Here is a 55,023-nt window from a genome sequence, read left to right on the forward strand (position 1 = left end):
CCAGCGGGTGGGCAGCCGCAAAGAGAGCGTCACGCCGGGCACCTCGACACAGCCTGGCCGGGCCGTTGCCGTGCCACCAGTGAACAAGTAGCCGCAGAGGGCGCGATCATGAGCGGCTATTGACACTCGACCATGCCGATCTTCGGGCGCTCGGCAGGGGGGGTGGACAACAGGTGGTCGCGGGCTTCGAGGCGGCTGCTGGAGCTGAGGGCTGGTTGTATCCAGGTGTCGTCGGCCCGTGCCGAGGTCCGTGTGGCTGCGACCGGTGGGGTTGATCGTTTCGCAGGGGGTGGGGAGCCGTGGACGAGGTACACGCGGCGGTGGACGACGGGGAGATCGAGGAGTTGCGGCGGCTGCTGGCGGCCGGCGCGGACCCCAACCTCCACGATGGACCGGGCGGGGTGACGCTGCTGCAGAGCGCGGTGGACGTCGAGTCGGACGGGTCGGCGCAGTCCGGTGAACCCCTGACGGACACGATGACAGCGCTGCTGCTGGAACACGGCGCTGACCCGTTCCTGCCAGGCCAGGGCGGGGAGACCGCCTGGGACTGGGCCTTCAAGAGCACGCACCCCCTGGCCATCGCCCGGTTCGTGCAGTGGGCCGCCGACAAGCAGGTGCGGACGCCCCTGCCGCCGCTGCGCCTCCGGCCGGTCTCGGCGCTGAGGGTGGATGCGGCGCTGCCCCCGGCCGGGGACGGGGACCGGGCGCACCTCGCCGTGGAGGACGGAGACGTTCAAGCGCTGCGGGGACTGCTTGACGCCGGCGTCGACGCGAACGCCCGGCACAGCTGGTCAAGGGCGACGCTGCTGCAGCGCTCCGTGTTCTGCGAGAACTTCCTTCGGGACCGCAGGTCCGACCCGCTGGACGTCACGATCACGGCGCTGCTGCTGGAGCGTGGCGCCGATCCGATCCTGTCCGGGTGCCGTGGGGAGAGCGCGTGGGACTGGGCGCACAGCAGCATGCCCACGGGCGACCACCACCTGGCGATCGCCCTGTTCCGGCCGCGAGTGGTCCGAGGCGGCGGACGGGTGCCGCGGCCCAAGGCGTGGTGGGAGCCTGAGGGCTACCGGTGGGCTCCCCCGCTCATCGACATCGCAGGGCAGCGCAACCCGGAGACCCCGGTGACCGACACCTCCCTGACCGGCTGGGTCCAGCCCGGGGAGGTCCTCCGCCTGCTGCAGTGGCTGAGCCACTACACCGGCGACACCCGCGACTGGAGCCACGAGAAGGCCCTCACCCGCGCGGTGAAGATGAGGAACCCGTACGCCAGGTCCTCAGACTTCACCTACTCACTCCAGGGGTGGCCACCGCTGACCGTCCAGCTCGGCGTGCTGCCACACCACTCCAGCGTCGTGGTCACGGTCGACGGCGCCACGGAAGCGACCCTCAGATACCGGATAGCCGCGATCCTCGACGTCCTCGGCGGCACCCCACCCCGAGCACGGCGCACCTGACCCGACGCCCTGCAGGCAACATCCGGTCATGCCGCTGACGGTGAGCGATCATGGCCGCCGCCCGACGCGCGCGCCTGCCGATGGGTGAGCGCGGCTAGGTGTACTGACCACGCCTCTGGCTGCGCTCCTCGTCGTCATCGCCGTAGATGTCGAGCCACAGCTCTCCCGGTAGGCCGAGGAGACGAGTGAGGAATGCGCGGTCGAGCTCCACGGCGTGTTCGGTGGCGTGGGAGCCGACGTGGCAGAACCAGTTGGCCCAGTAGCCCTGCTCCACGAGCTCCCACAGCAGCGGGGCGACCGGCTCCAGCTGGTTCAGCACTCGGTGCAAGGCCTCAGCCAGTTCCACGCCGTCTTCTGGTGAGGTGGCGCTGCTCAGCCACCACCCTGACTGCTCGTAGAGGCGGTCCGGACGGCGGGTGCCGATCGGATGACCGACCTCCACCGCACCAGTGGGCGTGATGCCCAGTCGGTCGGTGACCGCGCGCGCTGAGCCGCCGGACTCCCCGACGAGGCGAAACGTGACCATGGTCCTCACGTCCTGCAGTCTGATGAGAAGCCGTCATGAAGGCAGCCATTCGCTGCATCAACGTCTGCAATTGCCGCTGATGGCGCGCGATCATCACCCGCCGGGCCGCCCTGCGGATGCAGGCCGGGACGGCGGTCTACCGACCGGCGGTGAGGCGCGACAGGATCGGGTCGCAGCTCGGCATCCAGGCGGGGGAGGCGACGTGCAACGCGTGACCGGTGTCGGTGGCGTCTTCTTCAAGGCTCGCGATCCCGAGGCGCTGGCGCAGTGGTACCGCGCCCACCTCGGCGTCGATCCTGCGCCCGAGTCCTACGAGGTGTCCTCGTGGTGGCAGGAGGCAGGTCCGACGGTCCTGGCTCCCATGGGTCGGGACTCCCAGCACTTCGGCGCGGGAGCACACTCCTGGTCGTTGAACTTCCGGGTCGCCGACCTCGATGCCATGGTCGAGCAGCTGCGGCGCGGCGGCGTCGTCGTCGAGGTCGACCCGGAGGTCTACCCCAACGGCCGCTTCGCCTCCTTGGAGGATCCCGAAGGCAACCGGTTGCAGCTGTGGCAGCCCGACGGAGCCGACCGGCGGGGATCTTCCTGAGCAACCGCAACCCGGATCGACGCACGCCTTCACCGCCGTGCGGGCGCGATCATGGCGGCCGCTGGACGTCCTCATCCGCCGAACCTCCACGCTCGGTCCCGGCCTACGGAGGCGCTCCGACCGCCCGCCGTCGCCGCTGCCCTCCTCCGCCAGGCCCGCCCAGGCCGACGAGAGGAGCCACCCGTGGCCCAGTTCAAGGTCTACGGCCGCGACGACGTCCTGCGGCCCCTGCGCACCGCCGTCTCCGACACGCTGCACTCCGCTGCCGTCGACGTGCTGGGCCTGCCGGCCACCAAGCGCTTCCACCGCTTCTTCCCGATGAGCGCGGAGGACTTCCCCACCCCCGAGAGGCGCAGCGAGCGGTACACGATCATCGAAGTGCTCATGTTCACCGGTCGCAGCACCGCCGCGAAGAAGGCGCTCTACCAGCGCCTGTTCCGCGACTTCGAGCAGGACCTGGACATCGCACCGACCGATCTGGAGATCACCGTCCTCGAGACGCCCCGCCATGACTGGGGCATCCGCGGGCAGGCCGGCGACGAGCTCACCGTGACCTACCGGGTGGACCGATGAGCACGATCGCGCCGAGAGGCGGGATCCACCGCTCGTGCCGGCCTGCGGGCGCGATCGTGACCGGCCGAGCGCACACCGCCGTAGCCGGTGAACGGCTGCTCCGAGCCGGTGACGACCTGGGCTCGTTCGCCGGCTCGCTCGACAGCCAGGGCGTCCGAGCGCCCGGCTCTGCCCCGCCGCGGAGGCAGGTGGCGGCGGGCTAGTGCCCCGGCCCGCCCGCGGTGGTGTGCAGGCCGAAGCGGCCGGCGAGGCGGAAGTGCTCCAGCAGGGCCCGGTGTCGCTCGGGGAGGTCGTGGACGTCGAGGCGGCCGGCGGCCGCGGTGGCGGCGCTGGAGGCGGCGACCATCGCGCCGACGCCCCTGCAGTCGAGGAAGGTGACCCCGGCCATGTCGAGGACGACGTAGGGGGTGCTCGCGAGGGTCTGCTGCAGGAAGCGGGCGAAGTCGCCCGCGGAGCCGGCGTCGAGGTCGCCGCGGACGGTGACGACCGTGGCGGGGCCCGCGGGCCGGGCGTGCAGGCGCAGCGTCGTGCGGGACGCCTTGTCGGAGGTCGGGCGGGACGTCGGGCGGAGAGCGGTGTGCGGGGAGGACATGCGGCACCTGTTCACGGCGGGAGCGGCCTGTCTCTGGACCGCGGCCGACGCTATGCCAGCCGGCACGCCCGACGCCAGCCCCGTCCTCGGCGCGGGGCGGCGCGGGCGGAGCGCGGCGCGCCGGGACGGTGTACGGCCGAACCTCGCGCGACTACGCTGAGTGAGCTTGGTGCTAGGGACCTCGTTCGGTGCTCAGGACCTCCAGGGGCTGGCATGGCGCACGGCGAAGCGGTGGAACGCTCCCTGCCGATGCCCGGCGCCCTCGCGGTGCCGTGGGTGCGGCGCCTCGCGTTCGTCCTCGCCTACGGCCTCGTCTGCTGGCTGGGGCGCGCCACCCGCATCGACGGCCAGTTCCTGTCCCTGGTCTGGCCCGCGGCCGGGGTGGGCTTCCTCTGGCTCGCGGCGTCGTGGGGCAGCCGCCGGGACCTCGTCGTCGACGGCGCGCTCCTGTGCGTGGTGAGCGCCGTGGTGAACGCCGTCACCGGTGTGGGCCCGTCCCTGTCCGCGGCCCTGGGCCTGGCGAACCTCACCGGCACCCTGATCGCGTGCTGGGCCTTCAGCGTCACGGCGGGTGAGCCGGGCTGGCCCATGTCACGCCCCCGGCACCTGTGGGCGCTGCTCTGCTCGGCGGTGGCGGGGGGCCTGGCCAGTGCCGTGGTGGGTGCTGTCGGCTCGGCGCTGCTCAGCGGCTCGACGGTGCGGTGGGCGGCGGTGGCGGTGTCCGTGTGGGCGTTCCGGCTGACGGTGAGCGTGCTCGTCGTCGCCGGTGCGGGCCTGTGCCTGCTCACCTCACCGCTGCGGCCGGGGAGGCTGCGCGGTGCGCGCCTGGGCGAGGCCCTCACCGTCGGGGTCATCCTCCTCCTGGGCTACGCGGAGGTCTTCGGGTCGACGATGCCCGTGCCGCTGTCCTACGGGCTGCTGCCGCTGAGCGTGTGGGTGGGGGCGCGGTTCGGGCCCGGGGCGACGGCGCTGCACGCGCTCACCGCGGGCGTCGCCGTCGTGGTGCTCACCCGCACCGGTCACGGCCCGTTCGCGGTGCTCTCGCCGCAGGCGCAGACGCTGGCCGCCCTGGGGTTCCTCGCCGTGGTCACCCTGGTCAGCCTGCCCCTGGCGCTGGGACGGCAGGAGCGGCAGCAGCTCACCGCCCGCCTCGAGGACGCCCGCCGGCGCGCGGTGGAGCAGGCGGAGCTGCTGGACGCGGTGATCAGGAGCACCGCGGACGGCCTGCTGGTGGTCGCTCCGGACGGGCGGGTGCTGCTGCGCAACCCGCGCGCGGAGGAGCTGACCGGCACCGCGTCCCCGGTGCTCGACCTGCGGCTGCCGCCCGCCCACTACGGGTGCTACCTGCCCGACGGCTCGCCGGTCCCCGAGGCCGAGCGGCCCCTCGGGCGGGCCCTGCACGGGGAGGAGGTCACCGACGTGGAGCTGCTGGTGCGCCGCCCGGGGGCGCCGGAGCGGATCCTCAGCGTCGACGCCCGGCCCCTGCCGGGCCCGCCGGGGGAGCGCGGCGCCGTGGCCGTCCTGCGGGACGTCACCTCCACCCGCCGGGCGGCGGAGGAGGTCGCCCGGGCCCGCGACCTGCTCGCCGGGGTGCTCGCCGCCGCCACGGACCAGGCCATCGTCGCCACCGACCCGCAGGGACGGGTCACCCTGTTCAACGAGGGCGCGCAGCGGATGCTCGGCTACGACGAGTCGCAGGTGCTGGGCGCCCAGCCGGCGCTGTGGCACGACGCGGCGGAGGTCGCGCACCGCGCCGGGGAGCTGGGCATCGAGCCCGGGCACGCCGTCTTCGTGCAGGAGGCGGTGCAGGGTCGGGCGGAGACGCGGGTGTGGACGTTCGTCGCGCGCGACGGCCGGCGCTTCCCGGCGCGCGAGACGGTCACGGCGATGCGCCACGACGACGGCGCGGTCCGCGGCTTCATCGCCGTCGCGATCGACGTCACGGAGCAGGTGCGCGCGCAGGAGGTCCTGGAGGCGAGCGAGCGCTGGTTCCGGCTCGCCTTCGAGACCGCTCCGGTGGGGATGGCCATGGCCTCCCTGTCGCCGGGGGTCACCGGGCGGATGTTCAGCGTCAACGAGGCCCTCTGCACCTTCATGGGCCGCGGCCACCACGATCTGCAGGGGCAGCACGTGGCCGACTTCGTGGACGCCGAGGACGAGGGGGCGCTCGTCGCGCTCCTGGGCCGGCTGGCAGCCGGGGAGGAGGTGGTGGCGCGGATCGAGTGCCGGTTCCGCCGGCCCGACGGCAGCGCCGTCTGGGGGGCGTGTGCCGCGTCGCTGGCTCCCGGTGCGGGGCGCGAGCCGCACCTGCTCCTGCTGGTCGAGGACGTCACCGCCCGCCGCGACGCCGAGGAGCGCCTGGCCCAGCTGGCGCTGCACGACGCCCTCACCGGACTGCCGAACCGGACGCTGCTGGCCGACCGTCTCGAGCACGCCCTCTCCGAGACGGGCCGCACGGGGTTGCGGGCGGGACTGATCTACCTCGACCTGGACGGGTTCAAGGAGGTCAACGACAGCGCCGGGCACGCCGCCGGCGACGAGCTGCTCGTGCAGGTCGCCGAGCGCCTGCGGCAGTGCGTGCGCCCGGGGGACACGGTGACCCGGCTCGGCGGTGACGAGTTCGCGGTGGTCTGCCCGTCCATCGGCGGCTCCCACGACCTGCACGCCGTCGCGGCCCGGGCCCTGGAGGTGGTGCGCCTGCCCTACGAGCTAGGGGCGGGGCGCTTCGGCATCAGCGCCAGCGTCGGCGCCACGGTCGCCGTCGCCCACGACACCGCCGAGCGGGTCCTGCAGGTGGCCGACGAGGCGATGTACGCCGCGAAGCGGGCGGGCAAGGACCGCATCGTCCTGCGCGACGCCGGGCTGCCGGGCCCGCGGGCGGGCGACTCGCGCCTGCTGGGGGAGCTGCGCGTGGGGCTGGCGGAGGGGCAGCTCGTCCTGCACGGGCAGCCGATCGTGGACCTGGAGGCGGGGCGCGTCGTGGGCGTGGAGACCCTGCTGCGCTGGCGGCACCCCGTCCGCGGGCTGCTGCCGCCCGTGGAGTTCCTGGACGCCGCCGGCTCCAGCTCCCTCATGGGGGAGTTGTGCCGTCGCGTCCTCGCCGAGGCGTGCCGGATGGGCGCCGCGTGGGGGGAGGTGCTGGGGGAGGCGGCGCCCCTGGTCCACGTCAACGTCTCCGGCCGGGAGCTGGAGTCGCGGACGTTCGCTGGGGACGTGCTCGACGCGCTGCGCCGCTACCGGATGCCGCCGGACCGCCTCGTGCTGGAGGTCACCGAGGGCCTGGTGCCGATCGTGCACGACGCGCTGGCGCAGGACCTGGGCGAGCTGCGCGCCGAGGGGGTCCGCCTCGCGGTGGACGACCTGGGCACCGGCTCGTCGAGCCTGTCCCGCCTGAGCGAGCTGCCGTTCGACGTGCTGAAGATCGACGCGCGGGTCGTGGCGTGCCTGGGGGAGTCGGCAAGCTGCGACGCGCTGGTGCGGGCGGTGGTGGGGCTGGGCCGGGCGCTGGGCCCGATGGTGGTGGCGGAGGGGGTGCAGACGCCGGTGCAGCTGGAGCGGCTGCGCGGTTACGGCTGCGACGGGGCGCAGGGGCACCTGCTCAGCCCGCCGCGGCCGGAGGCGGAACTGCTGGTCCTGCTGCGCGAGTGGCCGTCGACGCGGGCGCACGGGTGGCTGCGGGGTCCGATCGTCCTGCCGGCCGGGGAGCCGCTGGACGTGCGCGAGGACCGGTAGGGCCCGGGGCGCGGGCCCGGGGACGGGCGGGGGGTCCGGGCGGGGACGCTCGGCCGGGAACTCGCCGTGCGTCCCCGGCCGGACCTCCCCGCCCTCCTGCCCGTCAGGCCAGCGGCAGGTACACCGTGCCGCCCCGGCGGCTGAACTCGGCGGACTTCTCCGCCATGCCCTCCTCGATCGCCGCGGTGCTCGTCAGGCCGTTCTCCTGCGCGTACGCGCGCACGTCGGCGGAGATCCGCATCGAGCAGAACTTCGGTCCGCACATGGAGCAGAAGTGCGCCGTCTTGGCGGCCTCCGCCGGCAGCGTCTCGTCGTGGAACTCCCGCGCCGTGTCCGGGTCGAGGGACAGGGCGAACTGGTCGTTCCAGCGGAACTCGAAGCGGGCCCGGCTCAGCGCGTCGTCGCGCTCCTGCGCCCGCGGGTGGCCCTTGGCGAGGTCCGCGGAGTGGGCGGCGATCCGGTAGGTGATGACACCCGTCTTGACGTCGTCGCGGTTCGGCAGGCCGAGGTGCTCCTTGGGCGTGACGTAGCAGAGCATCGCCGTGCCGGCCTGGGCGATCATGGCCGCGCCGATGGCCGAGGTGATGTGGTCGTAGGCGGGGGCGATGTCCGTCGCGAGCGGGCCGAGGGTGTAGAACGGCGCCTCCTCGCAGAGCTCCTCCTCCAGCCGCACGTTCTCCGCGATCTTGTGCATGGGGACGTGGCCCGGGCCCTCGATCATCACCTGCACGCCGTGGGACTTGGCGACCTTCGTCAGCTCGCCGAGGGTGCGCAGCTCCGCGAACTGCGCCTCGTCGTTGGCGTCGGCGATGGACCCCGGGCGCAGGCCGTCCCCGAGCGAGAACGTGACGTCGTAGCGGCGCAGGATCTCGCAGAGCTCCTCGAAGTGCGTGTAGAGGAAGCTCTCCCGGTGGTGCGCCAGGCACCACGCCGCCATGATCGAGCCGCCGCGGGAGACGATCCCGGTGACGCGGTTCGCCGTCAGCGGGACGTACCGCAGCAGCACGCCCGCGTGGACGGTCATGTAGTCCACGCCCTGCTCGCACTGCTCGATCACCGTGTCCCGGTAGACCTCCCAGGTCAGCTTCGCCGGGTCGCCCTTGACCTTCTCCAGCGCCTCGTAGATCGGCACCGTGCCCACCGGGATGGGGGAGTTGCGCAGGATCCACTCCCGGGTGGTGTGGATGTTCCTGCCGGTGGAGAGGTCCATGAGGGTGTCGGCGCCCCAGCGCGCCGCCCACACCATCTTCTCGACCTCCTCGGCGATGGAGGAGGTCACCGCGGAGTTGCCGATGTTGGCGTTGACCTTCACCGCGAAGGCCTTGCCGATGATCATCGGCTCGATCTCGGGGTGGCGGTGGTTGGCCGGGATCACCGCCCGCCCGCGGGCGACCTCGTCCCGCACGAACTCCGGGGAGAACCCCTCCCGGGCGGCGACGAACGCCATCTCCGGCGTGACGATCCCCGCCCGCGCCCAGGCGAGCTGCGTGGCGGCCCCGCCCACCGGGGCGGGGCGCTGCCAGGTGTCGCGGGTGCGGGGCAGGCCCCCCTCCAGGTCGATGCGGGCGTCCGCGTCCGTGTACGGGCCCGAGGTGTCGTACAGGTCGAGGTGCTCACCGTTGCTCAGGTGGACCCGGCGCAGCGGCACCCGCATGCCGTCGTGGCCGGAGACCGGTTCGTAGCGCTTGCTGCTGCCGGCGATCGGGCCCGTGGTGACGGAGCCCGGTGCGGCCGAGGCGTTCCCCGCCGCCGTGCTGTCGGTGGTCGTGCTGTCGGTGGACGTGGTGGTGCTGTGTGCCGAAGGCGTCATCGCGCTCTTCTCCCTACGCCGGCATTACCCGGACAGGTTCGACGGTCGACGGCCCCAGCCGTCCTCTCAGCTCGCTCGGTGCGAGCTCCCGTGTGTGCAGTTCGCGCAGCACCGTAGCGCAGACCTTCGCGCCGACGGTCGCGGCCGGCCCGCTCAGAGGGCCTTGAGGATGTCCTCGACGCGCTCGCGGGCGTCGCCGAAGAGCATCCGGGTGTTCTCCCGGAAGAACAGCGGGTTCTGCACGCCCGCGTAGCCGGTGCTCATCGACCTCTTGAACACGACGACGGTCCTCGCCTCCCAGACCCGCAGCACCGGCATCCCGGCGATGGGGCTGCCGGGGTCCTCCGTGGCGGCGGGGTTCACCGTGTCGTTGGCGCCGATCACGAGCACCACGTCGGTGGCGGCCAGGTCGTCGTTGACCTCGTCCATCTCCAGCACGATGTCGTAGGGGACCTTCGCCTCGGCGAGCAGGACGTTCATGTGCCCCGGCAGGCGGCCGGCGACGGGGTGGATGCCGAAGCGCACCCGCACCCCGGCGTCGGCGAGCTTGCGCGTGAGTTCCGCGACCGGGCCCTGCGCGTGCGCCACCGCCATGCCGTAGCCGGGGGTGATGACGACCGACTCCGCCTCGCGCAGCATCGCCGCGACGTCCTCGGCGCCGGTCTCGGTGTGCTGGCCCTCCACCGCCGCGGCGGCGGTGGAGCCCTCGTTGCCGAAGCCGCCGGCGATGACCGACAGGAACGAGCGGTTCATCGCCCGGCACATGATGTAGGAGAGGTAGGCGCCCGAGGAACCGACCAGCGCGCCGGTGATGATGAGCAGGTCGTTGTCCAGCAGGAAGCCCGACGCCGCCGCGGCCCACCCCGAGTAGCTGTTGAGCATCGAGACGACCACCGGCATGTCGCCGCCGCCGATGGAGGCGACGAGGTGCCAGCCCAGGAGGAGCGCGAGCGCGGTGACGGCGCCCAGGACGGGCAGGCTCGGCGAGACGACGAAGACGGCGGTGAGCACGGCGAAGGCGACGAGCGCGGCGAGGTTGAGCAGGTTCCGCCCGGGCAGCATCAGCGGGTTGGACCGCATCCGCGCGGAGAGCTTCAGGAAGGCCACGACCGAGCCGGTGAAGGTGACCGCGCCGATGAAGACACCGATGGCCACCTCCGCGGAGTGGATGCCCACCGGCAGGTCGAGCGCCTCGGCCCGTCCCGGCGCGGCTCCCTCCACCGACAGGTAGCCGTTCCAGCCGACGAGCACGGCGGCCAGGCCGACGAAGCTGTGCAGGAGGGCGATGAGTTCGGGCATGCCGGTCATCTCGACCCGCTGCGCCCGCTGGAGCCCGACGACGGCTCCCACCGCCATGGCGGCGGCGGCGAGGAGGAGCACGGTGGGGGAAGCCTCGCGCACGGCGAGGGCACCCGTGGTGAGCAGCGCCAGCGCCATCCCGGCGATGCCGTAGCGGTTCCCGGCCCCGGCGGTCTCGTGGCGCGACAGGCCGGCGAGGCTGCGCACGAACAGCAGGCTGGCGACGAGGTAGGCGGCGGCCGCCGCGGTGGCGGCGCTCACCGGGCGTTCCGCTCGGGCCGGGCCGTGGCCGGTGGCCGGGGGGTGGCGGGTGGCCCGGTGGTGGTGAACATGGCGAGCATGCGCCGGGTGACGGCGAAACCGCCGAAGACGTTGATGCTGGCGAGCAGCACCGCGACGAGGGCCAGTGCGGTCGCCGCCGCGCTGCCGTGGCCGAGTTGCAGCAGGGCGCCGACGACGATGATCCCGGAGATGGCGTTGGTGACGCTCATCAGCGGGGTGTGCAGGGCGTGGTGCACGTGCCCGATGACGTAGAACCCGACCACCACGGCCAGGGCGAAGACGGTGAGGTTCCCGGCGAGCTGAGCGGGGGAGAGCGCGGTCAGGGTGAACAGCGCCGCCGCGCCGAGGACGGCGAACGCCTGACGCCGGGCCGGTGCCGGTTCCGGCGGCGGCGGTGGAGCCGGCGCGGGAACCGCCGCAGCGGGCGCCGGGGCGGCGGAGACCTGCACCGGAGGGGGCGGCCACAGCACCCGCCCGTCGCGGACCACCGTCATCGCCCGCTGCACGACGTCGTCGAGGTCGAGCACGAGCCGCCCGTCCTTGCCCGGGGTGAGCAGCTTGAGCAGGTTGACCAGGTTGGTGCCGTACAGCTGCGACGCCTGGGCGGGCAGCCGGCCCGGCAGGTCGGTGTAGCCGATGATCGTGACGCCGTTCGGGGTGACGACGAGCTCGTCGGGCACGGATCCCGCGACGTTGCCGCCCTGTGCGGCGGCCATGTCGACGACCACGCTGCCGGGCCGCATCCCGGCCACCATCTCCGCGGTGATGAGCCGGGGCGCCGGGCGACCGGGGATGAGGGCGGTGGTGACGATGATGTCGACGTCGCGGGCCTGCTCGGCGTACATCGCGGCGGCCCTGCGGTTGTAGTCCTCGGACATCTCCCGCGCGTAGCCGTCGGTGCTGAGCTGCTGTTCCGCGGCGGGGACGGCGACGTACTCCCCGCCCACGGAGCGCACCTGCTCGGCGACCTCGGGGCGCACGTCGGTGGCCCGCACGATCGCGCCGAGGCTGCTGGCGGTGCCGATGGCGGCCAGCCCGGCGACCCCCGCCCCGCAGACCAGCACCTTGGCCGGGGGCACCTTCCCGGCGGCGGTGACCTGCCCGGTGAAGAAGCGGCCGAACGTGTGGGCGGCCTCGATGACGGCGCGGTAGCCGGCGATGTTCGCCATCGAGCTGAGCACGTCCAGCGACTGGGCGCGGGAGATGCGCGGGACGGCGTCGACCGCCAGTGCGGTGATCGGCCGGGTGGCGAGCTCCTCGACGAGCTGCGGGTCGAAGGCGGGAGCCAGGGTGGCGATCAGCACCGCGCCCTCGCGCAGCATCCCGATCTCGGCGGGGGAGGGCTTGCCCACGTGCAGCACGACGTCGGCGCCCCAGGCGTCGGCCGCGGAGCCGATCCGGGCACCGGCGGCGGCGTAGGCGTCGTCCGGCGCGCTGGAGCGGACGCCCGCGCCCGCCTCGACGAGCACCTCGTAGCCCAGGCCGGTCAGCTGCCGCGTCGTGGCCGGCGTGGCGGCCACCCTCGTCTCCCTGGGACCCGATTCCCGAGGCACTCCGATGAGCACGTCCGCTCCCTTCCGCGGACCCCGTCGTCCGCGTCGCCACCGGGCGGGACGCGCAGGCCCGCGGCCCGCCCGCCGTTGCCGGTCGCGCCACGGTAGCCCTCCGGCCCGTCGCCGCGCCCGCGGAGCGCCGGGACCGGATCCCTCAGCGCGGGTCGGGTTTCCGCAGCGCCTCCCGCAGCGCCTCCCGCAGGGCCGCCACGAGCGCCGCGGGGTTCTCCTCGGCGACGTGGTGGCCGCTGTCGATCTCGTGGCCGTCCACGTCGTCGGCCCAGGAGCGCCACACCCGGCGGGGGTCGCCGTACAGCTCGGCCATGTCGTCGCGGCTCGACCACAGCACCAGCACGGGGCAGCGGACGCGGCGCCCGGCCGCGCGGTCGGCGTCGTCGGCGGCCCGGTCGACGCCGAGGCCCGCGCGGTAGTCCTCGCACATGGCGTGCACGGTCGCCGGGTCGGAGACGGCCTCGACGAGGTCGGCGTGGTTGCGCGCCCCCATCAGCTCCACGTCCGGCCGGTACCACCCGAGCGGGTCGGCGCTGATGAGGCGCTCGGCGGGTTTCTCCGTCTGCCCGAGGAAGAACCAGTGCCACCACAGGCGCGCGAACCTCGCGTCGGCGCGTGCCAGGGCCTCGCCGATGGGCACGGAGTCGACGACGGTGAGGTGGCGCACCGCCTCGGGGGAGTCCACCGCGAGGCGGTGCGCGACGTAGCTGCCGCGGTCGTGACCCACCACGGCGAACCGCTCGTGGCCGCGGGAGCGCATCAGCGCCAGCACGTCGGCGGCCATGGCGCGCTTGGAGTACGGCGCGTGGTCGGCGGCCGTGGTGGGTTTCGAGGACTGCCCGTACCCGCGCAGGTCGGGGCAGACGACGGTGAACTCCCGCGCCAGCTCCGGTGCCACCCGGTGCCACGTGGTGTGGGTGCGGGGGTGCCCGTGCAGGAGGACGACGGCAGGCCCGCTGCCGCCGGTGCGGACCCGCAGCCGCACCCCGCCGCCCACGTCGAGGTGCTCGAGGGAGAAACCGGGGAAGAACTCCACCATGCCGGCATGCTGCCAGGCCGGACGGTGCCGGGGCAGGGGGCCGGGGTCCGCGGCGGGGAGCTGTTCGTCATCGTCGAACAGCTCCGGTTGTCGCCACCGGATGCGCTGCCTAGCGTGCGGTTCTGCGGACCCGTTCCGCCCGCTTCCCGCCGACGACGCCCCGGAAGGTGGACCAGTGCGCACGACGACTCCCCGTCCTCCCCGACCCCTCGCCCGCGGACTCGCCGCGCTGGCACTCACCGCGGGGACCCTGATGACCGGTGCGGTCCCCGCGGGCGGGGCCGTGGTCGACGTCTCCCCGCCCGGGGCGAACGACTGGAGCTGCAGGCCGAGCGCGGAGCGCCCCCACCCGGTCGTCCTCGTGCACGGGACGTTCGAGGACATGGCGAAGAACTGGTCGACCCTGGCCCCGTACCTGAAGCGCGCCGGGTACTGCGTCTTCGCCCTGAACTACGGCGACAACGCCACCGGTCCGGTCGCGGACTCCGCACGGGAGCTGGCGCCCTTCGTCGACGCCGTCCTCGCCGCGACGGGCGCGCGGAAGGTCGACGTCGTGGGGCACAGCCAGGGCGGCATGATGCCCCGCTACTACATCGGCTTCCTCGGCGGCGCCCACGAGGTCGACGACCTGGTCGGCATCGCGCCGTCCAACCACGGCACCGAGGGCCTCCTCGTCCCCGCCCCCGAGGGCGTGTCGACGTCCCCGCCCGCGCCGGCCGGAGCGCTGTGCCAGGCGTGCGCCGACCAGCAGGCCGGCTCGCCGTTCCTCGCGGAGCTCAACGCCCGCGGGGACACCGTCGCCGGACCCGACTACACGGTCATCGCCACCCGCTACGACGAGGTCGTCACCCCCTACCGCAGCCAGTTCCTGGACGGACCGGCGAAGGACGTCACCAACATCACCATCCAGGACGTCTGCCCCGCCGACCCGATCGAGCACGACCAGACGCCGAACGACCCGGTGGTGCACCAGCTCGTCCTCGACGCCCTGGAGCGGCCCGGGCCGGGCGATCCGGCGTTCCGGCCCCAGTGCCTGCCCCTGCCGTAGCGGGCGCGCCGCGGCTCACACCACGAAGATGCAGAACGGGTGCCCCGCGGGGTCGGCGTACACCCGCAGCGGTTCCTCCTCGTCGTCACTGCGGTCGAGCAGCAGCCGCGCGCCGAGAGCGGTGGCGCGCCGGTGGAACTCCCGCGGGCGCTCGTCAGCCCGTGCCGGTCGCTGCGCCCGCGCCGGTGTCGTCGTCGCGGGGCGCGGGGCGCTGGGCCGTGCGCGGCACCGGCATGGACTGGGGCGGGCGCGGGCGCAGACCCCGCAGCCGCCGGCGCAGGGCGGCCTCCTCGCGCTCCCGCAGGAGCTGCGCGCGGCGCAGGGCACGCAGCAGGCTGGATCTGGCCGGGGCGGGGCTCTCCTCGGACATCGTCGTTCTGGGGTCCCTCTCCGTGCAGTGGTGCGATCCGGCCGCGGTCGGTCTCAGTGGCGCGTGGAGCTGTCGTCTGGAGCGTCCGCACGGAACGTGAGGGCACCGGCGCTGATGACGGCGACCCCCGCGAACAGCGCGGCGTTGCGCCAGCCGTCGAGGAGGAGACATACCACGACGGCGGCCGCGGCGAGCACGGCGAGGGTGAGCAGGGCCCGCGTCAAGGGTGAGTGCACCCTCAGCACCCTGTCCATCGGGTGCCGCCCCCGCGCGGTGGAGTGCGCCGATCGGGTGACGAGCTGGGCGGGGGGTTGCGGTCCGGGCACTGCGTGTCGCCGGAGGCCGCCGCTGCGCCGCTCACTCGCCCGGCGGCCGCCGCTGGCTGGTGATGGACGTGACCATCTGGACGGCGATGTCGCGGAGCTTGACGTTGCGGTTCTGCGAGACGGTGCGGAGGATCGCGAAGGCCTCGTCGGGGCCGCAGCGGTTCTGGCCCATGATCACTCCGATGGCCTGGTCGATGACCGCACGGGACTTCATGGCCTGGCTCAGCTGCTCGGCGAGGTCCGCGTGGCTGGCCATGCGCGCGGCCAGGGCGATCGCCGTCTTCACCTGCTCCGCGAAGGCCTCCACCTCCCGCTGCTCCTCCGGCCCGAACGCCCGTGGGGCGGAGGCGTAGACGTTGAACGCCCCGCGGGTCTGGTGCTGCTGGAACGGCACCGACAGCGACGACAGGACCCCCTCGCTGATGGCGGACTCCGCGTACTCGGGCCAGCGGCCGTCGCCGCGCAGATCCTCGACCAGCACATGCTCCTGGGTGCGCAGCGAGTGCAGGCACGGGCCGTCGCCGAGGGAGTACTGGGCCTCGTCGATGCGCAGGGTGCGCTCGTCACTGCTGGCGATGGTGATCGACCGGCCGTCGCGCTCGACCGTCACACCGCAGGACACGCCGGCCGGCATGTCCCGGACGGCCATCCGCGCCACGTTCCCGAGGAACGCGGTGAGGTCGTCGCTGTGCAGGAGCAGTTCCTGCAGAACCGCTGCGTCCAAGAGGGCCCCGTCACTCGACTCCCCGGGCGCGCTCGAGCTGTCCGACACGTGCGCCGCCCGATCCGGAGGGCCGTCGCCCTCCTGGTTGCGGGAGCTCCGCGCACGGTCCGCACAGGCTCGTCGTCAGTCTACCGGCGGCGGCCGGGTTGTCCTGCGCTCACTGCCCACGTACGGTGCGAGCGGGTCCGGAGCGAGGCCCGTCGATGACGGCTGCTCCGAGGTGCCATGGATCTCCAGTTGACGACGCGCGAGCGCGGTGACGCGGTCGTGGTCGAACTGGTCGGCGAGCTCGACCTGGAGGCGCTGCCGCCCCTGCGGAGCCACCTCCTGCCCCTGGCCGACGACGGTGCCCGGCTGGTCCTCGACCTCTCCGGTGTGCGGTTCCTCGACTGCTCCACGCTGGGGGCCCTGGTCGGCCTCTGCGAACGCGCCCGGGAGCGCGGGGGGCGGGTGCGCGTCGTCGGGCTGCGGCCGCGGCAGCGCGCCGTCGTCCGGTTCTTCGGCCTCGAGGAGGTCTTCGGGGTCGCGGGCACCGTGGCGGAGGCCCTGCAGGGGGAGTTCGACCCGGCCTGAGCCGGCTCAGGCCCGCGGGCCGAGGCGCAGGTCCGCCAGTGGCAGCCGGCCGTGCAGGAGGTCCCGCGCGACCCCGTCGACGTCCCGCTCCGTCGCGTAGGCGTGCGCGCGCAGGAGCGCGAGGGCGTCCGGGGCGCCCAGCCCGAGCCGCACGTTGAGCACGCCCATCGCCTGCCACACCTGGCCGCGCCGGCGCGCGCCGGGGCTGCCCAGCCACGACGGGCCCTCGGGGTCGTCTGCGGCCCCCGGGCTCGCGGTGAGCACCCGCACGATCGACGTCACCACCGTGCCGGCGGCCGCCAGGTCGAGCCGGCCGAGGTCGCCGGGGTCGCCGTAGTACACGTCGAGCGCCCCGAAGCCGACACGGCCGGCCCGCAGCGGCAGGGACGCGACGGCCCTGACGCCGGCGCCCTGCACCACCTGCTCGTACAGGGCGGGCCAGCGCTGGGCGATGACGTCGTCGGTGGCCAGCACCGTGCTCCCCGTCGCGTGGGCGTGCAGGCAGGGGCCCTCCCCGACGGTGAACTGGGAGCGCTCCGCCGCCGCCGCGCGCTCGTCGCTGGCGCCCACGGGGACCCGCAGGCCCGGCCCGTCCATGACGCTGAGGCCCGCGCCGTCGACGCCGAGGACCTGCACGCAGGCGCGGGCGAGCCGGACGGGGAGCAGGTCGCCCGCCGCGAGCAGCGGGTCGTCGATGCCCGTCCACGCGTCGGTGAACCGCGCGGCGATGCTCACGGGGCCCGGCCCTCGGGGGACTTCTCGGCGGGCCGGGTTCGGGCGGTGCGGGCTCGGCTCGGCATGGGCGTCGCGTCTCCCTGCAGTGCAGTGCTTTCCGTTCCGTGCCGAACGGTCTGCCACCAGGCTAGACCGGCCCTCCGCGCACCGCCGGTCGTGGACGGCTGGTGAGGGGCGGCCGGACCGGTGGGGACGCCCTCCCGGACGCCCCCACCGGGGGACGCTCAGATGCCGATGCCGCCCACCACGCTGACCTCCTCGCTGCTGAACTCCCCCGTCAGCAGCGGCATCGCCCGGCTGATGGCGTCGCGCACCGACGGCAGCTGGAGGGAGTCCTCGTGCGCCTGCTTGTTCTCCCACACCTCGCTGATCCAGATGGCGTCCTCGTCCGTCGTGGAGAGGCCGACCACGTAGGAGCGGCAGCCGACGGCGCTCAGCTCGCCGACGCCCTCCAGCAGGATCGCCACCACCTCGGCGCGGGCACCGGGCTTCGTGCGCATGGACCCCAGCAGGCCGTAGGGCATCGAGCTGTCCTCCTCCTCGGCGCCGGCCACGGGCGCGTCCTGGTCTGCGGTGGCGGGCGCGTCCTGCCCCGGTTCCTGCGCGGGCTCGCCCGCCGGCGCCGGCGCCGGGGCCGACCCCGAGCCCAGGGGGATGGTGGTCGAGGAGCCGCCCGAGCCCCCGCCGGAGAGCACCCCGTCCACCAGGGCCTGCGCCTCCTCCTGCACCTGGCGCAGGTGCTGCCCGCCCTTGAAGGACTCGGCGTAGATCTTGTACACGTCCTCCGTGCCGGACGGGCGCGCCGCGAACCAGGCGTTCTCGGTCACGACCTTCAGCCCGCCGAGCTTCGCGCCGTTGCCGGGCGCCTCGGTCAGCTTCGCGACGATGGCCTCGCCCGCCAGGGAGGTCGCCGTGACCTGGTCCGCCGACAGCTTCGACAGCGCCGCCTTCTGCTCCCGGCTCGCCGGTGCGTCGCTGCGCACGTACAGCGGGTCCCCGAAGCGGTCCGTCAGCTCCTTGTACAGCTCGCTGGGCGTGCGCTCCGTGCGCGCCAGGATCTCCGAGGCGAGCAGCGCCAGGAGGATGCCGTCCTTGTCGGTCGTCCACACCGTGCCGTCCTTGCGCAGGAACGACGCCCCCGCGCTCTCCTCCCCGCCGAAGCCGACCGAGGAGTCCAGCAACCCGGGCACGAACCACTTGAACCCGACGGGGACCTCCAGCAGCCGCCGGCCCAGGCTGGAGACGACGCGGTCGATGAGGGAGGACGACACGAGCGTCTTGCCGACCGCCGCGTCCGCCGGCCAGCCCTCGCGGGAGGAGAACAGGTACTGGATGGCGACGGCCAGGAAGTGGTTCGGGTTCAGCAGCCCCCAGTCGGGGGTCACGATGCCGTGCCGGTCGGCGTCGGCGTCGTTGCCCGTGGAGATCTGGAACTCCGTGCGGCGGTCGATGAGGGAGTGCATCGCGTTCGGCGAGGAGCAGTCCATGCGGATCTTGCCGTCGCCGTCCAGCGTCATGAACCGCCACGTCGGGTCCACCAGCGGGTTCACGACCGTGAGGTCGATGCCGTGCCGCTCGGCGATGGCGCCCCAGTAGTCCACGCTCGCGCCGCCCATGGGGTCCGCGCCGATCCGGATGCCGGAGGAGCGGATGACGTCGAGGTCGAGGGCGGAGGGCAGGTCGTCGACGTAGGTGCTGAGGAAGTCGTAGGACTGCGCCGCCCGGCGCGCGCGGGGGAACGGGATGCGCCGCACACCGTCGAGGCCCGCGGCCAGCAGCTCGTTGGCGCGGTCGGCGATCCAGCTCGTCGCGTCGGTGTCGGCGGGGCCGCCGCTGGGCGGGTTGTACTTGAAGCCACCGTCGCCGGGCGGGTTGTGGGAGGGCGTCACGACGATGCCGTCGGCGAGGCCGGAGCCGCTGGAGCGCACCCGGCCGGCGCCGTCGCGGTTGGCGCGCAGGATGGCGTGGGAGATCGCGGGAGTGGGCGTGTAGCGGTCCGTGGAGTCCACGAGGACGGTGACGTCGTTGGCGGCCAGCACCTCCAGGGCCGACGTCCACGCCGGCTCCGACAGCGCGTGGGTGTCGCGGCCGAGGAACAGCGGCCCGTCGACGCCCTGTTCCCGCCGGTACTCCACGATCGCCTGGGTGGTGGCGAGGATGTGCGCCTCGTTGAACGCCCCGTCGAGGCTGGACCCGCGATGCCCCGACGTGCCGAAGGTGACGCGCTGGGCGACGTCCTCCGGGTCGGGCGTGACGCTGTAGTAGCGGGTGACCACGTGGGCCACGTCGATCAGGTCGCTCGCCTCGGCGAACTTGCCGGCGCGGGGGTGCGTCATCGGGTCCTCTTCCGGGTGGCGGTGGCTCCTGGTGCCTCGCTGCGCGCGCGCAGCCTCGCGGATGATCCTGCCGTCCCCGTCCGGGGGATGCCAGAGCACCCCGCCCCGCCCGGCGCCGCGCGACCTGCGCGGTCGAGGCGGCTGCGCGAGGCTGCCGGGGTGAGCGACGAGCCCCGCCCGCAGCCCCCCGTGCCCGACCGCAGGTGGCCCCGCAGCGTCTACGGCGCGGGACGGGAGCCGGACGTGCGGTTCTCCCTCGCCAACGAGCGGACCTTCCTGGCCTGGATCCGCACGGGGCTGGCGCTGCTCGCGGCGGGGGTGGCGCTGGAGGCCCTCGAGGTGCCCGTGCACCCGGGGTTCCGGCTGGCGGCGGCCGTCGTGCTGCTGCTGCTGGCGGTCGCCGCGCCCGCGCAGGCGTGGTGGGGGTGGGTGCGCACGGAGCGGGCGGTGCGCTGCGAGGAGCCCCTGCCCGCGCCGGTGCTGGGCGGGCCGCTGGCCGCGGGGGTGCTGCTGGCGGTGCTGCTGCTGCTGGCGGGCACGGCGGCCCGGTGAGGACCCCGCGGTGAGGACCCCGCCGTGAGCACCCCGAGCGGGCCGGGCGCACCTCCGGGCCTGCAGCGCGAGCGCACCGGGCTGTCCTGGCAGCGCACCACCCTCGCGCTCCTCGTGTCCTCCGCCGTGGTGGTGCGGCTGCTGCTGGCGGGTCTGGGGGTGGCCGCCGTCGCGGTGGGGGCGACGGGCCTGTCGCTGGCGGCGCTGTTCCACCACGCCGGCCGCCGCCGCGACCGCGACCGCCGCTCCGGGGGCGCCGACGGGCGGGTGCTGGCCACCACGGCTGCGGTGGCGTTGCTGGCCGCGCTGGCCGGTGCCGGCGTGACCCTGGTGCTGGCGGGCCGCGCCTGAGGGGGCGGGGTCAGGACCGCCCGGCGGTTCGGCGCCGGAACCACCGCGGGCCGCCGAGGCCGGCCACCAGGCAGGCCGAGCCCGCGACGGCGGCCAGCCCCACCATGCAGACGCCGACGAGGGCCGTGACCTGCACCAGGGCGCTGGTCGACCCTCCGGGCGGGGCGATGCCGAGGTCCTCGGCGTGCAGGTAGAAACCGGTGCCGACGAAGACGTTCGCGGCCATCGTGCTGGCCGCCACGGCTCCCAGGACGGCGACCGCGGCGGTGAGCCGGACCGCTGCCGCCAGCCTCGGACGCCGCCCAGCCCAGCGCAGACCGGCCCAGGAGGCGAGGAAGCCGGCGAGGGTCAGGGAGCAGATGCCCCTGAGCCAGACGACACCAGCGACCACGTTGGCGGTCGAGTCCAACGCGCCCATCGTGGAGTACAGCCGCCACAGGTCCGGGTGCACGCTCAGAACGGGGTCCACGACGTAGACGCTGACGAAGCAGCCGAGAGCCAGCACGGCGACCGCGACCGTGAGACGCCGCTCGTAGCTCGACCACCGGGCTTGCAGGCGCGGCCCACCGGTGTCGTCCACCGCTCCACGGTCGCAGAGCGGCACGCCCTCCGAGGGGCAGCGCGGACCGTCTCCCTGGTCCGAGCACCACACCGACGCACTTCCTCAACGGTCGGGGCGCAGCGCGAGCCCCTCCCGGGCCAGAGCCTCCCTGAGGAGTGACAGCGCTCGCGGTCCCACGCCGTGCATCTGCAGCAGGTCGGCCTCCCGCAGACGGGCGAGACCGGGCAGGGAGGTCACCCCCGCAGCGGCCAGCGCCCGCAGCGCCGGACGGCCGATGCGGGCGGGCAGGGCCGAGGTGTCGGAGGTCGAGGTGTCGGGGACGGACGGATCGGGCATCAGGACTCCCGCGTGAGGTGGGTCGGTCTCCGGGCGGACTCCCCCGGCGCGCGGTCCTCATCGGCGGCGGGGCCCTCCGTCCGCTGCGCAGGCCCTCCCGCCGACCGTCTCCTCGGCCCCGCCTCCCGCCGTGGACGATGGGCCGGTGCCTCTCGAACCGCCCCAGGGCTACCGCCTGGTCCCCACCGCCCCGGGCGTGGAGGACTACCTGCGACTGCGGCGGCGGGCCGGCCTGACCCCGCGGACACCGGAGCAGGCCGCTGCGGCGCTGCCCGGCAGCTGGCTCGCCCACCACGTCGTGCACATCGCCACCGGCGAGACGGTCGCCATGGGCCGGGTGCTCGGGGACGGCGGGTGGTGCTTCCACGTCGTGGACATGGCGGTGCTGCCCGAGCACCAGCGCCGCGGCCTCGGCGACGCGGTCCTGACCACCCTGCTGGAGCACATCCGCGCCCACGCGCCGGCAGGGGCCTACGTCAACCTCCTCGCCGACCCGCCCGGACGTCGGCTCTACGCCCGCCACGGCTTCACCGACACCGCCCCCGCGTCCGTCGGCATGGCCCTGCGGCTCGGGTGACGGCAACCAGCACCGGCGGCCACCACCGGCCGCCGGCTCCGTCGCGCCCGGCCACGCGCTCCTCCTCGGCGCCGTCCTAGAGTGCGCCCGTGACGAGTGCGCTGGTGGCCGCGGTGAGCGCCCTGGCCCTCGTGATGGCCGCCTGGACGGGTCTGGCCGCCGCCCGTGCCCGCCGGGTCGGCACCGCCTCGCTGGTGGGGCTCGCCGTCGTGGAGGTCACCCTGCTCGTGCTCGTCGTCGTCCTCGCCGTCGACGCCCTGGACGGCACGCGCCCCGTCGAGACGGCCACCGCCGTCGCCTACCTGGTGCTGGCGCCGTTCCTGCTGCCCGCGGCGGCCCTGTGGAGCCTGGCCGACCGCTCCCGCTACAGCCCGCTCGTGCTCACCGTCGCCTGCCTCGGCCTGGCCGTCGTCGCCTACCGGATGCTGCTGCTGTGGCAGGTGCAGCAGTGAGCGCGCCGGTGCCGGGCGACGACCGCCTGCGGGACCTGCGCGGGCTCGGCCGGGTCCTCGTGGCGCTGTACGCCCTGTTCGCGGTGGCGGCCACGTCGCGGGCGGCCGTGCAGATCGCGACCCGCTTCGGCGAGGCGCCGGTGGCGTACCTGCTGTCGGCGTTCGCGGCGCTCGTCTACGTCCTCGCCACCCTCGGCCTGGCGCGCCGGGGCGGCCGCTGGCGCGCGGTGGCGTGGGCGGCGTGCAGCGTGGAGCTGGCGGGGGTGCTCGTCGTGGGGACGCTCAGCCTCGCGGACCGGGCGGCGTTCCCCGACTCCACCGTGTGGTCGGTGTACGGGCAGGGATACCTGTTCATCCCGCTGGTCCTGCCGGTGCTGGGCCTGGTCTGGCTGCGCCGGGAGCGCGCCGCCGTCGGGTGAGGACCCCGCCGGCGGCCCGTCAGTCGTCGAGGGCCGCCGCGCTCAGGGCGACGGGTGCTCCGGTCACCGCGGGCCCGTGGCTCGTGGGCGCCTGCACGACCCGCGAGCGCCCCGCGCACCCCGACCGCTTCGCGAGGTACATGGCGGCGTCCGCGTGGCGCATCAGGACGTCCGGGTCGCCCCCGCACCCCCGGTGGACGGCCACGCCGACGCTGGTCGGCACGTGCACCGCGGTGCCCTCGACGTGGAAGGGCCGCTCGAAGCGCGCCGCGATGCGCTGGGCGGTCCCGGCGACCTCGTCCTCGTCGTGCGCATCGGGGAGGAGGACCACGAACTCGTCGCCCCCCAGCCGGCCGACGACGTCGCCGGTCCGCACGCTCGTCAGCAGCCGGCTCGTCGCGGCGCGCAGCAGCTCGTCCCCGGCGCCGTGGCCGAAGGTGTCGTTGACCGCCTTGAAGCCGTCGAGGTCGCAGTAGACCACCGCCACGCCGTCCTGCGGGGAGCAGGCGTCGAGCAGCTCCTGCAGCCGTTCGGCGATGAGCCGGCGGTTGGCCAGGCCCGTGAGCGTGTCGTGCAGCGACTGGTGGCGCACGGCGTCGACCAGCTGCGCGTTGGCCAGTGCCGTCGACGCCTGGTCCGCGAGCGCGCGCAGCCGGGCCACGGTGTCGGCGCTGCCCCGGTCGAGCGTCCCGCCCTCGCGCCAGCCGGCGATGAGCGCGCCCGCCGGGAGGTCGCAGCCGCCCAGGGGGATCGCGAGGGCCTCGGTGGCGCCCCACGCGCCGAGCAGCCGCCGGACCGGTGGGCTGGCGGTCGTGGCGTTCAGGCGGATCGGGTCGCCCCTGCCGGCGAGCCGGCGGGCCTCGGGGCAGTCGGCGGCGTCCAGGTGGGCGCTGAGGACGGGGCCCGCCGCGGGTTCCACGGCGGTGCTGCGCAGGGACGAACGGTCGTCGTCCCACAGGAGCACGGCCCCCTGGTCGCAGCCGACCACCTCGGCCAGCGCCTGCGCGGTGACCCGGATCACCTGGCCGCGCTCCGACGTCGCCGCGAGCTGCCTCGACAGCTCCAGGAGGGCCTGCAGCCGGCGCACCAGCACCTGCTGCTCCGCCTGCTCCGCCTTCAGGTCGCGCAGCAGCCGGGCGTGGTCGATGGCCAGCGCCGCGTGGCTGCCGAACATGCCGAGCAGCTCCCGCGTCTGCGCGCCGGGGCGCCGGCCGTCGGTCGGCAGGTCCACGCTCAGGGTGCCCAGCAGCTCCCCGTCGGCGGTCAGCATCGGGACGAACAGCGCGTCCTCGGGGTGGAACGCGTCGGGGTCGTCGTCGCTGCTGCCCGCCTCGGGGATCCAGGCGGCCATCGCCTGCTCCTCGGGCCACGTCACGGTGGCGTGGTCGAGGAACACCGTGCCGTGCAGCTCGTCCCCGGCCGCGAGCAGCTCGTCCCAGGACGCGCGGGCGCTGACCTTGCCCCACAGGGCCTCGCGGGCCTCCTCGTCACCCGCGACGGCGACGACCTCCAGGTCGCCGTCGTCGCGCACGAGGTTGACGACGGCCACGCCGAAACCCAGTTCCCGCGCCGCCTCGGAGACCGCCTGCAGCGCCAGGCCCAGGTCGCGGTGCGCGCTGATGCCCACCGCGAGCTCGTGCAGGTTGCGCAGGGCGGTGGCCTGCCGTTCCGCGCAGTCGCGGACGGGTTCCTCCAGCCGCGGCCGGACGAAGGTGAGTGCCAGGCGCAGTCCCCCGCTCACGGGCGTCCCGGGGCGGGGCGGGGCGGACGTCCCCCGGGCGTGGTCTCGTCCATGCGCTGCTCCGTCCCCCCGGCACTGCGGTGCGTCTCGGTTCCCGGCCGTCCTCGGCAGTGCTCGCGGCTCCTCCGAGGATCGGCGGCCACGGCCGCAACCTGAGTTGCTTCGCTGCTGAAGGGTGCCTCGCTCACCCGGAGAGAGCAAGCCCCCCGCCGCGTCTCCGCTGGCCGGTCGCGGAGGCGCGAGGCGGGGCCGTCCGGGCCGGCGGGGGCCCGTCAGGGGCGGTGGGTGAGGTCGGCGTCGGCCCTGGCGAGCCAGAGGGAGGCGGCCAGGGCGGCGGCCACGGGGGTCCAGAGCGCGCGCTCGACGCCCGAGGGGGAGGCGAGGTTGAGGACCGTGCCGAGGACCATCGCGCCGGCGGCGACCGTCAGGATGCGGCGCCGGCGGGCGCCGGGGACGAGGCCGGAGGCGAGCGTCACCGCGAGGCCCGCGTAGACGAGCGCCGAGCCCGCGCTTGCCGCCCGCAGTCCCGGCGGGAGCGTGCCCGGGTTCGTCCCTCCCCAGGCGGCGGCACCCCAGGGTGCGCCCGACGCGAGGGCGATCTGGAACGCCGCCACGCCGACGGTGAGGGCGGTGGCCACGGCGGTCGGCGGACTGGGGCGGGGGATGTTGACGTGCCGAAGGGACATATCTGGAAGATAAAGTATCTGGCAGATATGCTCAAGGAGTGGCTAGAACCTCGCAGACGCAACTGGCCGTGCTCGGTGCCCTCTCCGTCGAACCCATGACGGGCTACCGCCTGCGCACCGAGATCGTCGAGACCCTCGGGCACTTCTGGCACGAGAGCTTCGGGCAGATCTACCCCGCCCTCGCCGGCCTGGAGCGCGAGGGCCTGGTCGCGCGGGACGCCGCTTCCGCCGGGCCCGGCAACCTCTTCCGCATCACCGCGGCCGGCCGGCGGCGCCTTCGCGAACTGCTGGCCGAGCCGTTCCAGCAGCCCGCACCCCGCGACCCCCTCCTGCTGCGCGTCTTCTTCGGCCACCACGTCGAACCGGACCGCCTCCGCGACTGGCTCGCCGAAGCGCTGGCGCAGGCCGAAACCGCCTGCGCGCGCTACGAGGTGCTGCGCGCCGAGATCGAGCGGGCGCCCGACGTCGCGACCCAGGGCAGGTTCCGGCTCCTCACCCTCCTGGCCGGCCTGCACGGCGCGCGGGCCCGCGCGGACTGGGCGCGCGAGGCGATGGACCTCCTCGACGGGGAGGGCGCTCCGGGGTGAGCCCGCGGCGCGGGGCCGGCGGCGTCAGTGCCCGGGCGCCCGCGGTGGTGCCGTGGAGCCCCGCACCACCAGGCTCGGTGGCACGAGCTCGGTGCGGGCCGGCCCTGCCTCCCCGCCGATGCGCTGCAGCAGGTGGGTGGCCGCCCGCCGCCCCACCTCCTCCACGGCGGCGTCGACGCTCGTGAGGGACAGCGGGCGCAGTCGGGCCAGGCTGGAGTTGTCGTACCCGACGACCGAGACGTCCTCGGGGACCCGAAGGCGCAGTTCCGCTGCGGCGGAGAGGATCCCGATGGCCGAGGTGTCGTTGACGGCCAGCACCGCCGTCGGCGGGTCCGGGGCGCCCAGCAGGCGCAGTCCCGCCCGGTGGCCGCCCTCCTCGGTCATGTCCGCCTGCTCCACCGCGCAGGTCCCGCCGCCGGCGGCGATCCCCGCGACGCAGGTCCGTCGGCGAAGTTCCCCGACGAGGCCGCTGCCCGCGACGTGGGCGACGTGGCGGTGGCCCAGGTCGAGCAGGTGGCGCACCGCCAGTCCCATGCCGGCCTCGTCGTCGTTGGCCACGACGTCGACGCCGGGCAGGAGCGGTTCCCGTGCCCCCGCGACCACGGTGGGGACGTACCTGGTCAGGGTTTCGGCGGCCGTCCCGGCGGCGAGTTCGGGCAGCGTCCCCACGATGAGGATGCCGTCCACGCGCAGGTCCGCGAGCGTCTGCAGCAGTTCGGGTTCGGTGCGGGCGTCGCCCAGCAGCGGGCGCAGCCCGTTCTCCCGCAGCAGTGGGCGCACGCCGTCGAGGAGTTCGACGAACCACGGGTTGCGCAGGTCCTCCAGGACGACGCCGACGGTGCGGGAACGGCGCTCCGCGAGGCTGCGGGCCGCCGGGTCCGGGCGGTAGCCGAGTTCCTCCACCGCGCGCAGCACCGCCTGCCGCCGCTCCTCGCTGACGCGCGGGGAGCCCTGCAGCACCAGCGACACCAGCGACTTCGACACCCCGGCGCGGGCGGCGACGCTGCGGATGGTCGGCGGGCGCGTCGGAGGGGTGGTCTGCTCGGGCACCGCGGTCCTTCCTGGTGGCCCGCCGGACGGCGGCCTCCTGCCGGAGGGTCCGGCGATCACGATCGCACTCTGCTGCGCGAGGCCCCCCGCGTCAACGGGGCCGGCCGGGCGCGGGCCCGCCACCTGCGCCGTCGGCCGACCGGTGGCGAGCACCCGGCCCCGGGAGGATGATCGTGGGAAGTGCACCGCAACGGCGCTGTGAAGCGCACTGGGAGGTCGCCATGAACGTCCGTGCAGCGGTTCGACGTCTCGTCGGGCCGTCCGTCCGTCCTCGGCGGTGGGTGCCCGCCGCTGTGCTGGCGGTGGTGGCGGCGGGCCTTCCGGCGGCGCCCGCGGCGGCTGCGCCGGACTGCGGTCAGGTGTGGGGGTCGCAGCAGGAGGAGCAGTTCTCCCCGTCGGTCCCGCGGGGCCACGTCGCAGGCGTCCGCAGCGGGCGGCACGCGTGCTTCGACCGGCTGGTGATCGACGTCGAGGGCAAGACCCCCGGATACTTCGCGCGCTACGTCCCGGAGTTCCGGAAGATGGGCTCGGGTGAGATCGTCCCGCTGCGCGGCGGCGCCCAGCTGCAGGTGATCGTGACCGTCCCGGCCTACGACGACGCCGGGTGGCCGACGTACGACCCGGCGCGGACCGACGAGGTGGTTCCCGTGGCCGGCTACCGCACCCTCCGCCAGGTCGCGTGGGGTTCCAGCTTCGAGGGGTACACCACTCTGGGTCTGGGTGTGCGCGCACGGCTGCCGTACCGGGTGTGGATCCTGGACGGGCCGGGCGACGGATCCCGCCTCGTCGTGGACGTCGCGCACCGCTGGTGACGTCCCGCGCTTGACCGGACGGCGGGGCCGCGGCACCGTAGTCCATGGACCGGTCCAACGGAGCGCGGGACGGGGGCCGGAGTGGCGGACGTGCGGATCGGGATCGCGGGGGTCGGGCGCATCGGCGTGATGCACGCCCGGCACGCGGCGCGGCTCGACGGGGTCGAGGTGGTCCTGGCCGACGCCGACCCCGCCCGGGCCCGCGCCGCCGCCGCGGAGGTCGGGGCGCGGGTCCTCGCCGACGTCGACGCCATGCTGCGCTCCGGTCTCGACGGCCTGCTCGTCGCCGCCGGGACCCCCGCCCACCCCGAGCTCGTCCGCGCGGGGGTGGACGCCGGCGTCCCCGTCCTGTGCGAGAAGCCGCTCGCGCCCGACGCGGCCCGTTCCCGGCCGCTCCTGGAGCACATCGCCGCCCGGGGCGGCACCGTGCGGGTCGGCCACCAGCGCCGTTTCGACCGCGGCTACCAGGAGGTCCGCCGCGCCCTGCGCGCCGGGGAACTGGGCTGGATCCACAACCTCCGCGCCCTCACCTGCGACCAGGCCCCGCCGCCCGTGGAGTTCCTCGCCACCTCCGGCGGCATCTTCCGCGACTGCAGCGTCCACGACTTCGACGCGATCCGCTGGCTGACGGGCCGCGAGGTCGTCGAGGTCTGCGCCCGCGGCAGCAACAACGGCGACCCGGCGATCGGGGAGGTGGGCGACGTCGACACCGCCCTCGCCCTGCTCATCCTCGACGACGGAACCCTCGCCTCCGTCGCGGCCTCCCGCTACAACGGCGCGGGGCACGACGTGCGCCTGGAGGTCCAGGGTTCCCGGGGGACCCTCGTGGCGGGGCTGGACGAGCACAGCGCCCTCCGCTCCGCCGAGGCGGGCGTGGCGTTCCCCGCCGGCGCGCCGCACGCGACCTTCGCGGAGCGCTTCGCCGACGCCTACCGGGCCGAGGTCGCCGCGTTCGTCGCCCTGGTCCGCGGAACCGGGGGAGAGGACCTGTGCACCCCCGAGGACGCCGTCGCCGCCTCCGTGGTGGCCGACGCCGCGCAGGAGTCGCTGGAGAAGGGGGCCCCCGTCCGGCTGCGGGCCGGGTGAACCGGCCCCCGCCCGCGCTCCGCCGGCCCGGCGTGGACCGCGGGCGGGATCACGCCGCGCCGTCCGGCTCCGGCGCCTCGACGCGGAACATCGTCGCCGTCATCGTGGCGCAGTGCACCTCGCCCTCGTCGGTGAGCGCGTACGCGTCGCCCTGGCACACCGTGATGGTCCGCCCGGCGCGCAGGACGCGGCCGCGTGCGACGAGTTCGTGACCCCGCGCCGGTGCGAGCAGGTTGATCTTGAACTCGACGGAGACCACCTCCGAACCCGCGGGCATCAGCGACAGCGCCGCGCAGCCGCAGGCGCTGTCGACGACCGAGGTGGTCACCCCGGCGTGCAGGAACCCGTGCTGCTGGGTCAGTTCCGGGCGGGACCGCACCCGCACCTCGACCGAGCCCGGCTCGACCTGCGTCAGCTCCGCGCCGAGGTGCGCCATCAGCCCCTGCCGGGCGAACGACGACCGGACCACGTCCCCGTAGCGGGGGTTGCGCGCGACCATCTCCGTCACGGCCGCATCGTCGCAGACACCCCGGGCGGTGGACCCCGCCCGGGGTGGCGCGGTCAGTACCGGAACGTGCCCACGACGCCGCTGAGGTCGGAGGCCAGCCGGGCGAGGTCGCCCGCCGCGTCGTTGGTGGCCCTGGCCGCCTCTGCGGTGGACTCCGCGACCTGGGCGACGCCCGAGACGGTGCGCGCGATGTCCGCGCTGCCGCCGGCCGCGTCGTCGATGTGGCGGCTCATCTCCGTGGTGGTGGCGCTCTGCTCCTCCACCGCGCTGGCGATGGTGAGGGAGTAGCTGTCCACCTGGGTGATGACGTCGTGGATGTCCCGGATGGCGTCGGCCACCTGCGTGCTCGAAGCCTGCAGGGCGGCGATCCGGGCGGTGATGTCCTCGGTCGCCCGGCCGGTCTGCTGCGCGAGCTCCTTCACCTCCGACGCGACCACGGCGAAGCCCTTGCCCGCGTCCCCGGCGCGGGCGGCCTCGATGGTGGCGTTGAGGGCGAGGAGGTTGGTCTGCTCGGCGATGGAGGTGATGAGCGCGACGACCGTGCTGATCTCGGAGGTGGCCCGCCCCAGCGCCTCCACCTGCCCGGTGGTCCCCTCGGCGACGGACTTGGCGTGCTGGGCGACCCCGGCGGCGCGCCCGGCGCTGGAGGCGATCTCCTGGATGGAGATGCCCATCTCCTCCGAGCTGGCGGACAGGGTCTGCACGCCGGCGTTGACCTGCTCGGCGGCGGCGGAGGCGCTGGTCGCGCGCTCGGAGGACTCCTGGGCGCCGGCGCCGAGCTGGGTGCTGACGGCGGACAGCTCCTGGGAGGCGCCGGCCAGGGACAGGGCGTTCTCCGCCAGCCCGTTCATGGTGGTGCGCAGGCCCGTGACCGCGGCGTCGAGGGCCTGGGCCATCTGCCCGATCTCGTCCTTGCTGGTGATGCCGACGGTCACGGTGAGGTCCCGCTGCTCCAGCGCCCGCAGGCCGCGCACCGCCTGGGCGAGGGGGACGGTGATGAGGCGGGCCATGAACAGGCCGAGGGCCACGGCGGCGAGGATGCCGGCGGCCAGGACCACCAGGGTGGTGGTGCGGGCGGACTCGTACGTCTCCTGGGCCTCGGCGGCGAGCTGCGCGCCGGCGCTGCGCTCGATCACCATCAGGTCCTCGGTGGCCTTCGAGGCGGCCTGCATGGCGGGCAGGAACTCCGCGTCGCGCACCGCCCGCACGGCGTCGAGGTCGTTGGCGCGGCTGGCGGGCAGGAACTCCTCGTCGCGGACCCGGCGGATCTCCGCGACGGCCTCCTCCAGGCGGGCGACGGCCTCCTCGCGCCCCGTCATGTCGGTGGCCGTGTAGGCGGCGAACGCCTCGTCGAAGGCGGCGTCGCTGGCGGCGAGCTGCTGCTCGGTCGCCTTCATGGCCGGCTCGTCGAGGGAGATGGCGTGGTCGAGGAGCAGCCCGCGCCCGTCGTACAGGGCGGTCTCCGCAGCACCGAGCACGTCGACGGCGACGAGGCCGTCGGCGTAGATGCGCTGTGCCCGGTCCTTCAGCCCTGCCAGCGAGGTGAGCCCGACCAGCCCCACCGTCAGGGCGGCTGCGCAGGCCACCGCGATCGCGGCCACGATCTTCGTGCCGACGCGGCGGTCGGCGATCCAGCCGACGAGGGCGTTGCGTTGCATGGAGGGGGCTCCCGGGACGAGGGGGGGTTGACACCCTTCCATCGGTGCCCGGGGCGCCCACTTGACCGCTCAAGGCTCATTGGAACGGTTCCGATGCGGCGGGCTCGCGGTTGGCAGGCCCGGCGGAGCGGTCGGCGTCCGTGCCCTCAGCCTCCGCGCAGCGCCCGCCGGTAGCGGCGCCGGTACCAGCGCTGCGCGACCAGCACCAGCGGGAACGCCGCCCGCCAGGCACCGCGGCCCGGGCGGGTGAGGGAGCGCAGGGTGAGCCACACCCCTCCGTCGGGCGCGCGGTGCACGATGAACGCCTCCTCCCCGGAGACCGGGTGGCCCTCGAGCGTGCCGTAGGAGAAGCCGCACCGGTCGGGCTCGTCCACCACGGCCACGACGAGCACCGGCTCCCGCAGGGAGATCGGGCCGAGCGAGGCCACGAGCCAGTGCCTCGCCCCCGCCTCGACCCGCCCGCCGGGACCCGGGACGACGGTGAAGCCGCTGCGGGTCTTCACCTCCCAGGCGAGCACCGCCGAGGCGGCCGCGGCCCACCGCTCCCGCCCGCTGCCGAGGAGGACGCTCCGCTCGTACCTGCGGAACCCCGGCGGCGCCTGCGTCCAGTGCCCGTCCGCCGGTCGCGTCGCCCCCACCGGGGAGTAGTTCGGCGTCAGGTCGGCCAGCCGCCGCCGGCTCACCCCCGCGCACCCGAGGTCGTCACGCCCACCATCGTGCCGTGCCCCGCGGGCGCCGTCCGGGTGGAGCGCCCGGCACGCGCGGCACGGAGCACCGCCGGGAGTGGGCGACCATGGGGAGACCATGCTGATGAAGTCCCCGCACTCCCGCTCCCTGGCCCTCCTGCTGGCAGGGCTCGTCCTCGTCGCCGTCGTCATGCGCGCGCCGATCACCGGCGTCGGCCCCGTCCTGCCGCGGATCACCGACGAGCTCGGCCTGACCTCCACCGCCGCGGGGCTGCTCACCGCGCTGCCGCTGCTGGCGTTCGCCGGTGCCTCGGCCGTCGTGCCGTCGGTCTCCCACCGCTGGGGGGCGCGACCCACCCTGCTCGGCGCCCTGGTCCTGATGGTGGTGGGCGCGGGGCTGCGCTGGCTGCCGGGCAGCGGGGGTGCCGCCGTGGCCGCGCTCTTCGCCGGCACCGCCCTCGTCGGTGTCTCGATCGCCGTGGCGAACGTGCTGCTGCCCGCGGTGCTGCGGCTGGAGTTCCCCGCGCGGGTGACCGCCATGACCGGTGGCTACGTGGTGCTGATGGGCCTGACCGGGGCCATCTCCTCGGGAACGGCGGTGCCGCTGGCCGACGCCGCACCCGGTGGGTGGCGGACCGCGCTCGCGGTGTGGGCGCTGCCCGCCCTGGTGGCCCTGGCGGTGTGGGCGGTGCTGCTGCGCAGGGGCCAGCCGCAGGAGCAGGCGGTCGAGGCGCCGCGGGCGCGGATGCCGTGGCGTTCGGGGCTCGCCTGGCACGTCAGCGCCTTCATGGGCCTGCAGTCGGTGGGCTTCTACGTCGCCCTCGCCTGGCTGCCGACGGCCCTGCGCGACATCGCCGGCCTCGACGCCGCGGCCGCGGGCTGGCAGCTGTTCCTCATGCAGGCCGCGGGCATCGCCGCCAGCGCCGCCCTGCCGCTGCTGCTGCGCAGCCACCACCACGACGCGGCCGCGGCGGCCGTCGCCTCCGTGCTCACGGCGGTGGGCTTCGCGGGGCTGGTGCTCGTGCCGGCTGCGGCGACGCTGTGGAGCGTCGTGCTGGGTCTCGGCATGGGCGCCACGGTCGTCCTGGCGCTGTCGTTCCTCAGCGCCCGCGCGGTGAACGCCTCCCAGTCGGCTGCCCTCTCCGGGATGGCCCAGGCCGTCGGCTACCTCTTCGCCGCCGCCGGGCCGGTGCTGGTGGGCGCCCTGCACGGCGCGACGGGGGGCTGGGCGGTTCCGCTGGGTGTCCTCGCCGTCGTCACGTTCGCGCAGGCCGGGGTGGGTTGGGCGGCGGGCCGCCCCCGCACCCTGCAGGAGGCCTGATGCGCGTCCCGCCGGTGGCCCGCCCGGAGAGCCTCAGGCCGGTTCGGGGCGCAGCTCGAACCAGACGGTCTTGCCGAGGGGGCCGACCCCCAGCTCCGTCCCCCAGCGGGAGCTGAGCAGTTCCACCATGGCCATGCCGCGGCCGTGCTCCGCGTCGCTGCGCTGCGCTGCGACGAGCGGCATCCCGCCGCCCTCGTCGGCGACCTCGACGTGCAGGAAGCCCGGCCGGATCCGTGCCGCCACCCGCACCAGGCCGGAACCGTGCACGATGCCGTTCGTCACGACCTCGGAGACGAGCAGCTCCGCGCGCTCGACCGTGTCGGAGTCCAGGTCCCCCCTCGCCACCCAGGGCGCGCACCACTCGGTGAGCAGCCATCGCGCCACGGCCACGGAGCGCGGCTGGGGAGGCAGGACCACCTGCAGCACGGGCCCTCGACCTCCGGTCCGGGCGCCGGCGGCGCCGCCTCTTCCTCACGTCTGGCTGGGGTGACCCCAGTGAACCACTCGGACCGTCGTGGTGCCGTGCGGTGGCCTGGCGTTGCGGTGGCCTGGCGTTGCGGGGACCCGGCGCAGGCGGTTCGCTGCCCACGACGCACCGGAGCCTGCGGACGGGTCGCCGCCCGTCCGCCGCCCACGCCCGGTGCCGGGACGGAGGAGCAGATGGAAGGGGCCACCCGCACCGGCCGCCTGGCGATCGCGGCCGACGCGTGGCGCACGAAGCTGTGGCCGTTGCCCACCGCATGCGTGCTCGTGTCCGTCATCGCGGGCGTGGGGCTGCCGCAGCTCGACCGGGCGATCGACGCGGGGCTGTCGGAGCTCGTCTCCGCCTGGCTGTTCAGCGGGGGGCCGGAGGCGGCGCGCTCGGTGCTGTCCGCCATCGCGGGTTCCCTCATCACGGTGACGTCCCTGACGTTCTCCCTCACCGTCGTCACCCTCCAGCTGGCCAGCAGCCAGTTCTCGCCCCGCCTGCTGCGGACCTTCGCGCGCGACCACGTCGTGCAGGGGACGCTGGGGCTGTTCCTGGCGACGTTCGCGTTCTCCCTCACGGTGCTGCGCACGGTGCGCTCCGCCACCAGCCAGGGCCCGGGGTTCGTCCCGCAGATCTCCACGACCGTCGCGGTCGTGCTGGCCCTGCTGAGCGTCCTCGCCCTCGTCTTCTTCCTCGGCCACCTGGCCCGCCAGATCCGCATCGAGACGGTGCTGGAGACGGTGCGCCGGGAGACCGAGGAGACCATCGCCGAGACGGTCCCCGACGCGGGGGACCAGCCCGCGCCGCTGCCGCCCTGGGTGGAGGAGGTGGGCCGTGGCCAGCGGATCGCCGCGGACTCGTCGGGGTTCCTGGTCGCCGTCAACGGCGGGAAGCTGCTCGAGGCCGCCGTGGACCTGGACGCGGTGGTCCTCGTCGACCGCCGCCCCGGTGACCCGGTGGTGGCGGGAGTTCCGCTGGCCTTCGCCCTGCCGCTGGAGGACGACGGGGCGCTGGACGTCGTGGGACTGGCGAAGCGGGTGCGCGCGGCGGTCACGGTGGGGGCGGAGCGCACGGCCCCGCAGGACCTCGCCTTCGGTGTGCGGCAGCTCGTGGACGTGGCCGCCAAGGCGCTCTCCCCGGGCATCAACGACCCGACCACCGCGGTGCACGCCCTCACCCACCTGTCCTCCCTGATGTGCCGGCTGGGGAACCGTCCGCTCGTGGACGACCGCCTGTGCGACGAGGAGGGCAGGGTGCGGGTGGTGCTGCGCCGCTACTCCTACGCGGACCTGCTGGAGCTGGCCGTCGCGCAGACCCGCCGCTACGGCGCCTCGGAACCGGCGGTGCTGGAGCGGCTGCTGATCCTGCTGCGCGAGGTGGCCTGGTGCACGGACGGGGAGGACCGGCGCCGCTGCGTGCGCGAGCAGCTGGAGCGCACCCGCCAGGTGGTGGTCGACGGGGAGTTCGACGACGTGGACCGCACCCGCCTGCTGGGGACGTCGCGGGACGTGGAGGTCGCGCTGGCCGGGGACTGGCCGCCCTCGGGGACCTGAGGCACGGGGCGCTCGCCGGGCCCGCTGGCTCAGCGGGGGCGCCCGCCGAGCCGGCGGGAGAGTTCCGCGGCCGCGCGACGGGTCTCCGCCGCCAGGTGCGCGGCCCGGGCCCCCGGCTCGCTCCCGGGCCCGGGCGTGGTGAACGTGACGGCGATGCTGGCGACGGGGTGGCCGTTGGGGTCGAGGACGGCGGAGGCCACCGACGACAGGCCCGGCGTCACGTCGCCGTCCTCCTCCGCCCAGCCGGTGCGACGGGCGCGGGCGAGCACCGCCCGCAGCTCCGCGGGGGAGGCGGGGCCCGTCCCGTGCCGGGTGGTGAAGGCGCCGCGGTCGGGGAACAGCGCCCGCACCTGCGCGGCCGGCATCGCGGCGAGCATCGCCCGGCCGCTCGCCGTGAGGTGGGCGGGCAGGCGCACCCCGACGTCGGTGACGAGGGAGGGGCGCCGCCGGGCGCGCTCCTCGACGACGTAGTACGTGTCGCGCCCGTGCAGGACGGCCAGGTGCGCGCTCTCCCCGGTGCGGTCCACGAGCCGGTCCAGCAGGGGCCTGCCCAGCCGCGCCAGGGGTTCCCGGTAGGAGAACGCCGAGCCGACCTCGAAGGCCGCGACCCCGAGGGCGTAGCGGCGCTCCTCGGGCAGGTGCACGACGAAACCCTCCTCCACCATGGCGGCCAGCAGGTGGTACGTGCTGGAGCGGGGCAGCCCGAGGTCGCGGGCCAGGGAGGCGGCCGTCACAGGGCCGCCGTGCTGGGACAGCAGCCGCAGCACCGCCAGGGCGGCCCGCGCCGCCGGCACCTGACCCGGCATCCCGCCTCCCCGCAGCCCCCGTCGACGTCTCGCACCTGAGACGGTAACCCCCGCTGCGGCCTGCCCCGCGGCCCGGCGCGGGTGTGTGCTGGAGCCATGGCCGAAACGACCCTCACCGCCGCCGCCGCACCCACCTCCGTCCCCGTCGTCGTGGGCACCGGCGGCGTGAGCGCGGCGGACGTCGTGCGGGTGGCGCGGCACGGCGCGCAGGTCCGGCTGTCCCCCGAGGCGGTGGAGGCGATGACCGCCACCCGTGCCCGGATCGACGCCCTCGCCGCCGCCGACCGCCCCGTCTACGGGGTGTCCACCGGGTTCGGGGCGCTGGCCACCCGCCACATCCCCGTCGAGAAGCGCGCCCAGCTCCAGCGCAGCCTCGTGCGCTCCCACGCCGCCGGCTCCGGCCCGGAGGTCGAGCGCGAGGTCGTGCGGGCGATGGTGCTGCTGCGCCTGGCGACCCTCGCCTCCGGCAGGACCGGGGTGCGGCCGCAGACCGCTGCCGCCTATGCCGCGCTGCTGTCCGCCGGCATCACCCCCGTCGTCCACGAGCACGGCAGCCTCGGCTGCTCCGGCGACCTCGCGCCGCTCGCGCACGTCGCCCTCGCGGTGATGGGGGAGGGGGCGGTGCGCGACGCGGAGGGCACCCTCCTGCCCGCCGCCGAGGCGCTGGCCGCGGCCGGGATCGAGCCGGTGCAGCTGGCGGAGAAGGAGGGCCTGGCCCTCATCAACGGCACCGACGGGATGCTCGGCCAGCTCGTCCTCGCCTGCGCGGACCTCGACGCGCTGCTGAAGCTCGCCGACGTGGCCGCCGCGATGAGCGTGGAGGGGCTGCTCGGAACCCCCGCGGTGTTCGCCGCGGACCTGCACGCGCTGCGCCCCCACCCCGGGCAGGCCGCCTCCGCGAGCAACCTCACCCGGCTGCTCGCCGGCTCGGAGATCGTGGCCAGCCACTCCGGGCCCGGCTGCCACATCGTGCAGGACGCCTACTCGCTGCGCTGCGCCCCGCAGGTCGCCGGCGCCGCCCGCGACACCGTGGAGCACGCCCGCACCGTCGCCGCCCGCGAGCTCGCCAGCACCATCGACAACCCGGTCGTCACCCTCGACGGGCGCGTCTCCTCCAACGGCAACTTCCACGGCGCACCGGTCGCCTACGTCCTGGACTTCCTCGCGATCGCCGCGGCGGACGTGGCCTCCATCTCGGAGCGACGCACCGACCGGTTCCTCGACAAGGCCCGCAACCACGGCCTGCCGCCGTTCCTCGCCGACGACCCCGGCGTGGACTCCGGGCACATGATCGCCCAGTACACGCAGGCGGCGGTCGTCTCGGAGCTCAAGCGCCTCGCGGCACCGGCGAGCGTGGACTCCATCCCGTCCTCGGCGATGCAGGAGGACCACGTCTCCATGGGCTGGTCCGCCGCCCGGAAGCTGCGCCGCAGCATCGACGGGCTGACGCGGGTGCTGGCGATCGAGGTCCTCACCGCCGCCCGCGGCCTGGACCTGCGCGCGCCGCTGCGGCCGGGCCCCGCGACGGCCGCGGTGCGCGACGCGCTGCGCGAGCACGTCGCCGGCCCCGGCCCCGACCGGCACCTGTCGCCGGAGATCGAGGCCGCCGTGGAGCTGGCCCGCTCCGGTGCGCTGCTGACCGCCGCGGAGTCCGCCGCCGGCCCCCTCGACTGACCTGCACGAACCCCCCATCGACCCGCTGGACCGGAGGAACCCCATGGACGGCGCCCGCCCCGTGCGCGCCCCGCGCGGCACCACCCTCACCGCCCGCAGCTGGCAGACCGAGGCGCCGCTGCGGATGCTGATGAACAACCTCGACCCCGAGGTAGCGGAGCGCCCCGACGACCTCGTCGTCTACGGCGGCACCGGCCGCGCGGCCCGCGACTGGCGCAGCTACGACGCCATCGTGCGCAGCCTCACCGCGCTGGAGGGCGACGAAACGCTGCTCGTGCAGTCCGGCCGCCCGGTCGGGGTGTTCCGCACCCACGAGTGGGCTCCGCGGGTGCTCATCGCGAACTCCAACCTCGTCGGCGACTGGGCGACGTGGCCGGAGTTCCGCCGCCTGGAGCAGCAGGGCCTCACGATGTACGGGCAGATGACCGCCGGGTCGTGGATCTACATCGGCACCCAGGGGATCCTGCAGGGCACGTACGAGACGTTCGCGGCCGTCGCGGAGAAGCGCTTCGGCGGGACGCTGGCGGGGACGCTGACGCTGACTGGGGGCTGCGGCGGCATGGGCGGGGCGCAGCCGCTGGCCGTCACGCTCAACGAGGGCGCCTGCCTGGTGGTCGACGTCGACGCCACCCGGCTGCGCCGGCGCGTGGAGCACCGCTACCTCGACGAGTGGACCGACGACCTCGACGACGCCGTGCAGCGCGTGCTGGCCGCGAAGGCGGAGCGGCGGCCGCTGTCCGTCGGTCTCGTCGGCAACGCCGCCACCGTCTTCCCGGAACTGCTGCGCCGCGGGGTCCCCGTCGACGTCGTCACCGACCAGACCAGCGCCCACGACCCCCTGTCGTACCTGCCGGAGGGCATCTCCGTGGCGGACTGGCACGAGCGGGCCGCCAAGGACCCGGAGGACTTCACCGCCCGCTCCCGCGCCGCCATGGCCAAGCACGTCGAGGCGATGGTCGGGTTCCTCGACGCGGGCGCGGAGGTGTTCGACTACGGCAACTCCATCCGCGGGGAGGCGCAGCTCGCCGGGTACTCCCGGGCGTTCGACTTCCCCGGGTTCGTGCCCGCCTACATCCGGCCGCTGTTCTGCGAGGGCAAGGGCCCGTTCCGGTGGGCGGCGCTGTCCGGGGACCCCGCGGACATCCGCGCCACCGACGAGGCGGTGCTGCGGGAGTTCCCCGACGACGAGAAGCTGCACCGCTGGATCAAGGCCGCGCAGGAGCGGGTCGCGTTCCAGGGCCTGCCCGCACGCATCTGCTGGCTCGGCTACGGCGAGCGGGCCCGCGCGGGGCAGCGGTTCAACGAGCTGGTGGCCTCCGGGGCGGTGCAGGCGCCCGTCGTCATCGGCCGCGACCACCTCGACTCTGGCAGCGTCGCCTCCCCGTACCGGGAGACCGAGGCCATGGCCGACGGTTCCGACGCCATCGCGGACTGGCCGCTGCTCAACGCGCTGCTGAACACGGCCTCCGGTGCGACGTGGGTGTCGCTGCACCACGGCGGAGGCGTCGGCATCGGCCGTTCGATCCACGCCGGGCAGGTCACGGTGGCCGACGGCACGGAACTGGCCGCGGCGAAGCTGGAGCGGGTCCTCACCAACGACCCCGGCACGGGCGTCATCCGGCACGTCGACGCCGGCTACCCCCGCGCCGAGGAGGTCGCCGCCGAGCGGGGGGTCCGGGTCCCGATGCTGGAGGGCGGTCAGCCGCAGTGAGCCCCTCGCGCGCCGGCGCGGCCACGTTCCGGCGGCAGTGGTCCGAGCTGGAGCCGGTCGGGCGGCACGCGGGGACGGGCGGCTACCGCCGGTTCGCCTGGACCGCCGCCGACGCCACCTGCCGGGAGTGGTTCGCCGCCGCCGCGGCGGAGCGCGGCCTCGACGTCGTGGCGGACCGGGCGGGCAACCTCACCGCATGGTGGGGCGACCCCGACGGCAGCGGACCGGGCGGCGGGCCCGGCGTGGTGACGGGCTCCCACCTGGACTCCGTGCCCGACGGCGGGGCGTTCGACGGCCCGCTGGGGATCGTCACCGCGTTCGCCGCGCTCGATGCGTTGCGGGAGGAGGGGTTCGTCCCCGCGCGCCCGCTGGGGATCGCCGCGTTCGCCGACGAGGAGGGCGCCCGCTTCGGGGTGGCGTGCGCGGGGTCGCGGCTGCTCACGGGGGAGCTGGCCCCGGACCGGGCCCGGGCCCTGCGCGACGACGCCGGCACCACCCTCGCGGAGGCCGCGGCCGCGTCCGGGGTGGACGTGCGCCACCTGGGCCGCGACGGGGAGGCGCTGCGCCGCATCGGCTGCTACGTGGAGCTGCACGTGGAGCAGGGCCGCGCCCTGGCCGACCTCGGGGGGCCGGTGGCGGTCGGCAGCGGCATCTGGCCGCACGGCCGCTACCGCCTGGACCTCGACGGTGCCGCCGACCACGCGGGTACGACCCTGCTGGCGGACCGGCGCGACCCGATGCTGGCCTACGCCGTCGCGGTGCTCGCCGCCCGCTCCCGCGCCGCGGCGCTGGGGGCGCGGGCGACGTTCGGGCGGGTGCGGGTGGAGCCCGGCGGCACGAACGCGGTGCCGTCGCGGGTGCAGGCGTGGCTGGACGCCCGCGCGGAGGACGAGACCACCCTCGCCGCGCTCGTGGAGGGCGTGCGGCAGGACGTGGCCGAGCGCTCCGCCCGGGAGGGGACGGACGTCGCGCTGGTGCCCGAGTCCGTCTCCGGTGCCGTCGGCTTCGACGGCGCCCTCACCGCGCGGGTGCGGGCGGCGGTGGCGGGGGCCGGGGCGGAGCTGCTCGCCGCCGACGGAACCGTGCCGGTCCTGCCCACGCAGGCGGGGCACGACGCGGGGATCCTCAGCCCCCACGTGCCGACCGCGATGCTGTTCGTGCGCAACCCCACGGGCACGTCGCACTCCCCGGCGGAGCACGCGGAGGAGGCCGACTGCCTGCACGGGGTGCGGGCGCTGACCGCGGTGCTGGCCGACCTGCTGGGGGAGGGGTGAGCGTGCGGGAGTTCTGGGCGGAGTCGGCGTGGCTGCCGTCGGGGGTGGCGCGCGACGTCCTGCTGCGCAGCACCGGCGGCGTCCTCACCGAGGTCCTGCCGGGAACTCCGCCGACCCCCGCGGCGCAGCGCCTGCCCGGCCTCGTGCTGCCCGCGGCGGCGAACGCGCACAGCCACGCCTTCCACCGCGCCCTGCGGGGTCGCACCCACGCCGGGGAGCAGGCGGGGGGCTCGTTCTGGACGTGGCGGGAGGCGATGTACGCGGCGGCCGGCGCGCTGGACCCGCAGCGCTACGAGCGGCTCGCGACGGCGGTGTTCGCCGAGATGGTCCTCGCGGGCTTCTCCAGCGTGGGCGAGTTCCACTACGTCCACCACCGCCCCGACGGTTCCCCGCACCCGCGTTCCGAGGGGGGCACGAACGCGATGGCGCACGCCCTGCGCTCGGCGGCGCGCTCCGCCGGCATCCGGCTGACCCTCCTCGACGTCTGCTACCTCACCGGCGGCCTCACCGAGGACGGGTTCTCCGCTCCGTCGCGGCGGCAGCGCAGGTTCACCGACGCCTCCGCGGCGGCGTGGGCGGAGCGGGTGGCCGGCCTGCGCGCGGAGCTGCCCGGGGACGACGGGTTCCGGACGGGGGTCGCGGTGCACTCGGTGCGCGCGGTTCCGGCGGAGGCGCTGCCGGTGGTGGTGGCGGCCGCCGCGGGGCGGCCCCTGCACGTCCACCTCTCCGAGCAGCCGGCGGAGAACTCCGCCTGCCTCGCGCACTACGGCCGCACGCCGACGCGGGTGCTGGCCGATGCGGGGGTGCTGGGGCCCACCACCACGGCCGTGCACGCCACCCACCTCACCGACGCCGACGTCGACCTGCTCGGTGCGACCCGCACGGCCATCTGCCTGTGCCCGACGACGGAACGGGACCTCGCCGACGGCCTCGGGCCGGGGCGCCGCCTCGCCGACGCCGGCAGCCCCCTGTGCGTCGGCACCGACCAGCACGCCGTCGTCGACCCCTTCGAGGAGGCCCGCGGGGTGGAGCTGCACGAACGGCTCGCCACGCACCGGCGCGGCAGCTTCACCCCGGCGGAACTGCTCACCGCCATGACGTCCGCCGGGCACGCGGCGATCGGCTGGCCGGAGGCGGGGCGCATCGCGGCCGGCGCGGCCTGCGACCTCGTCGCCGTCGCCACGGGTTCCCCGCGCACCGCGGGGGCCCTGCCGGAGCAGGTGCTCCTCGCCGCCACCGCCGCGGACGTGCACACCGTCGTCGTCGCCGGCCGGGTGCTGGTGGAGGGTGGGCGCCACGTCCTCGGCGACGTCGGCGGCCTGCTCGCCGGGGCGATCACCGACCTGCACGCGAACGCCCGGGAGGCCACGCGATGAGTTCCCTGCTGCTCACCGGGATCGGCGAGCTCACCACCCTCGACCCCGCCCACGGCGCCCGGACCCGCGGAGAGGACCTCGGCGTCCTGCACGACGCCGCGCTCCTCGTCGACGGCGGTCGCGTGGCCTGGACGGGGCCCGCCGCGGCGGCACCCGCCGCGGACTCCCGGCGCGACCTCGGCGGTGCCGCCGTGGTGCCCGGGTTCGTCGACAGCCACGCCCACCTCGTCTTCGCCGGTGACCGGTCGGCGGAGTTCGCCAGCCGGATGCGCGGGCAGCGCTACGAGGCCGGCGGGATCCGCTCCACGGTGGCCGCGACCCGTGCCGCCACCGACGACGTGCTGCGCGCTCGCCTGGACGGGTTCCTGCGGGAGGTGCACGCCCAGGGCACCACGACGGTGGAGGTGAAGTCCGGCTACGGGCTCACCGTCGCCGACGAGGCCCGCGCCCTGCGCATCGCCGCGGAGCGCACCCCGGAGACGACGTTCCTCGGCGCGCACGTGGTCCCGGCGGAGTTCGCCGACGACCCCGCCGGCTACGTGGACCTGGTGACGGGCGAGATGCTGCGCGCCTGCGCCCCGCACGCCCGCTGGATCGACGTGTTCTGCGAGCGCGGTGCGTTCGACGGCGATGCGAGCCGCGCGATCCTCACCGCGGGCCGCGACGCCGGCCTCGGCCTGCGCGTGCACGGCAACCAGCTCGGTCCCGGCCCGGGGGTGCGGCTGGCGTGCGAACTGGGCGCTGCGAGCGTCGACCACTGCACGCACCTCGACGACGCCGACGTCGAGGCGCTGGCGGGGAGTTCGACGGTGGCGACGCTGCTGCCGGGGGTGGAGTTCTCCACCCGCTCGCCCTATCCGCCGGCCCGGCGCCTGCTGGACGCGGGGGTGGAGGTCGCGGTGGCCAGCGACTGCAACCCCGGTTCCTGCTTCACCTCGTCGATCCCGTTCTGCCTGGCGTTGGCGGTGCGGGAGATGCGGATGTCGCCGGCGGAGGCGCTGCGGGCGGTGACGTGGGGCGGGGCGCGGGCGCTGCGCCGCGACGACGTCGGGCACCTGGCGGTGGGCGCGCGGGCCGACCTCGTCGTCCTCGCCGCGCCCAGCCACCTGCACCTCAGCTACCGTCCGGGCGTTCCGCTGGTGGCCGGCACCTACCTGGGTGGGGAGCTCCTGCGCCGGTGAGGCGACCGGGCGGTCCCGGCTGCGGGAACGGGCCGGTGACGCTTCACCGGCCCGTTCCCTCCGATGCCCGTCCGGGTGGTCCGGTGGGCGTGCCGCGGATCAGGAGGAGCAGGTGTTGAGCATCGTCTGCAGGGCGGTCTTCTCCGAGGACTGCAGTCGCAGGCTCCAGTGGTGCTTGGTGGCGATCCACATCTTGGCGTAGGTGCAGTGGTAGGAGGTGCGCGAGGGCCGCCACGTCGAGGGGTCCTGGTCGCCCTTCGCCTGGTTGACGTCGTCGGTGACCGCGATGAGCTGGGGACGCGTGAGGTCGTTGGCGAAGCTCTGTCGGCGGCTCGTCGTCCAACTGCTGGCCCCGGAGCGCCACGCCTCCGCGAGGGGGACGATGTGGTCGATGTCCACGTCGCTCGCGGCGTTCCAGGTGGCGCCGTCGTAGGGGCTGTACCAGGTTCCCGACGTCGCGGAGCAGTAGCTGTTCGTGCTGACGCGGCTGCCGTCGCGCTTGAGGACGGTTTCTCGGGTGTTGCACGTCCCGGAGATCGTCACCCAGTGCGGGAACAGGTCGCGGGAGTAGCCGCTGGAGGAACCCTCGTTCCCGACGGTCAGCGCGTTCAACTGCGACTGGGCGGTCGCCTTGGAGGGGATCCCCGTGGGCTCCGCGCCCGCCGGCTGTGCCAGCGCGACGAGTGCGGTCACGGCGGCCATGGCGCCCGCCAGCAGGTTCCGGCGATGACAGCGGGTGGGGCGAGGGGTGGTTGCGGCGCGCGACACGGGTAGGCCTCCTGGCGGCGGGGTGGGGAGGCGTTGACCGTTCCATGCATGATCGACGCCCGCATGGACAGGAAGTGACCAGTATTGGACTGTGTGTGAACAGCGTGTCGTGCGTCGCGGCGGCCCCGTCACCTCATGCGCGTTCGCCCGGCAACGGGTCCACGTGCGCGCCGGTCAGCCGTTCCGGTCTCGCGGGGGTTGGCGCGGGCGGGGTGTCACCCGTTCCGCAGCGCGCCGAGCAGCCGGTCCAGCGCGGCCGTGGTGTCCGTCAGGTCCTGCGGGTTCCCTGATCCCGCCAGCCACAGGGCGGCTTCGTTCATCGCACCCGACAGCAGGCGGGTCAGGGGGGCGATCGGCTGCGGTGCGATGACGCCCGCGTCCACCAGTGCGGTGAGGGCCCCGGCGAGGTGACGGCCGGAGGCCGCCTCGTCCGCGGCGCGCCACTCCTGCCATCCGAGCACGGCCGGGCCGTCGACCAGCATGACCTGCCGGACGTCGGCGCTGACGCTCGCCGCGAGGAAGGCGTGGCAGCCGTCGACGAGCTGCGTCCAGGCGTCCTCCGACGCGCCGGCGGCTGCGACGACGGCATCGGCGACGTCGTGCTGCACCTGCTCCAGGACGGCGCGGAAGAGGCTGACCTTGCCGTCGAAGTGGTGGTACAGGGCGCCTTTGGTGACGCCCGCGGCGGCGACGACGTCCGAGAGGCTCACGTCGGCGTAGCCGCGGGCCGCGAAGAGGTCGCGCGCCTCGCGGAGGAGGGCCTGCCGAGTCTGTGCCTTCTGCTGCGCCCTGATGGTTCCCAACCACGTCCTCCCTCGTTGACGTACCCGCGGTATGTGGATACGGTCGATCGACATACCCACGGTACGTCGAAGAGGGATCATGCCACTCACGAGCTTCTACCCCGTCCTCTGCACGGCACGGCTGCGCGAGTCCCGCGACTTCTACGTCGACCTCCTCGGCTTCGAGGTGACGTTCGAGGCGGACTGGTACGTCAGCCTGCGCCGCCGCGCCGAACCGGCGTACGAACTGGCGCTGCTCGACGCCGAGCACCCCACCCTCCCGAGTGCCCACCGCGCTCCGGTGCAGGGCCTGCTGCTCAACCTCGAGGTCGACGACGTCGACGCGCAGTGGCACCGGCTCGTCGTGGACGAGGGCCTGCCGCCGGTGCTCGACCTGCGCAGCGAACCCTTCGGGCAGAGGCACTTCATCGTCGCAGACCCCAACGGCGTGCTGATCGACGTGATCACGCCCATCCCCGCCGCCGAGGAGTTCCGCGACCTGTACGTCAGCCCGTGACCCGTCCTCGGTGGAAGGCCGAGTCCCCACCGCCGGTGGTCGACGGCCCTGGCGACCCCGGCGGTGGACCCCGCGTCAGGCGCGGACCGCGACCCGGCCCGTCGCAGCGGCCGCGACCGAGCGGGCGAAGCGGTCCAGCGCCCCGGCAGGAGCGTGGCGCAGGAAGAGCGACGGTTCGCTGACCTCGAGCTCCAGCACCAGCGGCTCGCCGTCCGCGCCCGGCACCAGGTCCACGCGCGCGTAGGTCAGCTGATGCGCCCCTCCGGGGACAGCCTCCAGCGCAGCGCGTGCCACCGCGAGCTGCGCCGTGGTCGGCGTCGTCACGGTGATGCGATCCTGCACGTCGTCGCCCATCGCGGGCGTGCCCACCCCCGGACCCGTGAGCAGCGGCGCCTTGCGCACCACGTGCGAGAACTCGCCGCCCAGGAACAGGACCGCGGTCTCCCCGGCCGCGTCGATGCCGCTCTGGTACGGCTGCACCATCACCGTCCGGCCGCGCCCGTGCAGGTGCCGGGCCAGTTCGGTGGCCCCCGCATCCCCCACCGCGAAGCGGCCGGTGTCCGTCGCCCCCGCGCTCACGGCGGGTTTCACCACCACCTCCCCGGCGCCGGCGGGAACCCGGAAGGCGAACGGGGCCTCCGCCTCCAGGAACAGCGTCGGCACCACCGGGACCCCCGCGCGCTCCAGGTCGAGGACGTAGTGCTTGTCGGTGTTCCACTCCAGGACGTCGGCGGGGTTCGAGGTCGCGGCGACGCTCCGCGCCCACGCCAGGAACTCGTCGCGGCGCCCGGTGTAGTCCCACGTGCTCCGGACGAGGACGAGGTCGTACTCCGACCAGTCGGCGTCGGGGGCGTCCCACACGCGGACGTCCGCGGCGACACCTGCACGGGCGAGGGCCGCGAGCAGCTCGGGGCCGTCGGAGTCCAGGTGCGGCACGGCAGCCGATGTGGCGACGGCGACGCGAGGCGGTGCGGGCGGGGTGGAGCTGGACGTGACGGACATCGGGCGGGCCTCCGGGACGACGACGGGACAGCGCGCAGCGGCTGCAGGCACACTGTCCGGTTCCCGAGCGCCGTCCGGTCAGGCCACTGCCCCCCGGATGCCGCAGACCACTTCGAGGAGGATCCGTGCGACCCGTCGCGGAGCTGGACCTGCCCCTGCAGCTCCACCGGGACGAGCCCACTCCGCTGCACGCCCAGCTCGCCGCCGGTCTGCGCACCGCCGCGGCGACGGGCCTGCTCCCCGCCGGCGTCCGGCTCCCGCCCTCCAGGCTGCTCGCCGCCCGGCTCGGTGTCGCCCGCAGCACGGTCGTCGCCGCGTACGAGGAGCTGGCGGGGGAGGGGCTGGTCGAGGCACGTCACGGCTCGGGCACGTTCGTCGGGTCCCTCCCGCCGGCCGGCCGGCGACCGGCGGAAGGGCGAGCCGCGGCGGGCCCATCCTCCACCGGCGAGGACCTCGTGGACCTGCGACCGGGGCGGCCCAGCACCGCACGGCTGACCGACGCCGCGTGGATGCGCGCGTGGCGGGTCGCCGCCCGCAGGGTGCGCACGGCAGAGCCCCCCGCGGCGGGGCTGGCGGAACTGCGCCAGGCCATCGCCATCCACCTGGGCGCGGCCCGCGGGCTGCAGGTCGCGGCCGACGACGTGCTGGTCACCGCGGGAACGGTCGAAGCCCTTTCGCTCGTCGCCCACGCTCTCGATCTGACCGGCCGGGTGGTGGCCATGGAGGAACCCGGGTTCAGCACGGGCCGCCGTGCGCTCACCCGCCTGGGCTGCGACGTCCTCCCCGTTCCCGTCGACGCCGACGGCTTGTGCGTCGACCTGCTGCCGCGCGAGGGCCGCACGCCCGCCGCGGTCTTCACCACTCCCAGCCACCAGTACCCCTTGGGGGCGCGGATGTCCGTCGAGCGGCGACTGGCGCTGCTGGCGTGGGCCGAGGCGGTCGGTGCGGTGGTCGTCGAGGACGATTACGACAGCGAGTTCCGCTTCGACGTCGCTCCGCTGCCGGCGCTGGCGGGCCTCGACCGGGCCGGGCGCGTCGTGCACGTCGGCACGTTCTCGAAGGTGCTGACGCCGTGGCTGCGCGCGGGCTACGTCGCAGTCCCCCCGCGCCTCGCCGGCGCGTTCTCCGCGGTCCGCCACGACCTGGGCTGCCCGGTCGGAGGCGTCGAGCAGGAGGCGCTGGCGGAGTACCTGTCCTCAGGGGCGCTGCGACGGCACATCGCCCGTTCCCGGCGCGACTACGCCCACCGGCGTGCCCACCTCGCGCGCTCGCTCGAACGCCATGCGGGCACCCTCGGGCTCGGGGGGATCGACGCCGGTCTGCACGCCGTCGTCACCCTGCCGACGGGGACGGATCCAGCGGCGGTGGTGAGGCAGCTCCGGCGCAACGGGTTCCTGGTGGAGGACGTAGCCGACGCCTGCGTCGACCCGGCGCCGGACCGCGTTCCCGCCGTGATCCTCGGCTACGCCGAGGCGACCCTCGCCGAGCTCGACAGGGCCGTCGAACTGCTGGCCGAGGCCGCGGTCGCCGGCCGCACCTGAGGGACCCCCCGGTGCGGCCGGCGACCGTCCGACGTCAGTGCTTGTGGTTCTTCATGTCCAGCGCGCCGCACGCCACGGGGAGCTCCGCCTCCAGCGGTGCGCCGAGGGCGGTGACGGGCGTGGCGTCGTACTGGCCGTCGTCGTCGAGGTCCTCACCGTGGATGACGATGTGGAGGTCGCCCAGCTCCTCGCGCACGTCCTCGGGGATCTCGAGGGTGCGGCTGTAGTTCAGGACGCCCGCCGAGTTCGCCACGGGCGCGCGGTCCAGGGCCAGCGCGTCGGCCGGGGTGGTGCCGCCGCGGGTGGTGAAGGAGACGTTGATCGGACCGTAGGAGGGCAGGCCGTCGACGGTCTCGATGAGCTTGTCGTTCACGCCGCCGACGCGGGCCTCGGGGCCGGGGCACTCGTTCTTGGCGTCCAGCTCGCCGTGGATGTGCATCACGTGGGGCAGGTTCGGGCTGAGGCCCTTCGCGTGGACCGTGGCGGTCACGGTGTTGCCGCGCGCCACGAGCTGGGCGCGGCCCTGGACGTTGGAGCCGCTGTCGGCGGACGGGTCGTGCGGGACGGGAGCGAGGTGGGCGCGGAACCGGTCGACATCGTGCCCGCTGCCCCCGGTCGCGGCGGCCGGCGAGGCCAGCAGCGCGGCGGCGAGGAAGGGGGCGGTCAGGGCCAGGGTGCGGATGGGCTTGGACATCTCGTTCTCCTCAGGGGGGTCGAGGAACGGCGCCGTTGCGTCGCCTCCTGTCCCCCTTTCGGAGCCGTCGCCCGCCCGGATGGGTGCCCGCCCCGCGGTCTCGGTTGATCACCCCCGGGGCGGGCAGTCCACGGAGTGCACCTCGTCGCTGAGCAGCCACTGCTGGCCGGTGGCGTCCCTGGCCGAGACCCGCCAGGTGACGCACCCGTCGGGAGCGTCGACGAGGACCGGCCCGGCGTTGACGCGGTACTCGTGCCAGTCGTGGTCGCACTGGCCCCGGTCGTTGCACAGGCTGATCGCCAGGTAGGACCGGACGTTGTGGAAGTCGCTGCCCTGCGCCTTCTCGAGCATCGCGCAGGACCGCCCGCGCTCGTCGACGTAGACGCGCGTGGTGGCCACGACGCGCTCACCGGCCCGATGGTCCCGGGTGCCCTCGGACAGGGGGCTGCCCTCGCAGCCCCCCGGGTCGCGGACGCTGCGGAGGATCGGCCGGCCGGCCGGGTCGATGTCGGGGGAGGCGGCCAGTGCTGCGGCGACGAGCGGGTTCGCGGGCATCTGCGACGCCGTGGTGGAGGGAGCGCTGGGCGCCGCCCCGTCCGGGCCGCGGGCGGGGGTGGCGTCGTCGCGGTCGGCCCACGTGGTGACGGCCACGGCCGCGACGGCCGCGGTCAGGGCGGCTCCGAGGACCACCGCGGTGCGGTGGCGGGCCCGTCCGGTCGGCTCCCCGCCGACGGACCCGGGAGCGACGCCCGGGTCACCGCCTCCCGGGCCGGTGCCGCTCCCGGCGGCGGGCGGGCTCGGGGCGGTCATGCCGGCGGCGGTCATGGCGGCGCGCAGCCGCCGGGCGAAGTCACCGGCGTCGCGCGGACGGTCGCCGCGGCGCTCGGAGGCGGCGCGGGCGTGCACCAGGTGGTCGATGGCGTGCGGGGCGTCGTCGCCGAGGACGCGGCTGATCGTGACGGCTGCGGCGTAGACGTCGGTGCGCGGGTCCGGCACCTGCCCGGGATCGCCGTCCGCCAGCAACTCCGGCGCCAGGTACCCGTCGGTGCCTGCGCGGTGCTCGCGGGTGACCTCGTCGACCGGCATGGCGATCCCCAGGTCGCACAGCGCGCCGCGGCCCCCCCGCACGAGGAGGTTGCTGGGTTTGACGTCGCGGTGGACGAGGCCGCGGGCGTGCATCGCGGCCAGGCCGTCGAGCAGGTCCAGCGCCAGGACGAGACCCTCGCGCAGCGGCGGGAGCCGCCCCTCGTGGCGCTCCCGGTGCTGCCGGAGGTGCTGGTCCAGCGCGACCCCGTGCGGGCGCGTGGCGATCCACGGGTGCGCCTCGTCGGGGCTGGAGGCCCACAGCCAGTCCACGACGTTCGGGTGGGAGGACAGCTCCCGGTGCCACCGGCACTCGTTGCGGAAGCGCCTGCGCTGGTACTCGCCGCTCAGCGGCCGGCGCCACACCTTCAGCGCGACGTCCTCGCCGGTCGCGCTGTGCCGGGCCAGCCACACCACGGCGCTGCCGCCGCTGCCGAGCAGTCCCTGCACCTCGAAACCGGGGGGCGCCTCGGGGGCGGCGGTGCCGGGCCCGGGGAGGAGGTCCCCGCTCACCGCCCGCCCCCCTCGACGGCACCCCAGGCGTCGGCCGCGGCGCCCAGGTCGCGGACGTCGTCGCGGCCGATGCGGCCGCGGTCGACGAGGAGGAGCGCGACGGGGACGTAGGAGGCCTGCCCCTCGCGGGCGTAGGAGGTCAGCAGGTCCGGCACCTGGGCGCGGTAGTGGTCGCAGAGCTGCTCCACCTTGCGGCGGGCGTGTCGGCGGCTGATGTCCAGGGTGGCGGCGACCTCGTCGTAGCTGGCCGGTGCGCCGCCGTCCAGGACGACCGGTGCGCACAGGGCGGCGGCCACCGCCGCCAGGTCCTGCGGGGGCGGTTCGACGCTCGTGGTCGAGCCCTCGCCCGGTGCGACCCCCTCGAAGCCCGACGACCCGGCGCCCCCACCTGCCGCGGCGGCGAGGGTCCGGACGCCGATGTGCCAGGAACCGGTGGAGGGGGCGGCGACGACGGCCTCCGGGCCCGGGACCGAGCACGCCCGGCCCCTCGTGCCCTCCTCGCGCGGTGGGAGCGTCTGCGGTGCGCCGGTGGGCGCGGTCACCGTCAGCTCGTGGCTGCCCGAGACGTTGCGCACCCACATCTCCCCCTCGGCGCACCACAGCTCCCCGGCGACCCGGGAGAGGCTGATGCCGCGCAGCTCCTCCCACACCGTGATCTGACACTGCTCGTCGTCGCGCCCGAACCTGGCCCAGCCGCCCTCGGCGAAGAAGAACACCTCGTCGCCGTACGAGACGGTGAACAGCGCTCCGGCGGGGGGGAACCGCGGATCGTCGGCCGCCGACACGGGGTCACCCGCTGCCGGTGGACGCGCGGGCGTAGCACGCCCGGGCCGTTCCGGTGGGGGGCAGGGGCTGCCCTTGTCCGGCCCCACCGTGCTGACGAACTCTTGCGACATCGCACCGACCCCGTCGTCGAAGAGGAGCACAACGACCCCGCAGCCTAGGGGGCGCGCTCCGATCCGCCGCCGAGCGGTGCGCCCCGACCGCGCCGGACGCACCCGTCCCGCCGCCCACCACCCGGCGGCGCCCCACCCCCCCCCGGAGACCGAGCATGACCCTGCCGCGCCGTTCCTTCCTCGGGCTGGTCACCACCAGTCCGGTCCTCGCGCTGCCCCCGCAGGCGGCGGGGGCCCGAGCACCGGCCGTCCCGGCCCAGCAGGCGGGGACGGCCGTCGTCGACATGGAGGCCGTCGTCAAGGCCGCCCAGTGGGACCCGGCCAAGAGCGGCACGGGAACCGTCGTCGGTGCCGGACCGAGCGTCCGGCTCGTCGAGGCCGCCCTGCGCGACCGCGGCCTGCTCGAACCCGGCTACGTCAACGGCCACTTCGGCACCCGGACCCTCGCCGCCTACGCGACGTGGCAGGAGCGGCTCGGCTTCACCGGTCTCGCCGCGACCGGGCTGCCGGGGAGGGCGTCGCTGGCGAGGCTGGGCGAGGGCCGGTTCACGCTGAGCCGCGTCATCTCACCGGGCACCAGGACCACGCACCAGGGGTTTCCGGTCGGCACCCGGACCCTCGCCATGCTCCGGGCCGCGCAGTCCCGCTGCGGCCTGACGTTCACCGTCGAGCAGGGCTCCTACTCCCCGGCGATCGACCCGACGTCGGCGGGAACCCACGACGGCGGTGGTGCCCTCGACCTGGACGCGGAGCGGATCCCCGCGGCCCGGCGCGGCGCGGCCGTGACGGCGCTGCGGGAGGTGGGGTTCGCGGCGTGGTTGCGCACCCCGGCGCAGGGGAACTGGCCCCTGCACATCCACGCCGTCGCGATCAGCGACACGGACCTGTCGACCCCCGCCCAGAAGCAGGTCGGCGCCTACTACGAGGGACGCGACGGCCTGGCCAACGCCCAGCCGGACGACGGGCCGCGCGTACCGAGGACCACCTACGAGGAGTACCTGCGCCGCTAGGGCGCCGGCTCTCCGCCCCCACCACCGGGCCTCGTGCCCGTCCCCGTGCACGGACGACGCTGCCGTGCCACCACTCCCGCAACCCCGCGGACCATCGAAGGAGAAACCATGAAGCTCGCCCGCACCGCCCGCGCCCTCATCGCCGCGACCGGACTCACGGCCACCGCCGTGATCGGCCTGGCCGCACCGGCCCAGGCCGCCGGCCGCGACGGCCGCTGCGACACCGGTGAGTTCTGCCTGTACTACAACAGCAACCACGCCGGGTCGGTCTCCGACTTCGCCGGTTCCATCGCCGACTACGGCGCCACCCAGCCTGAGTGCTACGAGTTCAAGGGCGCGGGCAACGGGCAGGGCAAGTGCGTGAAGAACAACGCCACCTCCGCCTGGAACCGCACCTCCGGACCGGTGACCGTCTACTTCAACAGCGGCCACAGCGGCGCCGGCCAGGCGATCGGCTCCGGCGGCAAGGTCAACCTGAACGACACGCTGAAGAACGAGAACGCCTCCCACAAGTTCGGGACCAGCAGCACCGGCAACGCGAACATGTCCCACTCGCTGTACAACCTCAGCGGCGGCAGCATCACGGCCGGATTCGACGGCTACCGGAACGTGTCCGGCCGACACGAGGGCATCGACATCGCCCGGGGGGTCGGTTCCCCGGTCCGCGCCCTCATCGGCGGCCAGGTCATCAACATCGTCCGCGGCTCGACCGGCAGCGGCGGGCTCTCCACCATCGCCGTCTACAACGCCAAGTTCGACAAGACGGTCATCTACCTGCACACGGAGCCGATCGCGGGCCTGTCCGTGGGACAGAGCATCAGCCGCGACCAGAAGATCGCCGTCGAGTCCTGGCGGGGTGTCTCCTCCAGCAGCGCCGCCCACACCCACGTCGAGATGCGGCCGGGCCGCCGGACCCATGCCGCCAAGAGCGTCGACGACTACAACCTCGAGAACCCGAATCCGACCTCGTTCTGGAACGCGCGCGGCTACAACGTCCGCTGAGTCGTCCGTCGCCGCCGCGCCGCGGGAGCCCCCGGTTCCCGCGGCGCGGCGGGGTCCGCCGGGATGCGGGTGCGGTCGCCCGGGGCGACCGCACCCGCATTCCTGCGCTCCCCGCGTCCGGGGTGACCTCAGGTGCCGCAGAACGTCCGGTAGGCGCCGAAGTCCGGCGGGGCGGGGGTGGCGTAGCGCTCCAGGCCGGGGCGCTCCTCGTAGGGGGCGCTCACGGCCTCCACCAGCCGCTCCAAGGGGGCCAGGTCGCCGCCGGTCGCAGCGGTGAGGGCTTCCTCGACGAGGTGGTTGCGCGGGATGTAGACGGGGTTCACCCGGTCCATGGCGTCCCCGTCGGGGCCAAGGGCGCGCCAGCGCGCCACCCAGCCGTCGAAGCCCTCCCGGTCGAGGAAGAGGTCGCGGGCGGGGTGGACGTTGCCGCGGGCCGCGGCGGCGAGCGCCCGGTAGAAGGACGTGTGGTCGACATGGTCCGCGCGCAGCAGGGCGAGCAGGTCCTCGGCCAGCGGCGGGACGAGCGCGGGGTCGAGGTCACCGGGCAGGCCGAGCTTGTCGCGCATGCCGGTCGCCCAGGCCGTCTCGAAGAGACCGCGGAACCCGTGCAGGGCCTCGGTCGCGAGGGCCACCGCCTGCTCCTGCTCCTCGGAGAAGAGGGGCAGCATCGCCTCGGCGAGGCGGGCGAGGTTCCACTCCGCCAGCAGCGGCTGGTTGCCGTAGGCGTAGCGCCCGTCCTGGTCGATCGAGCTGAACACCGTGGCCGGGTCGAACGCCTCCAGGAACGCGCAGGGCCCGTAGTCGATGGTCTCCCCGGAGATCGTCATGTTGTCGGTGTTCATGACGCCGTGGACGAAGCCCACGAGCATCCACCGGGCCACCAGGGAGGCCTGGGCGGCCACCACCGCGTCGAACAGCGCCAGGTGCGGGTTCTCCGCCTCCGCAGCGGCCGGGTGGTGCCTGCTGATCGCGTGGTCGGCGAGGCGGCGCAGGAGGTCGGGGTCACCGGTGAGGCGGGCGTACTGGAAGGTCCCGACGCGCAGGTGGCTGCCGGCGACGCGGGCGAGCACCGCGCCGGGCAGCGGGGTCTCGCGGTGCACGGTGCGCCCCGTCGCCACCACGGCGAGGGAGCGGGTCGTGGGGATGCCGAGGGCGTGCATCGCGCGGGCGACGACGTACTCGCGCAGCATCGGCCCGACCGCGGCGAGGCCGTCACCGCCGCGCGCGAACGGCGTGCGCCCGGAACCCTTGAGGTGGAGGTCGCGCAGGCGCCCGTCGCGGCCCCGGAGCTCCCCGAGCAGCAGGGCCCGCCCGTCGCCGAGCTGCGGGACGAACCTGCCGAACTGGTGCCCGGCGTAGGCCTGCGCCACCGGGGTGGCGGTGCTGGGGACGTCGGTGCCGAGCAGCAGTCCCACGCCCTCGGGGCTGCGCAACCAGGCGGGGTCGAGGCCCAGCTCCGCGGCCAGCGCCTCGTCGAGCGCGAGCAGCCGCGGCTCGGGTGCCTCCGCGGCCTGCCAGGGGACCGCCAACTCCGGCAGCTCGCGGGCGAAGCGGTTGTCGAGGGCGATGGTGGGCTGGGGTGCGACGCTCACCCCTTCGAGGGTAGACGCGGACGCGCGGACCGGCCCCTCGTCAGCGCGGGCGCTGCGGTCGGGCGGTCGTCAGCGCTGGCGCTGCCAGAGGACGGCGGCGGACACCCAGAAGACGATCTGCGCCAGCCCGGCCCAGGTGAGCAGGGTCATTCCGATCATGAGGACGACCGGCCCGGTGGCGCTGCCGTGCTCCTCGCCCGTCATCAGCGCGCCGACGAGAGCGGTCAGAGCGCCGCCCAGGAGGCCGAGGCCAGCCCAGTGCTTCAGCGACCCCAGGTAGGGGTTCCCCAGGGGGTTGTCGTCCTCGGTGACCTCGTCGTGCTCGGCGGTGATCTCGCTCATGGGGGCCAGCATGACGCCCCCGCGCGTCCGGCGGGGCCGAACGCCCCGGTCGCCGGAGGGCGCTCAGCCGGCCGGTGCCCCGGCGTCGCGCGCCGCGGCCACGACCGCGCGGGCGAAGCGGTCCACCGCCGCGGCCGGGGCGTGGTGCAGGAACAGCGACGGCTCGCTGACCTCCAGCTCCAGCAGGACCGGCTCCCCGCCCGGGCCGGGCACCAGGTCCACGCGGGCGTACGTCAGGCGCTCCGGCCCGCCGGGCACCGCGGCCAGCGCGGCCCGCGCC

Annotated in this window: 55 protein-coding genes and 2 pseudogenes (1 of these 57 only partly in view); 25 read left to right on the forward strand and 32 right to left on the reverse strand. The window is 75.2% G+C overall.

Going from position 1 to position 55,023, the window contains the following annotated elements:
* Positions 1–299 precede the first annotated feature (299 nt).
* On the forward strand, positions 300–1,454 hold the full coding sequence (locus CLV92_RS16085; RefSeq protein ID WP_104434385.1) for an ankyrin repeat domain-containing protein: 1,155 nt from the start codon (positions 300–302) through the stop codon (positions 1,452–1,454).
* A gap of 94 nt (positions 1,455–1,548) precedes the next feature.
* On the opposite strand, the gene CLV92_RS16090 is transcribed toward CLV92_RS16085, so the two are convergent.
* The gene (locus tag CLV92_RS16090) at positions 1,549–1,980 is read right to left on the reverse strand and encodes a DUF4279 domain-containing protein (RefSeq protein WP_245886905.1); all 432 of its coding nucleotides are present in this window, start codon (positions 1,978–1,980) and stop codon (positions 1,549–1,551) included.
* 202 nt (positions 1,981–2,182) lie between these two features.
* Between CLV92_RS16090 and CLV92_RS16095 the strand changes: the two genes are divergently transcribed.
* Positions 2,183–2,569 (forward strand): VOC family protein, encoded by a 387-nt coding sequence (locus tag CLV92_RS16095; protein WP_104434387.1) that lies wholly within the window; start codon positions 2,183–2,185, stop codon positions 2,567–2,569.
* Positions 2,570–2,752: 183 nt separating this feature from the next.
* A complete protein-coding gene (locus tag CLV92_RS16100) occupies positions 2,753–3,142 on the forward strand; it encodes a tautomerase family protein (protein WP_104434388.1) in 390 nt (129 codons plus the stop codon).
* Between the two features lie 199 nt (positions 3,143–3,341).
* On the opposite strand, the gene CLV92_RS16105 is transcribed toward CLV92_RS16100, so the two are convergent.
* Positions 3,342–3,734 carry an STAS domain-containing protein gene (locus CLV92_RS16105; protein ID WP_104434389.1) on the reverse strand — a complete coding sequence of 131 codons (393 nt, stop codon included), beginning with the start codon at positions 3,732–3,734 and terminating at the stop codon, positions 3,342–3,344.
* A 213-nt stretch (positions 3,735–3,947) separates the two neighbouring features.
* Here CLV92_RS16105 and CLV92_RS16110 point away from each other — a divergent pair, with 213 nt between their 5' ends.
* Positions 3,948–7,466 (forward strand): bifunctional diguanylate cyclase/phosphodiesterase, encoded by a 3,519-nt coding sequence (locus tag CLV92_RS16110; RefSeq protein ID WP_104434390.1) that lies wholly within the window; start codon positions 3,948–3,950, stop codon positions 7,464–7,466.
* Positions 7,467–7,569: 103 nt separating this feature from the next.
* On the opposite strand, the gene thiC is transcribed toward CLV92_RS16110, so the two are convergent.
* The 4 genes from thiC to CLV92_RS16130 form a co-directional block, all read right to left on the reverse strand.
* Positions 7,570–9,276: a phosphomethylpyrimidine synthase ThiC gene (gene thiC, locus CLV92_RS16115; protein WP_104434391.1), complete on the reverse strand. Its 1,707-nt coding sequence runs from the start codon at positions 9,274–9,276 to the stop codon at positions 7,570–7,572.
* 153 nt (positions 9,277–9,429) lie between these two features.
* Positions 9,430–10,836 carry a Re/Si-specific NAD(P)(+) transhydrogenase subunit beta gene (gene pntB / locus CLV92_RS16120; RefSeq protein ID WP_104434392.1) on the reverse strand — a complete coding sequence of 469 codons (1,407 nt, stop codon included), beginning with the start codon at positions 10,834–10,836 and terminating at the stop codon, positions 9,430–9,432.
* Positions 10,833–12,422 (reverse strand): Re/Si-specific NAD(P)(+) transhydrogenase subunit alpha, encoded by a 1,590-nt coding sequence (locus tag CLV92_RS16125; protein WP_104434393.1) that lies wholly within the window; start codon positions 12,420–12,422, stop codon positions 10,833–10,835. The genes pntB and CLV92_RS16125 overlap by 4 nt, the downstream gene beginning before the upstream one ends.
* Before the next feature lie 142 nt (positions 12,423–12,564).
* Positions 12,565–13,461 (reverse strand): alpha/beta fold hydrolase, encoded by an 897-nt coding sequence (locus tag CLV92_RS16130; protein WP_104434394.1) that lies wholly within the window; start codon positions 13,459–13,461, stop codon positions 12,565–12,567.
* A gap of 253 nt (positions 13,462–13,714) precedes the next feature.
* On the opposite strand from CLV92_RS16130, the gene CLV92_RS16135 reads away from it, so the two are divergent.
* The gene (locus CLV92_RS16135; RefSeq protein WP_342762353.1) at positions 13,715–14,509 is read left to right on the forward strand and encodes a lipase family alpha/beta hydrolase; all 795 of its coding nucleotides are present in this window, start codon (positions 13,715–13,717) and stop codon (positions 14,507–14,509) included.
* A 15-nt stretch (positions 14,510–14,524) separates the two neighbouring features.
* On the opposite strand, the pseudogene CLV92_RS22525 reads toward CLV92_RS16135, so the two are convergent.
* The 4 genes and pseudogenes from CLV92_RS22525 to CLV92_RS16150 form a co-directional block, all read right to left on the reverse strand.
* Positions 14,525–14,650, reverse strand: a pseudogene (locus CLV92_RS22525) (VOC family protein); the annotation flags it as partial.
* Between the two features lie 13 nt (positions 14,651–14,663).
* On the reverse strand, positions 14,664–14,879 hold the full coding sequence (locus tag CLV92_RS22530; RefSeq protein WP_170112772.1) for a hypothetical protein: 216 nt from the start codon (positions 14,877–14,879) through the stop codon (positions 14,664–14,666).
* Between the two features lie 53 nt (positions 14,880–14,932).
* Positions 14,933–15,115, reverse strand: coding sequence for a hypothetical protein (locus tag CLV92_RS16145; protein WP_146099590.1), 183 nt, complete (start codon positions 15,113–15,115; stop codon positions 14,933–14,935).
* A gap of 121 nt (positions 15,116–15,236) precedes the next feature.
* On the reverse strand, positions 15,237–15,929 hold the full coding sequence (locus CLV92_RS16150; RefSeq protein ID WP_146099591.1) for a GAF and ANTAR domain-containing protein: 693 nt from the start codon (positions 15,927–15,929) through the stop codon (positions 15,237–15,239).
* 225 nt (positions 15,930–16,154) lie between these two features.
* Here CLV92_RS16150 and CLV92_RS16155 point away from each other — a divergent pair, with 225 nt between their 5' ends.
* Entirely contained in the window at positions 16,155–16,502 is a 348-nt protein-coding gene (locus tag CLV92_RS16155; RefSeq protein WP_104434398.1) for an STAS domain-containing protein, read from the forward strand.
* 6 nt (positions 16,503–16,508) lie between these two features.
* Here the strand turns inward: CLV92_RS16155 and CLV92_RS16160 are convergent, their stop codons facing one another.
* The 3 genes and pseudogenes from CLV92_RS16160 to pgm all read right to left on the reverse strand — a co-directional run.
* Positions 16,509–17,237: an ANTAR domain-containing protein gene (locus tag CLV92_RS16160; RefSeq protein ID WP_104434399.1), complete on the reverse strand. Its 729-nt coding sequence runs from the start codon at positions 17,235–17,237 to the stop codon at positions 16,509–16,511.
* A gap of 224 nt (positions 17,238–17,461) precedes the next feature.
* Positions 17,462–17,761, reverse strand: coding sequence for an antibiotic biosynthesis monooxygenase (locus tag CLV92_RS23100; RefSeq protein ID WP_170112775.1), 300 nt, complete (start codon positions 17,759–17,761; stop codon positions 17,462–17,464).
* Between the two features lie 162 nt (positions 17,762–17,923).
* Positions 17,924–19,573 (reverse strand): annotated as a pseudogene (pgm, locus tag CLV92_RS16165) (phosphoglucomutase (alpha-D-glucose-1,6-bisphosphate-dependent)); the annotation flags it as partial.
* A gap of 159 nt (positions 19,574–19,732) precedes the next feature.
* On the opposite strand from pgm, the gene CLV92_RS16170 reads away from it, so the two are divergent.
* Together CLV92_RS16170 and CLV92_RS16175 are read left to right on the forward strand one after the other, a co-directional pair.
* Positions 19,733–20,125, forward strand: coding sequence for a YidH family protein (locus tag CLV92_RS16170; protein WP_245886892.1), 393 nt, complete (start codon positions 19,733–19,735; stop codon positions 20,123–20,125).
* 24 nt (positions 20,126–20,149) lie between these two features.
* Positions 20,150–20,476: a DUF202 domain-containing protein gene (locus CLV92_RS16175; protein WP_104434402.1), complete on the forward strand. Its 327-nt coding sequence runs from the start codon at positions 20,150–20,152 to the stop codon at positions 20,474–20,476.
* Positions 20,477–20,486: 10 nt separating this feature from the next.
* Here the strand turns inward: CLV92_RS16175 and CLV92_RS16180 are convergent, their stop codons facing one another.
* Both CLV92_RS16180 and CLV92_RS16185 read right to left on the reverse strand, forming a co-directional pair.
* On the reverse strand, positions 20,487–21,056 hold the full coding sequence (locus tag CLV92_RS16180) for a Clp protease/crotonase-like domain-containing protein (protein ID WP_104434403.1): 570 nt from the start codon (positions 21,054–21,056) through the stop codon (positions 20,487–20,489).
* Positions 21,057–21,140: 84 nt separating this feature from the next.
* A complete protein-coding gene (locus CLV92_RS16185) occupies positions 21,141–21,374 on the reverse strand; it encodes a helix-hairpin-helix domain-containing protein (RefSeq protein WP_104434404.1) in 234 nt (77 codons plus the stop codon).
* Positions 21,375–21,519: 145 nt separating this feature from the next.
* On the opposite strand from CLV92_RS16185, the gene CLV92_RS16190 reads away from it, so the two are divergent.
* The 3 genes from CLV92_RS16190 to CLV92_RS16200 all read left to right on the forward strand — a co-directional run bounded on the left by CLV92_RS16190 (position 21,520) and on the right by CLV92_RS16200 (position 22,822).
* Entirely contained in the window at positions 21,520–21,951 is a 432-nt protein-coding gene (locus tag CLV92_RS16190; RefSeq protein ID WP_104434405.1) for a GNAT family N-acetyltransferase, read from the forward strand.
* 89 nt (positions 21,952–22,040) lie between these two features.
* Positions 22,041–22,403, forward strand: coding sequence for a hypothetical protein (locus CLV92_RS16195; RefSeq protein ID WP_146099592.1), 363 nt, complete (start codon positions 22,041–22,043; stop codon positions 22,401–22,403).
* A complete protein-coding gene (locus CLV92_RS16200; RefSeq protein ID WP_245886893.1) occupies positions 22,385–22,822 on the forward strand; it encodes a hypothetical protein in 438 nt (145 codons plus the stop codon). The genes CLV92_RS16195 and CLV92_RS16200 overlap by 19 nt, the downstream gene beginning before the upstream one ends.
* Positions 22,823–22,841: 19 nt before the next feature.
* On the opposite strand, the gene CLV92_RS16205 is transcribed toward CLV92_RS16200, so the two are convergent.
* A complete protein-coding gene (locus tag CLV92_RS16205; protein WP_146099593.1) occupies positions 22,842–24,563 on the reverse strand; it encodes a diguanylate cyclase domain-containing protein in 1,722 nt (573 codons plus the stop codon).
* Positions 24,564–24,835: 272 nt separating this feature from the next.
* A complete protein-coding gene (locus CLV92_RS16210) occupies positions 24,836–25,249 on the reverse strand; it encodes a hypothetical protein (RefSeq protein WP_104434412.1) in 414 nt (137 codons plus the stop codon).
* A 38-nt stretch (positions 25,250–25,287) separates the two neighbouring features.
* Here CLV92_RS16210 and CLV92_RS16215 point away from each other — a divergent pair, with 38 nt between their 5' ends.
* Positions 25,288–25,836 carry a PadR family transcriptional regulator gene (locus CLV92_RS16215; protein WP_146099594.1) on the forward strand — a complete coding sequence of 183 codons (549 nt, stop codon included), beginning with the start codon at positions 25,288–25,290 and terminating at the stop codon, positions 25,834–25,836.
* 24 nt (positions 25,837–25,860) lie between these two features.
* Here the strand turns inward: CLV92_RS16215 and CLV92_RS22535 are convergent, their stop codons facing one another.
* Positions 25,861–26,886 (reverse strand): LacI family DNA-binding transcriptional regulator, encoded by a 1,026-nt coding sequence (locus CLV92_RS22535; RefSeq protein ID WP_104434416.1) that lies wholly within the window; start codon positions 26,884–26,886, stop codon positions 25,861–25,863.
* A 221-nt stretch (positions 26,887–27,107) separates the two neighbouring features.
* Between CLV92_RS22535 and CLV92_RS22540 the strand changes: the two genes are divergently transcribed.
* Both CLV92_RS22540 and CLV92_RS16230 read left to right on the forward strand, forming a co-directional pair.
* A complete protein-coding gene (locus CLV92_RS22540; protein ID WP_104434418.1) occupies positions 27,108–27,698 on the forward strand; it encodes an AMIN-like domain-containing (lipo)protein in 591 nt (196 codons plus the stop codon).
* An 81-nt stretch (positions 27,699–27,779) separates the two neighbouring features.
* The gene (locus CLV92_RS16230; protein WP_104434420.1) at positions 27,780–28,784 is read left to right on the forward strand and encodes a Gfo/Idh/MocA family protein; all 1,005 of its coding nucleotides are present in this window, start codon (positions 27,780–27,782) and stop codon (positions 28,782–28,784) included.
* Between the two features lie 49 nt (positions 28,785–28,833).
* Here the strand turns inward: CLV92_RS16230 and CLV92_RS16235 are convergent, their stop codons facing one another.
* The 3 genes from CLV92_RS16235 to CLV92_RS16245 form a co-directional block, all read right to left on the reverse strand.
* Positions 28,834–29,292 (reverse strand): PaaI family thioesterase, encoded by a 459-nt coding sequence (locus tag CLV92_RS16235; RefSeq protein WP_211291190.1) that lies wholly within the window; start codon positions 29,290–29,292, stop codon positions 28,834–28,836.
* Between the two features lie 53 nt (positions 29,293–29,345).
* Entirely contained in the window at positions 29,346–30,950 is a 1,605-nt protein-coding gene (locus CLV92_RS22935) for a methyl-accepting chemotaxis protein (RefSeq protein WP_104434422.1), read from the reverse strand.
* Between the two features lie 146 nt (positions 30,951–31,096).
* Entirely contained in the window at positions 31,097–31,633 is a 537-nt protein-coding gene (locus CLV92_RS16245) for a DUF1990 domain-containing protein (protein ID WP_211291191.1), read from the reverse strand.
* A 127-nt stretch (positions 31,634–31,760) separates the two neighbouring features.
* On the opposite strand from CLV92_RS16245, the gene CLV92_RS16250 reads away from it, so the two are divergent.
* Complete coding sequence (locus CLV92_RS16250; RefSeq protein ID WP_104434592.1) at positions 31,761–32,957, forward strand: MFS transporter; 1,197 nt, start codon at positions 31,761–31,763, stop codon at positions 32,955–32,957.
* Between the two features lie 33 nt (positions 32,958–32,990).
* Here CLV92_RS16250 and CLV92_RS16255 read toward each other — a convergent pair whose 3' ends face one another.
* Positions 32,991–33,383: an ATP-binding protein gene (locus CLV92_RS16255; protein WP_104434426.1), complete on the reverse strand. Its 393-nt coding sequence runs from the start codon at positions 33,381–33,383 to the stop codon at positions 32,991–32,993.
* A gap of 234 nt (positions 33,384–33,617) precedes the next feature.
* On the opposite strand from CLV92_RS16255, the gene CLV92_RS16260 reads away from it, so the two are divergent.
* The gene (locus tag CLV92_RS16260; RefSeq protein ID WP_104434428.1) at positions 33,618–34,979 is read left to right on the forward strand and encodes a DUF2254 domain-containing protein; all 1,362 of its coding nucleotides are present in this window, start codon (positions 33,618–33,620) and stop codon (positions 34,977–34,979) included.
* 29 nt (positions 34,980–35,008) lie between these two features.
* On the opposite strand, the gene CLV92_RS16265 is transcribed toward CLV92_RS16260, so the two are convergent.
* Positions 35,009–35,785 (reverse strand): IclR family transcriptional regulator, encoded by a 777-nt coding sequence (locus CLV92_RS16265; RefSeq protein WP_104434430.1) that lies wholly within the window; start codon positions 35,783–35,785, stop codon positions 35,009–35,011.
* Positions 35,786–35,881: 96 nt separating this feature from the next.
* Between CLV92_RS16265 and hutH the strand changes: the two genes are divergently transcribed.
* The 5 genes from hutH to hutI are packed head-to-tail and all read left to right on the forward strand — an operon-like array spanning position 35,882 to position 43,001.
* Positions 35,882–37,459, forward strand: coding sequence for a histidine ammonia-lyase (hutH, locus tag CLV92_RS16270; protein ID WP_104434432.1), 1,578 nt, complete (start codon positions 35,882–35,884; stop codon positions 37,457–37,459).
* A 43-nt stretch (positions 37,460–37,502) separates the two neighbouring features.
* Positions 37,503–39,170 carry a urocanate hydratase gene (hutU, locus tag CLV92_RS16275; RefSeq protein WP_104434434.1) on the forward strand — a complete coding sequence of 556 codons (1,668 nt, stop codon included), beginning with the start codon at positions 37,503–37,505 and terminating at the stop codon, positions 39,168–39,170.
* Positions 39,167–40,444: an allantoate amidohydrolase gene (locus tag CLV92_RS16280; RefSeq protein ID WP_104434436.1), complete on the forward strand. Its 1,278-nt coding sequence runs from the start codon at positions 39,167–39,169 to the stop codon at positions 40,442–40,444. The genes hutU and CLV92_RS16280 overlap by 4 nt, the downstream gene beginning before the upstream one ends.
* A 2-nt stretch (positions 40,445–40,446) precedes the next feature.
* Positions 40,447–41,820 carry a formimidoylglutamate deiminase gene (locus tag CLV92_RS16285; RefSeq protein ID WP_104434438.1) on the forward strand — a complete coding sequence of 458 codons (1,374 nt, stop codon included), beginning with the start codon at positions 40,447–40,449 and terminating at the stop codon, positions 41,818–41,820.
* The gene (hutI, locus tag CLV92_RS16290; RefSeq protein WP_104434440.1) at positions 41,817–43,001 is read left to right on the forward strand and encodes an imidazolonepropionase; all 1,185 of its coding nucleotides are present in this window, start codon (positions 41,817–41,819) and stop codon (positions 42,999–43,001) included. The genes CLV92_RS16285 and hutI overlap by 4 nt, the downstream gene beginning before the upstream one ends.
* A 99-nt stretch (positions 43,002–43,100) precedes the next feature.
* Here the strand turns inward: hutI and CLV92_RS16295 are convergent, their stop codons facing one another.
* Complete coding sequence (locus CLV92_RS16295) at positions 43,101–43,703, reverse strand: GmrSD restriction endonuclease domain-containing protein (RefSeq protein ID WP_104434442.1); 603 nt, start codon at positions 43,701–43,703, stop codon at positions 43,101–43,103.
* A 281-nt stretch (positions 43,704–43,984) separates the two neighbouring features.
* Positions 43,985–44,572, reverse strand: a complete 588-nt coding sequence (locus CLV92_RS16300) for a TetR/AcrR family transcriptional regulator (protein ID WP_211291194.1) — start codon at positions 44,570–44,572, stop codon at positions 43,985–43,987.
* Between the two features lie 79 nt (positions 44,573–44,651).
* Between CLV92_RS16300 and CLV92_RS16305 the strand changes: the two genes are divergently transcribed.
* A complete protein-coding gene (locus tag CLV92_RS16305) occupies positions 44,652–45,068 on the forward strand; it encodes a VOC family protein (RefSeq protein ID WP_104434446.1) in 417 nt (138 codons plus the stop codon).
* 75 nt (positions 45,069–45,143) lie between these two features.
* Here CLV92_RS16305 and CLV92_RS16310 read toward each other — a convergent pair whose 3' ends face one another.
* Positions 45,144–46,070 (reverse strand): ATP-grasp domain-containing protein, encoded by a 927-nt coding sequence (locus CLV92_RS16310; RefSeq protein ID WP_104434448.1) that lies wholly within the window; start codon positions 46,068–46,070, stop codon positions 45,144–45,146.
* Between the two features lie 125 nt (positions 46,071–46,195).
* On the opposite strand from CLV92_RS16310, the gene pdxR reads away from it, so the two are divergent.
* Positions 46,196–47,611, forward strand: coding sequence for a MocR-like pyridoxine biosynthesis transcription factor PdxR (pdxR, locus tag CLV92_RS16315; RefSeq protein WP_104434450.1), 1,416 nt, complete (start codon positions 46,196–46,198; stop codon positions 47,609–47,611).
* A gap of 34 nt (positions 47,612–47,645) precedes the next feature.
* On the opposite strand, the gene CLV92_RS16320 is transcribed toward pdxR, so the two are convergent.
* The 3 genes from CLV92_RS16320 to CLV92_RS21570 all read right to left on the reverse strand — a co-directional run bounded on the left by CLV92_RS16320 (position 47,646) and on the right by CLV92_RS21570 (position 50,686).
* Positions 47,646–48,305, reverse strand: a complete 660-nt coding sequence (locus tag CLV92_RS16320; RefSeq protein ID WP_104434452.1) for a hypothetical protein — start codon at positions 48,303–48,305, stop codon at positions 47,646–47,648.
* Between the two features lie 108 nt (positions 48,306–48,413).
* Positions 48,414–49,901 (reverse strand): protein kinase domain-containing protein, encoded by a 1,488-nt coding sequence (locus CLV92_RS16325; RefSeq protein ID WP_158257288.1) that lies wholly within the window; start codon positions 49,899–49,901, stop codon positions 48,414–48,416.
* Positions 49,898–50,686 carry a hypothetical protein gene (locus CLV92_RS21570; RefSeq protein ID WP_158257289.1) on the reverse strand — a complete coding sequence of 263 codons (789 nt, stop codon included), beginning with the start codon at positions 50,684–50,686 and terminating at the stop codon, positions 49,898–49,900. Before CLV92_RS21570 ends, CLV92_RS16325 begins: the two co-directional genes overlap by 4 nt.
* Positions 50,687–50,952: 266 nt before the next feature.
* Between CLV92_RS21570 and CLV92_RS16330 the strand changes: the two genes are divergently transcribed.
* The gene (locus CLV92_RS16330) at positions 50,953–51,807 is read left to right on the forward strand and encodes a hypothetical protein (RefSeq protein WP_211291195.1); all 855 of its coding nucleotides are present in this window, start codon (positions 50,953–50,955) and stop codon (positions 51,805–51,807) included.
* 108 nt (positions 51,808–51,915) lie between these two features.
* Positions 51,916–52,809 (forward strand): peptidase inhibitor family I36 protein, encoded by an 894-nt coding sequence (locus CLV92_RS16335; protein WP_104434455.1) that lies wholly within the window; start codon positions 51,916–51,918, stop codon positions 52,807–52,809.
* A gap of 128 nt (positions 52,810–52,937) precedes the next feature.
* On the opposite strand, the gene CLV92_RS16340 is transcribed toward CLV92_RS16335, so the two are convergent.
* The 3 genes from CLV92_RS16340 to CLV92_RS16350 all read right to left on the reverse strand — a co-directional run.
* Positions 52,938–54,401 (reverse strand): protein adenylyltransferase SelO, encoded by a 1,464-nt coding sequence (locus CLV92_RS16340; RefSeq protein WP_104434457.1) that lies wholly within the window; start codon positions 54,399–54,401, stop codon positions 52,938–52,940.
* A gap of 69 nt (positions 54,402–54,470) precedes the next feature.
* A complete protein-coding gene (locus tag CLV92_RS16345; protein WP_146099596.1) occupies positions 54,471–54,743 on the reverse strand; it encodes a hypothetical protein in 273 nt (90 codons plus the stop codon).
* A 63-nt stretch (positions 54,744–54,806) separates the two neighbouring features.
* Positions 54,807–55,023: the 3' portion of an ATP-grasp domain-containing protein gene (locus tag CLV92_RS16350; protein WP_104434461.1), read on the reverse strand. 683 nt of this gene lie beyond the right edge of the window; the window shows 217 of its 900 coding nt (coding positions 684–900); its start codon lies beyond the right edge, outside the window — the gene reads right to left on this strand; the stop codon is at positions 54,807–54,809.

Origin of the sequence: Kineococcus xinjiangensis (assembly GCF_002934625.1) — a bacterium.
Classification (GTDB): Bacteria; Actinomycetota; Actinomycetes; order Actinomycetales; family Kineococcaceae; genus Kineococcus_A; species Kineococcus_A xinjiangensis.

Excerpts from the sequence above, each read along its gene's own strand:
- CLV92_RS16185 (WP_104434404.1), bottom strand. The coding sequence starts at position 21,374 with ATGCCCGATCCGTCCGTCCCCGACACCTCGACCTCCGACACCTCGGCC.
- CLV92_RS16330 (WP_211291195.1), top strand. The coding sequence starts at position 50,953 with ATGACCCTGCCGCGCCGTTCCTTCCTCGGGCTGGTCACCACCAGTCCG.
- CLV92_RS16335 (WP_104434455.1), top strand. The coding sequence starts at position 51,916 with ATGAAGCTCGCCCGCACCGCCCGCGCCCTCATCGCCGCGACCGGACTC.
- CLV92_RS16265 (WP_104434430.1), bottom strand. The coding sequence starts at position 35,785 with ATGCCGGGTCAGGTGCCGGCGGCGCGGGCCGCCCTGGCGGTGCTGCGG.
- hutU (WP_104434434.1), top strand. The coding sequence starts at position 37,503 with ATGGACGGCGCCCGCCCCGTGCGCGCCCCGCGCGGCACCACCCTCACC.
- hutI (WP_104434440.1), top strand. The coding sequence starts at position 41,817 with ATGAGTTCCCTGCTGCTCACCGGGATCGGCGAGCTCACCACCCTCGAC.
- CLV92_RS22530 (WP_170112772.1), bottom strand. The coding sequence starts at position 14,879 with ATGTCCGAGGAGAGCCCCGCCCCGGCCAGATCCAGCCTGCTGCGTGCC.
- thiC (WP_104434391.1), bottom strand. The coding sequence starts at position 9,276 with ATGACGCCTTCGGCACACAGCACCACCACGTCCACCGACAGCACGACC.
- CLV92_RS16090 (WP_245886905.1), bottom strand. The coding sequence starts at position 1,980 with ATGGTCACGTTTCGCCTCGTCGGGGAGTCCGGCGGCTCAGCGCGCGCG.
- CLV92_RS16155 (WP_104434398.1), top strand. The coding sequence starts at position 16,155 with ATGGATCTCCAGTTGACGACGCGCGAGCGCGGTGACGCGGTCGTGGTC.
- hutH (WP_104434432.1), top strand. The coding sequence starts at position 35,882 with ATGGCCGAAACGACCCTCACCGCCGCCGCCGCACCCACCTCCGTCCCC.
- CLV92_RS16305 (WP_104434446.1), top strand. The coding sequence starts at position 44,652 with ATGCCACTCACGAGCTTCTACCCCGTCCTCTGCACGGCACGGCTGCGC.
- CLV92_RS16320 (WP_104434452.1), bottom strand. The coding sequence starts at position 48,305 with ATGTCCAAGCCCATCCGCACCCTGGCCCTGACCGCCCCCTTCCTCGCC.
- CLV92_RS16130 (WP_104434394.1), bottom strand. The coding sequence starts at position 13,461 with ATGGTGGAGTTCTTCCCCGGTTTCTCCCTCGAGCACCTCGACGTGGGC.
- CLV92_RS16250 (WP_104434592.1), top strand. The coding sequence starts at position 31,761 with ATGAAGTCCCCGCACTCCCGCTCCCTGGCCCTCCTGCTGGCAGGGCTC.
- CLV92_RS16110 (WP_104434390.1), top strand. The coding sequence starts at position 3,948 with ATGGCGCACGGCGAAGCGGTGGAACGCTCCCTGCCGATGCCCGGCGCC.
- CLV92_RS22935 (WP_104434422.1), bottom strand. The coding sequence starts at position 30,950 with ATGCAACGCAACGCCCTCGTCGGCTGGATCGCCGACCGCCGCGTCGGC.
- CLV92_RS16295 (WP_104434442.1), bottom strand. The coding sequence starts at position 43,703 with ATGGCCGCCGTGACCGCACTCGTCGCGCTGGCACAGCCGGCGGGCGCG.
- CLV92_RS16345 (WP_146099596.1), bottom strand. The coding sequence starts at position 54,743 with ATGAGCGAGATCACCGCCGAGCACGACGAGGTCACCGAGGACGACAAC.
- CLV92_RS16105 (WP_104434389.1), bottom strand. The coding sequence starts at position 3,734 with ATGTCCTCCCCGCACACCGCTCTCCGCCCGACGTCCCGCCCGACCTCC.
- CLV92_RS22540 (WP_104434418.1), top strand. The coding sequence starts at position 27,108 with ATGAACGTCCGTGCAGCGGTTCGACGTCTCGTCGGGCCGTCCGTCCGT.
- CLV92_RS16210 (WP_104434412.1), bottom strand. The coding sequence starts at position 25,249 with ATGTCCCTTCGGCACGTCAACATCCCCCGCCCCAGTCCGCCGACCGCC.
- CLV92_RS16260 (WP_104434428.1), top strand. The coding sequence starts at position 33,618 with ATGGAAGGGGCCACCCGCACCGGCCGCCTGGCGATCGCGGCCGACGCG.
- CLV92_RS23100 (WP_170112775.1), bottom strand. The coding sequence starts at position 17,761 with ATGCCCTACGGCCTGCTGGGGTCCATGCGCACGAAGCCCGGTGCCCGC.
- CLV92_RS16135 (WP_342762353.1), top strand. The coding sequence starts at position 13,715 with ATGACCGGTGCGGTCCCCGCGGGCGGGGCCGTGGTCGACGTCTCCCCG.
- CLV92_RS16310 (WP_104434448.1), bottom strand. The coding sequence starts at position 46,070 with ATGTCCGTCACGTCCAGCTCCACCCCGCCCGCACCGCCTCGCGTCGCC.